Genomic DNA, 46,257 nt, shown 5'->3' on the forward strand with positions numbered 1-46,257 from the left:
ACATATAATCATCTCTTTCTATTTAAAATTTTCTTTAAATAGATAATACTCCTTCTGAGATCAAAATGCAAGAGTTATTTAAAAATATTTTTAAATAGATATTCTAATTTTAAGCAATAAAAAAACACCGGTGTTTTAAGTCCGGTGTTTTAGATAAGTTCCGAAAAACTTTATCGCAATTATTATTTAAATTTATCATTCATGAATTCTAAGATCACGATTGGATAACAGATGATTCTCATTCAACAATAAATTTTTAAGAAATAACTCTAGATACTCTGTCGTTTCGTGAATTCCTTTTGGTAAATTCGTATAATTCGCACGAACAAGTGCATTTCTAAAATACCATGAATGTTCTGCAAAACTCTCATTCGTCACAGTAAACCCAAGAGTTCTTAAATATTTAATAAAGAATACAGCAGTCGTTCTTGTATTTCCTTCTCCAAAAATATGGATTTGCCATAATCTAGAAATAAACACCGCTAAATGATGAATGATTTCCTCCATTGTCAACCCTTTATAACTAAACTCTCTTTCTCTAGAAAAATCATACTCAAGGGTTGCCTCTAATTCAGATGCACTTCCATACAAAATGGTATCTCCATCTAGTACCCATTCTTTTTTAGTAATATTATACTCTCTTATCTTACCTGCATGCAGATAAATTCCTTCAAATAATTTTCGATGAATAGAAATATACTCCTGTGGAGTGAAGGAAAATGCTGTTTCAGAAAGAAGTTGTGCAATTCGAGAAGCTACTTTATCTGCTTCTTCTGTACGTTCGCTTTCAGGAGAGTGTACTTCTTTTTCTTCATAATAAGAGTCAATTCGGTCTAATGCTTCTTCAATCGTAATGTACCCTTCAATATTCTGGGTAGCAGTTATGATTAAATACTGAGATGGTTTTAATCCATCAACATCTTGTAAACCAATAGCTGTACGCCATGCATAGACCTTTTTCTTTTTATCTGGCTCTGATTCTTTTAAGTATTCTTTAAATGGATCTATTTCCATCCCATCAAACTCCTTCCCTAGAACATTTACAGTATTAGTATAACATTTTTTTCAACGTTTATCATCTGTAGGAACGTTAATGAATGATGACACAACAAAAACGACTTTTTACCGTAGTATTAGTAATATAAGCCTTTCAGGCTTATATTACAGGAAAACTTGAGACCTTAGGCTCAAGTTTTAGCAATGAGATTCGCTTTAGCGAAGCTGCTTGCGTCCTTTACTACAGTAAAAAGTCATTTAAAAAATTATTTCTCTTCTTCGTTAAGGTTAAGCACTGACATGAACGCTTCTTGTGGTACTTCTACTGATCCCACTTGTTTCATACGTTTCTTACCTTCTTTTTGTTTCTCTAATAACTTACGTTTACGAGAAACGTCCCCACCATAACATTTTGCCAATACGTTTTTACGTAGTGCTTTAATGTTTGTACGAGATAAAATTTTATTTCCAATTGCTGCTTGAATTGGCACTTCGAATTGTTGACGAGGAATTAATGTTCTTAATTTTTCTGTAATGGCTTTACCACGATTATAAGCAAAGTCCTTATGAACGATAATACTTAAAGCATCGACTACTTCACCATTTAACATAATATCCATCTTCACTAGTTTACTTTCACGATAGCCGATTAAATCATAATCTAATGATGCATATCCTTTTGTACTTGATTTCAATGAATCGAAGAAATCAAAAATAATTTCAGATAGAGGCATTTCGTAAATTACATTAACACGATATTCATCTAAGTAATCCATTGTTACAAAAGTTCCACGTTTACGTTGGCAAATATCCATGACACTTCCCACATATTCATTCGGTACCATAATAGATGCTTTTACATAAGGTTCTTGAATCGATTGAACACTAGATTGGTCTGGCATTTCAGCAGGGTTAGACACCACTACTTCTGTACCATCTGTTTTTTGAACATGGTAAATTACTGATGGAGCTGTTGTAATTAAGTCTAAATCAAATTCACGTTCTAAACGTTCTTGAATAACATCCATATGTAGTAATCCTAAGAAACCACAACGGAAACCAAACCCTAATGCTTGAGAAGTTTCAGCTTCGAATTGTAACGCAGCATCATTTAATTGTAATTTTTCTAATGCATCACGTAAATCATTATATTTAGAAGAATCAATTGGATACAAACCACAGTATACCATTGGATTCATTTTACGATAACCGGATAACGGTTCGCTTGCTGGATTATTCGCTAATGTAACAGTATCCCCAACTCGAGTATCTTGGATTGTTTTAATTGAAGCTGTAATATATCCTACATCCCCAACCATTAAGTAATCACGACTAATTGGTTTTGGAGAGAAAATACCAACATCAACAACATCAAAAGTTTTTCCATTACTCATTAATTGAATCTTGTCACCAGGTCTTACAATTCCGTTTTGAATACGAACATTTAAGACTACTCCACGATACGCATCATAAACTGAGTCGAAAATCAACGCTTGTAATGGCGCTTCTAAGTCTCCAGTAGGTGCTGGAATTTTATGAACGATTTGTTCTAAAATTTCTGGAATCCCAATTCCCACTTTAGCACTTGCAAGAACGGCTTCACTTGCATCAATCCCAATTACATCTTCAATTTCAGTACGAACACGTTCAGGATCTGCAGCAGGTAAGTCAATTTTATTAATAACTGGTACAATTTCTAAGTCATTATCAATCGCTAAATACACATTCGCTAATGTTTGAGCTTCAATCCCTTGAGCAGCATCTACTACAAGAATTGCTCCTTCACAGGCTGCCAAGCTACGGCTCACTTCATACGTAAAGTCCACGTGCCCTGGAGTGTCAATTAAGTGGAAAATATACTCTGTTCCATCATTGGCATCATACGTTAATTCTACTGCATTTAATTTAATTGTAATTCCACGTTCACGTTCTAAGTCCATAGAGTCTAATAATTGATCTTGCATTTCACGGTCAGCTACAGTATCTGTTGCTTGTAAAATACGGTCTGCTAAAGTTGACTTTCCATGGTCAATATGCGCAATAATCGAGAAGTTTCTGATGCGCTCTTGTCGTTTTCTCATTTCTTCTAAATTCATTCATAATCTCCTTCATATCTAAATTAATAACGGTAAAAAGACTTGTGCAATTCCTAGGAAAAAGAAGAATCCTAGAACGTCTGTTGCCGTTGTTACAAAAATGGTTGATGAAATAGCTGGGTCTAATTTCATAGCTTTTAATACTAAAGGTACAAAGAACCCAAAAATCGCTCCCACCATTAAATTCATTGCCATTGCTAAAACTACAATAATCGATAAATAAAAGTTTTGATAAGGAATATATAGCGCAAGCGCCGCTACAACTCCAGTAATAAGTCCATTCATACAGCCTAGAACAATTTCATTCCAAACATACTTTTTATCTTTTTCTAATGATAATTGTCCTAATGCAATTTCTTGAATTGCTAGAGCTAGAGTTTGAGAAGCTGAGTTTCCTCCCATCCCCGTAATAATCGGCATGGCAACCGCAAGAACAACGACTTGTTCAATCGTTGATTGGAACATCCCAACAACCGCTGAAGCCATAAAGGCTGTAATTAAATTAATTAATAACCAAGGTGTCCGTTTCTTAATCGATTCAATAAATGGTCCACCAATTCTTTCTGATCCTTCAACCCCACTAATTAAAAGCATATCTTCATGATGCTCTTCTTGAAGAACGTGGACGATATCATCAATAGTAATAATCCCTATCAAAACGCCCTTCGTACTAACTACTGGTACAACTGATAAGTCATATTTTGAAGATAAACGAGCTACTTCCTCTTGGTCTTCTTCAGGAACTACAGAAATAATATTTGTATGCATTAAATCGTGTAAACTGACATCTAATTCATTTGTAAATAAGTCACGAATATCAATCCAACCAATTAATTGATTTTGGAATGTTGTGACAAAAATCGTATGAATGACTTCTGTATTTGGAGAAATTTCTCTTAACTTGGTCAATGTTTCTTCAACGGTTAAATGTTCCTTCACGGAAATAAATTCTGTCGTCATAATCCCTCCGGCAGAATCTTGAGGATATTTTAACATCGTTTGAATTTCGTCTTGAGAAGAACCCTTCATCATATTCAAATATTTTTTACGAATTCCAATTGGCAGATTTCCTAAAATATCCACGACATCGTCATTAGACATTTGTTGGAATAATAATCCTACACGGCGGAATGGTAGTTTTTCTAACATTCGAATTTGAAGTTCGGGGTCACTCACTTCCAAAATGGAAGCTAATCGTGTATTGGAAATGGTATACATGAAGTTTTTAAGGACTTCATCAGTAACTTCTTCCAATCCTAGAGCAATATCGATTGGATAATTCTGGTTGAATAATTCCCTAATTCTTTTGACATCTTTAGATTCCACCATTTGTTCAATAATTTTGGACATATCCATCGTTTATCACTCCATTCTGTAAACATACTATTAGTAGTATACCATATTTTAGCGATATAAAAAAAGAGATACCCTTAAGATATCTCTGTTGTTTGGAAGATTATTTTGCTTGAAAAAGGACATGATGAATAAAATTTTGTCACTATTTTTTATTTTTTCCTGTTTAAACACTAATTGTTACTTTCACTCCATCATTTTCATTTTTAATTTCTAATGTTCCATAATGTAATTCTGACACTCTTTTAACAAAAGCTAGTCCTATTCCAAAATGGGCATCATTCAAATTGCGATTTTTATCTTTTCGGTAAAATAATGAATCTGCATGTTGTAATGTTTCATCAGTTAAATGCGCACCATTATTCCAAATACTAATCACTAACTGCTGATGAACATATTGTAAATCAACTTTGATTGCTTTTTTATCTGATGTACTATATTCCAGTGCATTTTGCATCATATTCATTACTGCTCTTAATACATAATTCAAATGAAGATATACTGTGGCATTTTTATCTATCTGTTCATCATATTGGAATGTAACAATGCTTTTGTCTTTTAGCAAATAATGGATTTCTTGATCAATGGACTCAATCACATCTTGTAAGGAATACTCTTTCCATTCATTTTTATTCTCATAGAAAGTTTTCGAATAAAGGAGTAATCGATTAATATATTCAATCATATGATTGCTTGCTATTTTGATATCTTGAATATGGGGAAGATATCTCCCTTCAATAGCTGATTGAGATAACAGTTCAGAATTTCCTTGAATAACTGTTAATGGTGTTTTTAAATCGTGGGAAGCTGCTGACACTTTAAAAGCTAATGCTTCCTTTTGTTTGCGCTCCTTTTCAAGCATCCCTTCAATTTGTTGTTGCATATAATTGATTTTTTGATTTGTCTCAAGAAATTCTAAAATCGTTAACGCTTCTGTTAAATCAGTTGATTCTAACCACATGGATTGATGGTAAACGATATTCATCTCTTTATGAATTTTTAATAGTAATTGTCGTATATTTATACTAACAATTACTAATAAAGCAATACAGATATAAATCCAAGAAAAAATGTTCAACAATACAGGATGAGCTGTTTCTTCACCAGCTACCTTAATAGAAATCGACAATAATGGAAGTAGGTACAATACTAAAATAGCAATCACAAACTCTATTATAATGGTAAGACATGTCTTTTGAACAAGTTGTTTAAAGGTTATTTTATTTTCCATTTATAGCCGCCTCCCCTCATTGTTTCAATCGGATTTAAGTGGTAAGGTTTAAATTTTGAACGTATTTGATACATATATTCAGAGATGGATCTAAATTGAGTATTAGAACTGTTAGGATAGACAACAGTATAAATTTCTTCAATGGTAAATATTCTTGAGGTTTGACTAGCTAGTAACTGTATAATCATAAATTCTCGGTTCGTTAATTTGATTTCATTTTCCTCAACAAAAACTGTTTTTAAATTCATATCTATTAAAATCGAACCAAATTCTAATCGTTTACCATTTTGTCTATTTCGTTCTTCACGTCTAAGATGCATTTTAATTCTTGCTAAAAACTCTTTTACTGAGAATGGTTTAGTAATATAATCATCTGCTCCTGCTAACAATCCATTCACTAAATCTTCCTCCATATCTTTAGCTGTAATAAAAAGAATTGGCGCTTTAATCTGTTCTCTAATTTCATTACAAATCGCTATGCCATCTAGTGGCATCATAATATCTAATAATATTAAATCAAAGTCGACAAAGTCACAGATATTTACTTCCTCAATACCATTTCTAGTAGTAACCTCATAATCATTTAACTGTAATATATTTTTGATTAATCTTAAAATAGTTTCGTCATCATCAATGACTAGAATTTTATATGACATACCCCAACACTCCTATCTTGCTTTCATTTTACACTTTTTAGATGCAAATGGTAATAGGCTAATCCAATAAAAACTATTGTCCATAATGATTGAATCAAAAGTCCTTCTGTAACACTTGGATAAATAGAAATTTCTTTGATAGAAAAACTATTCATAGTCACTAATACCGGAAGTACATTCATCCTAGAAGAATATTGTAATAATAGCTGACCTAGTCCTAACAACATGGATAATACAATTGTCAAAGAAGATACCATCGATTCCATGAGTATTGTTAGGCATAATGTAATCATACTAATTTGAATCGTTGCTAACATAGGTGGAATAAGTTTCAACAATAGCTGACGAACAAATTCAAGATTCAATTGAAATTTAAAATAGAATGCTACTAAACCAATCCCTATTCCAATAGCTATACAAAAACAGCATAAAATAGAGAACAGAGTTACAGCTGACTTCATACAAAAGAATTTCAAACGACTAGGAGTCAATAATAAACTTGTCCTTAACGAACTTTTTACAAACTCTCTTCCCCAAAACACCGCAGAAAAAACTGCAAAAATCGTTTGAACTAAATAAATACTTTGTAAAAACTGTGTCACTATAAAATCTCGATTAATCATTGAAGCAGATGGATTTAATGCCAGTAACATTGCTAATACAAATAAAATAGAAAATACTAAAGTAAGCAATAATCCTTTATGATAGATCATTTTGAAAAATTCACTTTTTATCTGATTTCGTAGCATTAATATTTCCCTCCTACATCACTTTTTTCAAATTGAACATATGATATTACACCAAAAATAAACACCCAAATACATAATAATGCGAGAGTCCAAAATGGATGAGTTGAAAATCTAGTATCCGATGATGCAATTAAATGATTTCCAAGTGCAACCGGAAGAACCTTCCCCCATTCAAAATGACTAGATAAAAACTCCCCAACATTATAAATTTGAGGAATTAAAAATAATAAGCTAGCAATGGATGTTCGAAATAGAAAAGCTATAAAGTAAGATAAAATCGTGAGACTTACCCATGCTAGTGTCGCCAATAAAATAAAGTACCAAACTTTCGAACTTAATAAAACACCTAGTCCTAAATTTCCTAATGTAAAATGAGCCACTTCAATGGTAACTATAATCGATAGAAATGAAAGAATAGCTGATAAAAGTGTTAACGTCATTAATTTAAAAAAGTATAAACTCTTCTTATTACAATTAGTTAATAAGGTAGTACGTAATTGATGATTTTTGAATTCACTTCCGCCATAAACAGCACCCAAAATAATCATTGGCATCATTCCTAACATAACTGTATCAAATCCTAAATATTCAATCGAAGGAATCGCTTCTGCCAAAATAGCTGTATTCTCAGGAGTAGCCTGTAACCCTATTTCTAAAACTGCTTTTATACCAAGATAAGCGAAAAATGGTTGAACAATAAAGATTAATAACAAAACAATCTTGAAAAGTTTTGAATAGCTAATCTTTAATAATTCACTATAAAATAACTTCATCTTCTTTTCCCCCTTCTTGAATCAAGTTGAAAAAGACTTCTTCTAAAGTTGCAGAATTCTTCATGATATTCTTTAATTCACCATTTGCAATAATTTTCCCTTTATGAATGAATACCACATCATCTGTCACTGCTTCGACTTCAGACAAAATATGTGAGGATAATAAAATCGTCTTTCCTGCTTCAGATTGTTCCTTAATAAAAATTCTTAACCAACGAATGCCACTAGGATCTAACCCATTTGTCGGTTCATCCAATATTAGAAACTGTGGATTTCCAAGTAATGCTGTTGCAAGACTAACCCTTTGTGTCTCCCCAAGAGATAAATGTCCAATAGACTCATTCTTTTTGTGGACAATATCCGTTATTATTAGTACCTCGTTAATTCTACTTTTCTCAATTCCATTACTGGCTGCTACGATTCTTAAATGTTGATAAACCGTTCGATCACTCGGTGAACCTAATCCATCAAAAGTTGCTCCTACAACAAATAAAGGATTACGGATATCCTTATAGTTCTTTCCTGCAATGATTGCTCTACCAGAAGTAGCTTGATCTAATCCTAATAATATTCGTAAGGTAGAACTTTTACCTGCTCCATTTGGACCTAAAAATGCAGTAACTCTCCCTTCCTTTGCCACAAAATTGATATCGTCCAATATAGTCGTATTTCCATATACTTTACATAAATTCTTAATTTCAATACTATTTTCCATAAAATCACTCCTCATACGATTTATAAATGTATTGTAGAGTAACAACTTCAGAATAATTTCAGAAAAAGAATGGAAAAGAAAATTTATGCAAAAAAAGAAGACTTCCTATAGTAGTAAGCGTAACAGTAGCCAATTGGCTACTGTTACTAGGAAAACTTGAGACCTAGGCTCAAGTTTTAGGCAAGAGACTCGCATTTGCGAGGCTACTGCCGTCCTTTACTACTATGACAGGAAGTCATTCACATCATATACGGACTCTCATTAGGTCACGTAAAACAAGAAGACTTCCTATAGTAGTATGAGTAAGATAAGCCTATTTGGCTTATCTTACAGGAAACTTTGAGACCTTAGGCTCAAAGTTTAGGCATGAGACTCGTTCCACGAGGCTGCTGCCGCCCAAATACTACTATGTTAGGAAGTCATTCGAAAAATTGTATTATTTAAAACTGTCCTTAAACGCATCCTTCATTTTATCGAAGAAATTACCTTCGCCCTCAACATGAGTACCCGCTTCTTTTCCGAAAATCTGCATCGCCTCACGTTGTTTGTCCGTTAAATGCTTAGGCGTTACAACACGTACTGTAACATGCTGATCACCCATTCCACTACCACGAAGTCTAGGAGCACCTTTTCCTCTTAAACGAAGAACCGTACCAGATTGAGTTCCCGCAGGAACTTTTAATTTCACTTTGCCGTGAACAGTCGGAACATCCACTTCATCTCCTAATGCAGCTTGAGCAAAGTTGATTGGAAGTTCATAGAAAATATCCGCCCCTTCCCGTTCAAACGTATCGCTCTTACCAACACGGAAAATCACATATAAGTCACCATAAGGGCCGCCATTTTCTCCAGCTTCCCCTTGTCCACGTAATGGCATTTGGTTTCCATTTTCTACACCGGCTGGGACTTTTACTTTCACTTTATGCGTTTCTTCTACATGTTTGTGACCATGACAAGTCTCACATTTTTCTTTGATTTCTTGTCCAGTACCACCACAGACATCACACGTTGTTTGAGACATCATTCTACCAAATGGTGTTGCTCTTTCAACATTGATTACACCTGAACCATGACATTTAGAACATGTCACAGGATCTGTACCAGGTTTTGCACCAGTACCATGACAAGTTTCACATTCTGCATTACGATGGTAATGAATCACTTCTTCTTTACCAAAAATCGCTTCTTCAAATGTTAAGTCCATGACATATTGTAAATCTGCCCCTTGACGTGGCATATTGGCACGATTTCCACGACGACCACCGCGGCCTCCAAAGAATGTATCGAAAATGTCTTCGAATCCACCTGTATAACTTCCAGAGAATCCTTGACCTCCGAAACCACCAAAGCCTTCAAAACCGCCTCCAAAACCGCCTCCAGAGAATCCTGAGTTTGGATCGTATGAAGCATGCCCATATTGATCATACGCAGCACGTTTTTGACTATCACTTAAAACTTCATAAGCTTCTGCTATTTCTTTAAATTTCTCTTCCGCTCCAGCTTCTTTATTAATATCTGGATGGTATTGTTTGGATAATTTACGATAAGCTCGTTTAATATCTGCATCGGAGGCATCTTTGGAGACTCCGAGTACTTCATATAAATCACGTTTTGCCACCATTATCCCTCCTTATCATATCATTCTACAAAAGAGCGAGTGGAAGAAGTTCTCCCACTCTTACTTGCTCTATATTAGTCTTGTACTTCTTCGAAGTCAGCATCTACTACGCCATCTTGTGGTTGAGAGCTTGCTTGTTCAGCTCCTGCTGCTCCTTGAGCTGCTTGGCTAGCTGCTGCTGCTTGTTCATATAATTTTACTGATAAGTTTTGAACAACTTCATTTAAAGCGTCACGTTTAGCTTTCATTGCTTCTAAGTCATTTGCTTCTACAGCTGCTTTTAATTCATCACGAGCTGTTTCAGCTTTCTTAACATCTTCAGCATCTACTTTGCCTTCTAAGTCTTTCAATGTTTTATCTACAGTGAAGATTAATTGATCCACTTCATTACGTAAATCTACTTCTTCTTTACGTTTTTTATCTGCTTCAGCATTCGCTTCAGCATCTTTTACCATACGTTCAATTTCTTCGTCTGATAAACCTGATGAAGATTTAATTGTGATTGTTTGTTCTTTACCAGTACCTAAGTCTTTTGCACGAACATTTACAATACCGTTTTTATCGATATCAAATGTTACTTCGATTTGAGGCACACCACGAGGTGCAGCTGGGATATCTGTTAATTGGAAGCGACCTAAAGTTTTGTTGTCTGCTGCCATTGGACGTTCCCCTTGTAATACGTGAACATCTACTGCTGGTTGGTTATCTGCAGCTGTTGAGAATACTTGTGATTTACTTGTTGGAATTGTTGTATTACGATCGATTAATTTCGTAAATACACCACCCATTGTTTCAATCCCTAATGATAATGGAGTAACGTCTAATAATACGATATCTTTCACATCACCTGAGATAACTCCACCTTGGATTGCAGCACCCATTGCTACTACTTCGTCAGGGTTTACTGATTTATTTGGTTCTTTACCAGTTTCTTTACGAACAGCTTCTACAACTGCTGGAATACGAGTTGATCCACCAACTAAGATAACTTGGTCAATTTCACTTGCTGATAATCCTGCATCGCTTAATGCACGACGAACTGGTTCTTTTGTACGTTCTACTAAATCTAATGTTAATTGGTCAAATTTAGCACGAGTTAATGTTACTTCTAAGTGTAATGGTCCAGCTTCACCAGCAGTAATGAATGGTAAGCTAATTTGTGTTGAAGTTACACCTGATAAATCTTTTTTAGCTTTTTCAGCAGCATCTTTCAAACGTTGCATTGCCATTTTATCTTGTGATAAATCAATTCCGTTATCACGTTTAAATTCAGCAACTAAGAATTCAATAATTTTGTTATCAAAGTCATCTCCACCTAAGTGGTTGTCTCCTGATGTTGATAATACGTCGAATACGCCATCTCCTAATTCTAAGATAGATACGTCGAATGTACCACCACCTAAGTCGAATACTAAGATTTTTTCTTCATGGTCTACTTTATCTAAACCGTATGCTAAAGCTGCTGCAGTTGGTTCGTTCACGATACGTTCTACTTCTAAACCTGCGATACGTCCTGCATCTTTAGTTGCTTGACGTTGAGCATCGTTGAAGTAAGCTGGTACAGTAATAACTGCTTTTTCAACTTTTTCTCCTAAATATTCTTCAGCATAGCCTTTTAAGTATTGTAAGATCATTGCTGAAATTTCTTGTGGTGTATATTGTTTACCTTCGATTTCAACTTTATATGATGCATCACCCATATGACGTTTAATAGATGAAATAGTGTTTAAGTTTGTTACAGCTTGACGTTTTGCAACTTCTCCTACTTGAATTTCACCATTTTTGAACGCTACAACTGAAGGTGTTGTACGGTTTCCTTCTGGGTTTGGAATAATTTTAGATTCATTTCCTTCTAATACAGCAACTGCTGAGTTTGTAGTTCCTAAGTCAATACCAATAATTTTACTCATAATTCATACACTCCTATAATTTTAAATTTTAAATTTTAAATTTTTTAGTTGGCTTATTGAGAGACAATAACCATTGCTGGTCTTAATACACGGTCTTTCAACATGTAGCCTTTTTGAAATACTTGAACAACAACATCACTTTCTTGTCCTTCTTCAGCTGGAATTGCTTGAACAGCGTGATGTTTATTTGGATCGAATGGTTGATTTAATGCTTCAATTTCTTCAATACCTTCTTCTTTTAAGGCATATAAGAAACCTTCATATACCATTTCAATCCCTTTTTTAAGATTTTTCGCTTCTTCTGATTCACTAGGTGAGGCAATCGCTCTTTCTAGATTATCAATGACATTCAATAAGTTTTGTGCTAGAGATTGACTACGATACTTCGCTGCATCTTGTCTTTCTTTTGCATTTCTTTTTTGAATATTCGCAATTTCTGCAGATAAGCGATATACTTGGTCATTTAATTGAGAAACTTCTTGTTGTAATTTTTCTTCAACAGAAGGTTCAACTTCTTCGGTTTCTTCGACAGTTTCTTCAAACTCTTCAGTTTCAGGAGATTTCTCTTCTTCTACTTCTTGAGTTTGTTGAACGTCTTTTTCTTCATTTGTTTCCAAGCTTCCATCTCCTTTTATAAATTTCTATAATATTGCTCCATTGTTGTTGTGAGCTCTTCTTGTAATCCTTTGACAATCGATAGGACATTCGAATACGGCATATTTTTAGGTCCTAATAAAGCAATGATTCCTTTATCGTGTTTTGGAGTTTCATAGCTTGCTGTAATAATACTAAATTCTCCTAATAATGGATCATCCATCTCAGACCCTAAACGAATTTGGATATCTCGGTTAGAAGGCATCACTAATTCGTGCATCTTCGATTGGTCATCCATTAATCGATAAATTTCTTTTAAATGATGGACATTGGCATGTGAGTCGAAGTAGTTTAATAAATATCTTCTTCCTGCAACATGGAGTCTATCTTGTTCAAATTGGTTCATCATATCTTGAATCACTTTAACAATTTGAATTTGAGAATTCATATATCGATTCATTAAAGCTGGTAAATCAGACTTCAAACGTTGGAGAACTGTTTCTAGTGGCAAGCCAATCAATTCCTCATTAATGATTCGAACGACTTTATCTAAGTCAGAATCATCAATCGCACTTGGAATCGAGTAAACTTTATTTTCAACTAAACCATTGCTCATGACTAAAATCGCCATCACTTGGTTTAGCCCTAGTCGAACAAGTCGAAATCCGGATAATGTAGCACTCCTTACTTCGGGTCCAATGGAAATTGTTGTGTAATTCGTCAGTGTCGACAAAATATCTGCCGAAACTTTAAAGACATCTTGAATTTCCATGGTCGATTGTTGGAAAGTTTCACGGATTTGATTTCGAATACTTAATGAAACTGGACTGTTCTGAACGGGTAAAATATTATCTAAATAATAGCGATACCCTTGATTCGATGGAACTCGTCCTGAAGAGGAATGGTTCTTTTCAAGATATCCCATCTCTTCTAGTTTCATCATTTCATTTCGAATGGTTGCAGAGCTAACTGCTAAACCCGTTTGCTGCATCAGCTTTTTTGATCCAACTGGTTCTAATGTTTCCGTATATAGTTGAATAATCGATTGTAAGATTAGCAATTGTCTATCGGTTAACATTTTGGTCACCTCTCTTTAGCACTTGACTAAGACGAGTGCTAACCACATGTATAATTTATCATATTGGTCAAAGTAAGTCAATAATAAAACACTCGGACTTTAGTCTGATTTTAAAAATATTTTTATTATAGCAAAAAAGGCTACGTATCGGGATTTTTCCTTTACATAACCTTAAATTATCTAATAATATATAGACTGTACTATGTAGTAGCAAGGTCGCAAGCAGCCAGCTAACGCTGTCTCATTGTTAAAAATTAAGACTGTAGTCTTAATTTTTCCCTGTAGTTTACTACTACATATCAGTCTAATATTTTTTGACCTTTATTATAGTTTCTCTTTTAAGGTGCGAACCATGTATTCTCCAACGTCAATAATTGGGAGTTTGGTCAAACTTTCTAATTCTTCTTTGATATATGGAAAATGAGTACATCCTAAAATAACTGCTTCTACATTGCTTCCATTGAAAAATGAAAATAAACTACTAAAGTCAAACTTTGTCGCAATTTCTTTTGGTGAGAGATTAGCTTCAATCGATTTGACTAATTCAAGCAACGTAATTCCGATGACTTGTAAACTTGGATTAGCTTTATATAAATTATTCTCCACTCCCATTAAACCATGAGAGTTTGCTGCCATTACAGCCACTTGTTGATAATCCATTGCTAATTGACGATACATTTGCATTGGCGTAATCATAGGCAAATCATACTCCTGAGATAATTGATCAAAATCTACTACCGAGCTAAGAGAATTACAATAAACAAAAATGGCATCATATTCCGCTCGAAGTTCTTCAATCTTTTCTCTCATAAAACTCATTCGATATTCACTAGATGAAGATTGAAAAGTTGTTTGTTCAATCGGATTATTCGAAATAGGAACTGGCAAAATATCGACAAAGCTATGCTTTTCTAATAATTCCTTTCCTAATCTTGAATCAACAGGAGTTCCTCCCATTACTGCAATTTTCATCTCTATCACCTCTTGTTCACTTTTTGCTAGTGTAACATAGGATAGTAGAAATGGAAACAGAAGCGAATTTCTTTTATTTTAAGAAACTATATTTTATTATTTTGTTTCCTTTTCTCCTTGTTTAATCTATACAGCTCAAAACCTGTATAAAAAATTTGAAAATAAATTTGACTAGGAATTCGATTTTTAAAGTATTCAGTAAAATACGCCAAGAAAATGATAATAATATTTGTAGCTGTTACAAGTAAGAACCTTTTAGAATGTAACAATAATGATGCATATTCTTTAATATTTTTCATAAAATAACTCTTCTTTCTCATAAGGATTATATTTACAATTAGATATTACCAGTAATTTTAAAAAAATATTATAATACAATCAAATTTATGGATAAAGAACTTAAGCATTCTCTTCCGTAAACTTCTTCAACACTTTCTGATGTTCAATAGCTTTTGAAATATCATTCATGAAATAGAAATATTCGATACACTTCTTGCATAATTTTTCACCTTCGTATTTATTTTGTGTACCAATTAAATAGAGTCCTTTAAAAAATTTACATTGATTTTTTTCATAATATAATTCTGTATGATCTAAATGCTTTTCAATAATGTCTATTACTTCTATTGCAGAATTAAAATTTTTATCCTTCAAATCTGCATAACAAACATTCAATAAAATTCGAGAAAAAATCTCTGTATAATTTTTATCTGAATAAAATAATTGACTCTTTCGATAAATCATTTTCACTAATTTGTGTCTCATATCTGATGACATAAATCCTACAAAATTACCAAACAAACTAATTTCATATCGTCCACATTCATCAACAGTTAGGATATACTGAATAATTTCCTGAATTTCATGATGATTTAATGGAGTGTTAGAAAATTTATCAATATAAGCCTTCAATAAAATGACATTATGTTTATGTCGAATATTATCTGATTTACTCTTTAATTCAATTTCTCGAGTTAATAATTCATTTAGTAAGTACAAATCATTGTTTGCTACTGCAATAGATAAGTCTTTTAAAAAAGTAGATTGGTTATTCTGAGTCTTATCTAAGAGTAATTCAAATTCAAAAAGTGAAATATTCAATCTATCTAATAGTTTCAATAAAGTTTGAAAAGAGATATCATTTTCACCACGTTCAATTTTTGACAAATGATTTTTGGATAAAATTCCATCTGATAAATCAAATTGAGAAATTCCTTTCTGTTCTCTAAGAAGTTTTAATAAATGACCATATCTATTCACCCTAATTACCTCCACTATTCAAATTTGATTACTTTTTTATTTAAAATGATTGTATCACATATATTATTCAAAAAGGAGTAAAGCAATGATAAATTTATGCTACTTAATTTACATTATAATATCAATAATAGATAAATTGAATATTATGGTTATTATTGAAATAAATAATATAATATCCATAAAATGAAAAGTTAATTTATTATAAAAAAAAAGAAACAGTTTGCTTTCGCAAACTGTTTCTTCTCTTCATTTCATTATTTAGTTGCACGACGTACGTATGTACCTTCTGAAGTGTTTACTTCTAAGTACTCGCCAGCTTCAATGAAGTCTGGAACGTTTACGACTAATCCTGTTTCCATTGTTGCTGGTTTACCAGAACCTGTAACTGTAGCACCTTTAATAGATGGTTGAGTTTCAGTTACTTGTAATACAACTGTTGAAGGTAATGAAACCCCAATTACTTCTGTTCCGTAGAATTGGATTTTAACTTCCATGTTTTCCAAAATGTATTTCAATTCGTTTTCGATTGTTTCTTCTGGAATTTCATATTGTTCATAGCTTTCTAAGTCCATGAATACACCAACGTTATCTTGGCTGTATAAGTATTGAACGTCTTTTGTATCGATGTGAGCACGTTCTACTTTTTCATCAGGTCTCATTGTAGTATCAACTGTTGATCCGTTACGAACGTCACGGATTTTCATACGCATTACAGTATTTCCTTTACCTGGTTTGTGGTGGCTGATTTCCAACACTTTAATTAATTTTCCATCAAGAATGAAAGTCATTCCTGCTTTTAAATCACTTACGTTAATCATGTTAACTCTCCTTCATATTTTGTTTACTATACGTTTATACCATATTTTTTAGAAAAATGCACTAGTCAAGTCCAACTCTGTGGAAAATTTCATCAACTTGTCGAATATGATAGTGATAATCAAAGGCATCATTCAATTCTTCAGCTGTTAAATGGGACATAATTTCTTCATGGTTTTCAATAATTTCTCTAAATGAACGTTGTTCATCCCACGCTAGTGCAGTACATGGTTGTACTAAGTCATAAGCTTTTTCACGACTTAATCCTTTATCAATTAATTTTAATAGAACACGTTGGCTATAAATTAATCCAAATGTTGCATCCATGTTTTTAAGCATACGGTCAGGAAATACCGTTAAGTTCTTAACAATATTACCAAAACGATTTAACATATAATTTAGTAAAATCGTGCTATCTGGAATAATAATGCGTTCTGCTGAAGAATGCGAAATATCTCTTTCATGCCATAAATTAACATTTTCATACGCTGTAACCATATGTCCACGAATCACTCTTGATAAGCCAGCCATATTTTCAGAACCAATCGGGTTTCTCTTATGCGGCATTGCAGAAGAACCTTTCTGACCTTTTGCAAAATATTCTTCCACTTCACGTGTTTCTGATTTTTGCAAGCCACGAATTTCAGTGGCAAATTTTTCAATACTAGTTGCAATTAAAGCAATCGTTGAAATATAATCAGCATGTAAATCTCTTGATAAAATTTGTGTTGAAATTTCTTGTGGACGAATATGTAACTGCCCACATACATAGGCTTCTACTGAAGTTGGAATATTGGCAAAAGTTCCAACGGCCCCACTAATTTTACCAGCTTCTACACCTTGGGCAGCACGTTCAAATCGTTCGATATTGCGTTTCATTTCGGAATACCATAATGCTAATTTTAAGCCAAAAGTTGTTGGCTCTGCATGTACACCATGCGTTCTTCCCATACATACCGTATATTTATGTTCCAGCGCTTTTTGTTGAATAATTTCTAGAAAACGTCTTAAATCTTTTCGTAAAATATCATTCGCTTGTTTTAATTGATAACCATAGGCAGTATCCACTACGTCTGTACTTGTTAGACCATAGTGAACCCATTTACGTTCTTCCCCTAATGTTTCGCTCACTGCACGAGTAAAAGCTACAACGTCGTGTCTTGTTTCTTCTTCAATTTCTAAAATTCTTTCCACTGAAAAACTAGCATTGTCACGAATTTTTTGGACATCAACTTTAGGAATTTCTCCCAACTCTGCCCAAGCTTCGCAAGCTAAAATCTCAACTTCTAACCAACAACGATAACGATTTTCATCTGACCAAATATTTGCCATTTCCGGTCTTGTGTAACGAGTAATCATACAAATGCCTCCTATTTTAAAATCATATCTATATGTTCAATTCCAACTAACTGATAAGGTTGTGACCAAACTTCGAAGTCTAATGATTCATAGAACTGCTGTAAATACGTTTGGGCATGAATCATAATAGGCTGATCAACATACCATTCTTGACAAATTTCTATCGCTCTTTCCATCAGTGCAGTTCCTTTTCCTTGTCTACGATAATCTTCATCAACAATGACACGTCCAATATGAGCTCCATCCACTTCTTGGAAAATTCGTAAATATGCAATCACTTTACCATTTTCATCTGTTTCAAATAAATGCCACGCTCTTTTATCAATCTCATCAATTTCTTGATAATTCAATTGTTGTTCCACAATAAAGGTCTGAATTCTTGCTTTATAAATTTCAATGACTTCTGTTTTCGATAACTCGTCAAAATTTTTCAAGTACCACATATTTTTCCCCTATTATTTTTCAAAATATTTTTTAGTATTTAATTCATCCTCTTTTAATTGAGCAATCAGTGCCTCTACTCCATCGAATTTTAATTCGTCTCTTAAATAATGCACCCATTTTACTCTTACTGGGAATTCATAAATATCTCTTTGGAAATCTAAAATATAGACTTCAATCGTAATTTTCGTTACATCATTAAACGTTGGATTCACTCCAATCGAAGCCATCGCAGGATACCACTGATCTTCTACTTGAATTTCTACAATGTAAACTCCTTTTTTCAATAAATAAGTATCCGTTGAAACATCAATATTCGCTGTTGGAAATCCTAATAAGGCACTTCCACGTCCAAAACCATGAACAACTTTTCCAATCATTGTATATTCATAGCCTAATAGTGCATTTGCTTCTTCGATTTGTCCTGTTTCTAAATAGTGTCGAATAGCAGTTGAACCAATCTTTTGCTCTTCAGTTTGTTGTTCTGAGATTGTTACAATCGAGAATCTTTCTTTTGCATATGTTGGTAATAATTCCATATTGGCAATATCTTTTTTCCCATAAGTGTAATCAAATCCCGCTACAACAGTTACAGCATTTAGCCCAACCATGTATTGATCAACAAATTCTTGCGGACTTAATGAAGCAAATTCTTTTGTAAAATCAATAACGTAAAAAATATCTATGCCAAATTCTTCTAATAACTCTACCTTTCTTTCAAAAGGAGAAAGATATTGTAATTCGTCTGGATCTGCTCCTTGGAAAATAATGGAAGGATGATGATCAAATGACATTAACGCTAATTTCACGCCTAATTCTTCAGCTTTTTCCTTTGCTTGTTGAATCACTTCCTGATGCCCTAAATGAATCCCATCAAAAAATCCAAGTGCTAACACAATCGGCTCTTGAACAATTTGAGAAGGATCATAAGGATGGGTGATTTTTATAATTTGCATGTTATCTCTCTTTCCTTAAAACATTTTAATCGGTTTTAATAGTCCTTTTTTCTCAGGATGAGGTCCGTATAAGGCTATTAATTCACCTTCAATATAAAAAGTTGAAGATTCTATCACTTGAGGTAATTCTTTAGTAGTTAAAATGGCACCATTTTTTACTTTTGTCATGAATTCCTCACTAATATCCACTCTAGGGTATGAACGAAATACTTCTTCTAAAGGTCGAAGGATCGATTCTGCTTGCTGTTGTTCCACTATAGCTTCTAATTGTGATAAGGTCACACATTGTTCTGACATAAATGGTCCACTTTTAATACGAGTTAACTGCGACATATGAGAAGGTACTCCTAGTTTTTCTCCTAAATCAACAGCTAATGTACGAACATAAGTCCCTTTACTGCAACTAACTTCAAAAGTCCATTTTTGTGTTTTCGTCACTTCATCATATTTAGGAGTCGAAGTTCGTTTAAACTCGTAGATATTTACTTTTCTTTCTGGACGTTCTACAACTTCTCCTTTTCGAGCATATTCGTACAGTCTTTTACCGTTAACTTTCACAGCAGAATACATTGGAGGAATTTGAGTAATTTCTCCAATGAAAGTTTCCATCATGGCATCAATTTCTTCTGTTGTAAATGGAGTCATAATCACTTCTTGTTTCACGATTTCTCCATGAGCATCTTCTGTTTCAGTCGCAATGCCTAAACAAATCTCTCCTTGATAGACTTTATTGGATTCTAATAAATACTCTACCACTTTTGTTGCTTTTCCAACACAAATTGGTAAAACGCCATCTACTTCTGGATCTAATGTACCTGAATGCCCTACTTTTTTCGTTTGTAATAAGCGTCTAACTTTAAAGACACAGTCGAATGAAGTCATTCCTTTTTCTTTCCATAGTGGTAAAATTCCGTCCATTGATTTCTTCCTTTTTTAATAAATTTAACTTAATAACTTATCATATTTTATCACAGATTTTCTTAAAAAAAAACAAATCCTATGCTAGAACCATACACTATACTTAGGAAAAAATATTAATGCTAGGTGTTTTGTAAATAAATGTGATATGATAGAAATACATTAAGTTAAAAGGAGTGACAACATGTCTCGTATAATCATAGTGACAGATTCAACTGCTGATTTAACCGAACAAGAAATCCAAGATTTCAATATTCATGTAGTTCCATTAAATATTACCATTCAAGACGAACATTATTTAGACGGTGAAACTATTACAAAAGAAGAATTCAAAAATAAAATGATTGCAAGTTCTGAATTACCAATGACTGCTCAACCTTCTATTGGTCGTTTTGTAGAATTGTATGATGAATTAGGAAAAGACGGTTCTGAAATTATTTCAATCCACTTAATGAATTCAATTAGTGGAACTGTGAATGCTGCAAGACAAGCAGCAGATATTACGGAGTCAACTGTAACGGTTGTTGATTCAGACTTCACTTCTCGTTCAATGGGGATTATTGTTCGTGAAGCTGCTCAAGCTGCAAAAGAAGGGAAAAGTGCTGAAGAAGTTTTAGAAGTTATTGAAAGTACTCGTCAACGTACGAAATTATATTTAACCGTTTTAAATTTAGATAATTTAATTAAGGGTGGCCGTATTAGTCGTGTCATGGGAGCTTTCTCGAATTTATTAAACATTAAACTATTCTTAGAAGTCATCAATGGTAAAATTGAGATTGTTCAAAAAGGGAGAGGTTTAAAATCTCTTCAGAAGAAATATGATGAAGTTTTTGAGGAAATGAAAGCTTGCCCTAATGGGATTCAAGAAATTGGGATTATGCATGCTGGATTAAATGAGTTTAATCAAGCTCAAATCGATACTTTACGTGAGTTATTCCCAGAGGCTAAACTTACAATTGTGATGACTTCACCCATTATTATGAGCCATACAGGCGTAGATGCAATGGCGGTTACTTACCTAACAAAATAGGACATCTTTTAATAGACTTCCTGTGATAGTAGTATTAGGACGGCAGCTGCTTCGCGTAGCGAATCTCATGCCTAAATTTTGAGCCTAAGGTCTCAAAATTTCCTGAACGATAAGCCAAAGGCTTATCGTTCCCATACTACTATAGGAAGTCTTTTTTTCAAATAAATAAGACAAACATCTTCTTAGTTTTTTCTAAGTTGATGTTTGTCTTTTGTTTTATATGAGTAAGTTTCCTACTAATATTCCGATATAGGTTCCTAATATATATCCTAATGTTCCTACTAACATGGTTGGTGCTACGAAGCGGTACCAGCCTTTTGAGACTGCCATGGCTGCTGCTGTTGTTGGACCTCCAATGTTTGCATTTGATGCTAAAATAGCTTCTTCAATGGTAAATCCAAACACTTTTGCCCCTAAGAATGTTATGAACATATTTACAAAGACCATAATGGCACAGAACACTAAAAGTAATGGAGATTTCGCAATTATCGCCTCAATTGAAGCTGGAATTCCAATTACAACAAAGAATAAGTAAATTAAGAAAGTTCCAATTTCATTTGCTCCATGAATTTTCTTGAAAAATGAAGAAAAAATTGTTGAAGCTGCAACTGTTAAAGTAGTTAGAATCAAATATTTATTAGAAATAAATTGAATCACACTGTTTTGTCCAAGAGTGGCAATTCCTTTTGATAAGCTAAAACTTTCCGTTACAATTACTACTGCAATCGCAAATACAAAGGCAATATCTTGTAAAGTCACTACTGTTTTAGAATGATACTCTTTAGAATCTTCTAATTCTTTATTTGAATAAGCTGATTTAAAATGTTTTTTGAAAAATGCCATAGATGGAATCATTAATAAAATTAAGAAATAAAATACCATTAATAAATTATCCGCTACAGTAGCTGCAGAAATTAATTCTTTTGGAATATCAAATGCAGAAGCAACTGCCACAAAATTAACTCCACCACCGATATAACTTCCAACCATCATTCCGGCAATATGATTCAATACGGGAATCAATTTTCCTAAGAACGCATATCCTACTAAAGCTCCTAATATAGTTCCTACAGAACTAATTAAGAAAATCATTAATAGACGTCCACTTTCTTTCCAAATTTGTTTTAAATCACATGTAAATAACAACATTGGAATCGCTAATGGAACTACAATATCCCATACTTGATCATAAACAGGTGATTCAACAGGAATGATGCCAACATTACTTAATGTAGCTGCTGCTAATAAACCAATAATCGGACCACTAATTTTCGATGCCCACTCATAATGATTTTCTAAATAAATACTTGCTGTTGCAATGACGATAATAATGGACCAAAGAATCCAAGTCTCATTTGCAGAAATCATAACACACCTCTTTTATTCATAGTGTGTTTATTATACCACAGTTAGAAAATTTTTCACGAAGTTATTTAAATAAATCAAAGCAAGAAAAATATTTTTCTATAGTAATATAGGACGCCAGTAGCCCCCTATGGGGTCTCTTGGCTAAAATTTGAGCCAAGGTCTCAAATTTCCCTAGTAAAAGTAGCCAGATGGCTACTTTTACGCATATTACTATAGAATTTTTTGTTTCTTTTTATCTTAAGAACTAATACTTCTTAGTACAAAACGTAAAATAATTATAATAAAAAATTACTCTCCGTAGTAGCTCAAGTAATGGAATCCTTTATCAGGATTCCATTACGGGAAAAATTGAGACCTTAGGCTCAATTTTTAGCAATGAGACTCGCAAAGGCGAGGCTGCTTGCGTCCCTAGCTACTACAGAGAGTTTCTTTTTTTATTATTTAACGTTGTTCGTCTTCTTGTTGGATACTCTTCAACAATTCTTCGATATGGTTTCCATAATCAACAGACTCATCACGTTTAAAAATTAATTCAGGCGTTTTATAGAGAGATAAACGTTTCCCTAATTCACGACGAATTAAACCTTTAGATTTTTCTAATCCACGTTCAGTTGCTTGACGTTCACTCGCTAAAGTTTGCAAAGTAGTATAATAAACCGTCGCAATTTGTAAATCGCCCGTTACATCTACCTCAGTAATCGTAATTTCTTGCACACGAGGATCACGAACTTTTTTTGACAAAATATCATTCACTTCTCTTAAAATCTCTTGAGAAACACGACCAACACGGAAATTTGCCATTTGATACTCTCCTCTCTTCATTCCATCATTTAACGACTATTTTCTTTTAATTTCAACCATTTCAAATGCTTCGATAATATCATCTACTTTAATATCATTGTAGCCTTCAATCATAATTCCACATTCAAATCCTAATTTCACTTCTTTAGCATCATCTTTGAAACGTTTCAAGCTTGCTAATTCACCTTCATAAATAACAATGTTATCACGGATTAAACGAACTTGGCTAGAACGTTTAACAACCCCTTCAGTAATATATGAACCAGCAATTGTACCTAATTTAGATACTGTATAAGTTTCACGAACGATAGCAGAACCAGTAATTTTCTCTTCAAATTCAGGATCTAACATACCTTTCATCGCTGTTTCAATTTCATCAATAACATTATAAATAATACGGTGTAAACGAATATCTACTTGATCAGATTCAGCTTGAATCTTCGCTTGAGGTGTAGGTCTTACGTTGAAACCAATAATAATCGCATTACTTGCTGTTGCCAAAGTAATATCACTTTCATTAATTGCCCCAACAGCTGTATGGATAATTTTCACACGTACACCTTCAACTTCAATTTTTTGTAAACTTGAAGCTAATGCTTCTACAGAACCTTGTACATCTGCTTTAATAATGACGTTAACTTCTTTCATTTCTCCATCTTTTAATGTTGAGAATAAGTTATCTAAAGTAATACGGCTTGAAGCATTACGTTGTTCAATTAAAGCACGTTTTGCACGTTCTTCACCGGCTGCACGAGCTGATTTTTCATCTTCAAATACTACGAAGCGGTCTCCTGCTTGTGGAGATGCATTTAACCCTGTAATTTCAACTGGAGTTGCTGGGACAGCTGTTTTCACACGACGTCCTTGGTCATTCACCATTACACGAACACGACCAAATGTATTTCCGACAACGATTGGATCTCCAACTTTAAGCGTTCCTTCTTGAACTAATAATGTTGCGATAGGTCCTTTTGTTTTATCTAAACGAGCTTCAATAACGGTACCTAAGGCTAAGCGATTCGCATTTGCACTTAATTCTTGCATTTCAGCTACTAATAAAATCATTTCTAATAATTCTTCAATATTTTGATTAAATTTAGCAGAAATTTCAACGAAGATTGTATCTCCACCCCATGCTTCAGGAACTAAACCTAAATCAGATAATTCTTGCATTACACGACCTGGATTAGCAGCTGGTTTATCAATTTTGTTTACAGCAACAATAATTGGAACATCTGCCGCTTTAGCATGGTTAATTGCTTCGATTGTTTGTGGCATTACACCGTCATCAGCAGCAACTACAATAATTGTAATATCTGTGATATCCGCACCACGAGCACGCATTGTTGTAAATGCCGCGTGACCTGGTGTATCTAAGAATGTAATTGGTTTGCCATCAATTTTAATTTGGTAAGCACCAATGTGTTGTGTAATTCCTCCAGCTTCTCCAGCTACTACAGAAGAATTTCTTAATTGGTCAAGTAAAGTTGTTTTACCATGGTCAACGTGTCCCATGATTGTAACAACTGGAGGACGAACTGCGTGTGAGTCGCTCTCTACAGCTGCTTCTTCAAAGTATACATCTAAATCAGAAATATCTTTTTCGATTTTTTCTTCAGCATCCATACCATAGTCTGCTGCTAATAATTCAATCGCATCTTTCGATAAACCTTGATTTAATGTTGCCATTACTCCTAATAAGAATAATTTTTTAATAATTTCTGCTGGTTCACGTTTAATCTTTTTAGCTAATTCAGCAACTGTCATTCCATCTGTATACACTAATACATCTGGTAATTCATGGAATTTACGTGCTGGGACTGCTGGTTTTTGTTCAGCATTCTTTTGTTGTTTACGATTATTTTTTTGATGACGGTTTTTCTTATTAAAGTTTTCTTGTTGATTACGTTCGCCACCACGTTTTTGATTTCCACGTTTGAAATCATTATTCTTTTTAGATTCACGATGATTTGAATATGATTCTTCATCATGATTCTGATGTTTTGGTCCTTTATTTGCCACTTTTTCTTGTTTTTGCATAGATTCCTTCTTATGTCCATGTTTATTTTGATTTTGGTTTGCTTGATGATTTTTATCCTGTTGTTTTGGTGAATGTGCTGGTTTATGTTCAGCTTTTTTCACTTCTTCTTTTTTAGCAGTTTCCTTTTTAGGTTGTTCTGTTTCTTTTTTTGCCTCTACTTTTTTATACACAGGAGTTTCTTTCTTTTCAACAACTTTCTTTGGCTCTTCTTTCTTTTTAGAAATTGAAGCTTTAATTGTTGCGATTTCTCCATCTTCCATTGTTGACATATGGCTGTTATAACTAATGCCTAATTGTTTTGCTTTTTCGATAATGTCCTTACTAGGTAGTTTTAACTCTTTTGCAAGTTCATATACACGTGTTTTTGACATACGTTCACCTTCCTATTCGTTCATATCGTTAAATCCTTTCATCTTCATCAGACTTTTTGTAAAACCTTGATCAGCAATGGCGATAATCGAACGTTGTTTTCCAATCGCCTGCGAAACTTCTTCCGTTGTAAATTGCTGAATAAAAGGGATTTCATAATATTCACATTTGTTTTTGATTTTCTTTACGGTATTCTCACTACTATTTGTTGTACAAATAACGAGATTCACTTTTTCTTTTTGAATACTTTGCAGTACTTGCTCTTCTCCAGATATTAGTTTACGAGCACGTGTCGCCATACCTAATAAATTAAGAGCTTTCTTTTTATCAATGCTTTCCATCACTAAATAACTCTTTTCTAGCTTTTTGGTGATCCACATATTGTAATAGTTCTTCATAGAAACTATCTGGGATTTCAATTTCTAATTGACGTTCAAATAAATGATTCTTCCAAGCTTTTTCAACAAGAGTCGGTTCTAATGTAATATAAGCTCCTCTTCCATTGACTTTTCCAGTAGGATCAATTTGAGCGACACCTTCACTGTTACGAACGATCCGTACCAATTCTTTCTTAGGCATCATTTCTCCAGAAGCTATACAACGACGCATTGGAACTTTTCTTTTTTTCATAAGATGCCTCCTTCTTGATTATTCTTCAACTGTAGGTAATTCTGAATCTAATTGGTCTAAATATTCTTGATAAGCTGATTCTGATTTAATATCAATACGGAAACCAGTTAATTTAGCTGCTAAACGAGCATTTTGTCCACGTTTCCCAATCGCTAATGATAATTGATGATCTGGAACTACAACGATGCAGCTATTACGATCAGAATCAAAATCTACTTTCACAACTTGTGCAGGATTTAATGCATTCGCAATGTATACAGATGGATCTTCGTTCCATTCAACGATATCCATATTTTCGCCATTTAATTCATTTACGATATTTTGAACACGTTGTCCACGAGGTCCTACGCAAGTACCAACTGGATCTAAGTTCGTATCTCTAGAACGTACTGCAACTTTCGCACGATCTCCTGCTTCACGAGCAATAGAAACGATTTCTACAACTCCTTCGTAAATTTCAGGAACTTCTTGTTCAAATAAACGTTTTAATAAATCTGGATGAGTACGACTTACGAAAATTAATGGACCTTTAGTTGTGTTATCAACTTTAGATACTAATACTTTAATCCGTTGATCTGGTAAATATTCTTCAGTAGGAATTTGATCTTGTTTTGTCATTCCTGCAACAATTTTACCTAAATTTACATATACATAACGGAAATCTTGACGATCAACTACACCTGTCATAATTTCATTTTCGTATTCGATAAATTCATTATAAATATTTGTACGTTCAGCATCTCTTAAACGTTGCATAATGACTTGTTTCGCTGTTTGTGCAGCAATACGTCCAAAATCTTTTGGAGTTACTTCAAAACGAATTTTATCTCCAACTTCATAAGCTTTATGTAATTCATGAGCTTCGTCAATACTCACTTCAAGTGTTGAATCAAATACATATTCCACAACTTCTTTCACAGCGTATACATGCATTTTTCCTTTTTTAGCATCAAATTCAACTTCAACATTTTGTGCTTGTCCATAGTTTTTCTTATAAGCAGAAACAAGAGCCGCTTCTAATGCTGTAATCACAACTTCTTTAGAAATCCCTTTTTCTTCTTCAAGAATATTTAATGCTTTAATCATTTCTTTACTCATAATGTGACTCCTTTGTCAAAAATGTTTCTAATTGATTCCTAGAATTGAATCGCTAATCGAGCTTTTGCAATATTTTCACGCACAATCGTAACTGATTTTTTACGCGTTTTAATTTTCACTTCTAAAGTCACTGACTCATCAGTTACTTCCGTTAAAAATCCTTCTAAAAACTTTTCACCTTCAACTTGTTGATAGAAAGATAAATGAACATATTGTCCAATCGCTTCTTTCAAATCTTTCTCAGTTTTCAGAGGACGTTCAGCACCAGGAGAAGATACTTCAAGGAAATACGCTTGAGGAATCGGATCTGGATCTTGTGAATCTAATAATTCACTAAATTTTTCACTCATAAATGCACAATCATCTAAATCAATTCCACCTGGTTTGTCAAGGTAAAAACGTAAAAACCAATTTTTCCCTTCTTTTACAAACTCTAAATCGACTAATTCAAACCCTTCTGCTTCAATAACTGGCAAAGCGAGTGTTGAAACTAATTCTGCTACTTTACTCATAGATAACCTCCTTTACATAACTGCGTAAAAAGAGTGAGCATTCCTGCTCACTCTCCTTTCCACGTCATCTTAATTCATAAATAGTATAGCACAGATAAAAATATCAATCAAACAAAACGCTCATAACTAATAAGAGCCATTACACTAGGGCTAACAACTAACCCAAAATAGCACACCATCAAGCAAACAGCGAAGCGCATTTGCTAAACGAAAGAACGTTAATGAGATTTCCGTACCCCGCATCCTAAACGTACTCTAATGATATGACCGAAACACATGAGATTGGGCGCCGTTGTGAAAATGAAAGTACTCTGTTTCCAGAGTACTTTCATAGGCAATTTTTGAGACCAAGGCTCAAAAATTAGCCATGAGACTCGCACAGCGAGGCTGCTGGCGGCCTCACACCCCAAGCCCAATCCCTATAAAACTATATTCTCGTTTGGTACATAAGTATCCCCGTCGCAATAGCAACATTCAACGATTCTGCTTGACCAAACATTGGAATCTGAATAATGAAATCCGCAGATTCAATCAATTCTTCACGAACGCCATTTCCTTCATTTCCAACCACAATTGCAACAGAGTCTCTGCCAGTTAACCATTTGAAATCTTTAGCATCACGATGAAGTGCTGTTACAGCAATCGGAATATCATTTTCTTTTAACTTCCCATATACATCTGTTAAATTCTCATGATAAATCGCTACGTGAAATTGGCTTCCTTGCATGGATCGAACAACTTTATCATTGTATAAATCCACACAGCCTTCTCCTAAAACAACTGCATCAAATCCTGCAGCATCTGCAGTACGAATAATCGTTCCTAAATTACCTGGGTCTTGAACCGCATCCACTAAAAGATAACGTCCCTGAGGAACTTCGACCAATGGTTTCTTTTCTAATGGTACAATCGCTAAAATACCTTGATTCGTTTGAGTCATCGATAACTTTTCAAACACCTCTTTTGAAACAAACATTGTTGGATAGCTCTTTGTCCATTTTTCATAAAGATGAATCATGTCCTCACTGACTACTAAGCGATGAATGGAAATATTTGATTGAATGGCTTCTTCAACTAAATGTTCCCCTTCAATCATATACGCTTCTGATTTTTTTCTACCTTTGGAAGTTTGTAACTTTTGATAATTTTTTACCATTGCATTTTGGTGCGAACGAATAATTTCCATGTCCGTCTCCTTTATTGTTCCATCATTACTCGGAACAGTTTTAATTGTTCTTTTTGATTTGAAAAATATTTAGAACGATGAGGAATTTCAAATTGAAACTTTTCTCCTTCAACTTCAAAACTGAATTCATCATTTGATAAAAATTTCTTTTGATACTGAACTTTCTCTACTCGTTCAACTGGAAATAGTAACGGTCTTGTATCAGTAAAAGTCGCATCATCTTTTAATCCAAAAAATACACATCCCATTGAAGACCAATAACAAATCGCATCTTCTTCATGTAGGAGTCTTTTGACTTGAATGAACACAGCTTTGTCTTCATAGGGTAAATGATATTCTTCTAAATGATTTTTTAAAAACTCCAATGTAAGCATTTAAGAGACTCCTTTTTACTTTTTCTTTCCTGATGATTTTTTAGTTTTTAAGGATTTTTTATTTTTTGATGAATAAGCTTTTTTAGCAGTTCCTTTTTTCTCTTTCGGTTTATAAGGTTTCTTTTCCACCACTTTTTTCTTCTGTGCAACTTGTAGTTGACTTGAATGAACTTGGAACGCTTCTAGTGTTGCATCAGCTGGGATCAATTTTTTCAAGTCTCTTACTTCTTTTTCTGTAACAAAACTAATAACTAATCCATCTTTTCCCATTCTTCCAGTTCTTCCTGAACGGTGAGTATATACCTCTTTATTTTCAGGTAAATCATAATGAATGACGACTGGTAAATCTTCAATATCTAATCCACGTGCTGCCACATCCGTTGTTAATAAAATAGGAACTTCTCCTTTTTTAAAAGCTTGAATCGCAGCTTTACGATTAATTTGATTTTCTTGACTCGTTAATAAGGCACAGGGAATATTGTGATATTGTAATTTTTCTGCTAAAATCCCTGCATTTGCAAGAGAATTGACAAATACCAACGCTTGATATTCCTTCATATTGGCAAACTTTCTTAACAATTCATCTTTTTTACGTACAGGAGATTCAATATACACATGTTTTACATTCCCATTCCCGGCCATTTTCTGTTCCTGTTCAACCCATTTTGGTGTCATATTAATCCATTGATGAATAGATTCTAATATTTCATTTTTAGTGGCTGAAAAGCAAATCATTTGTCGTTGTGATGGACATTTTTTAATAAAAGAACGAGTTTGTTCTAAATGTTCTTGCGCTAATAAATAATCTGCTTCGTCTAAAACAAGTGTTTGAACTTGATGAAGTTTTAATTTTCTTTGATTCGCTAATTCTGTTAATCGTCCTGGTGTTCCAACGACTAATTCTGGTTTTTTCTTTAAGTTTTCAATTTGACGCTTTACATTAGCTCCTCCCGCTAAAACTAACATAGTTAGTTTTGGCAATTTCCATTCACGAATGACTTCACCAATTTGTTGTGCTAATTCTTGACTAGGTACTAAAATGATTGCTTGTAGTTCATGATTGATTTCAATTTTTTCTAATAAGGGTAACAAGTAAGCTAATGTTTTTCCTGTTCCAGTTGGAGAGACTGCTACTACATCTTCCCCATTTTGAATCAATTCCTTTGTTGCTTCTTGAATCGGCGTTAAGTCTTTAAAACCTTTTTCATTCCATTTGTTTTGAATATATTCTTTCATGATTTCTCCTTAATTAAATGTAATTCCTGCTGAATTTCTTAATGCTTCAATCACTTCTAAAACATTGCGACTTATTTTTTTACTTTGTTCATATTGTTTTAGGGATTCTGGTGTACGTTCTAATATTTTTGCAAATCCAATGGCTTCCCATTCTAATGGATTTTTACGGAGTTCATATTCCTTTGTTTCCACAACTTCACTCATATATAGTGTTTTGACTTCTTTAATTTCTTGGCAGTCATTGATTTGCAATGTTTCTTTGCCAAAGTAAATTTCTTGAGGAAGACATACATTTAATACTTTTCCAACAAAAATTGTTACATCAAATGTTGGATACTCCAATGATACAATTCCTTGTCCATCCGCTTGATTTTGTAATTTACGTGCTCGATAATGAACTTTTTCTGGCATTCCAAACCAACTAATCACATTGTAAATAGGATAAACTCCTAAATCCATTAAGGCTCCACCACCAGAGGATAATGAAAATGAATTCGCAATTTCACCTCTTAAAAATGCATCATATTTTGAAGAATATTTTGCATACGATAAAACTGCTCCTTTTACTTCATCAATTCTAGAATCAATCATTTTACCAATTTCTTGAAAGGCTGGTTCATAATAATGGCGAATAGCCTCAATCACGAATAAGCTTTTTTCCGTCGCTAATTGATGAACTTCATCCCATTCTTCAACCGATAAAAAAGATGGCTTTTCAACAATAATATTTTTTTGATGCTCTAATAATTGTTTTGAATAGTCACCATGTGTATGGTTTGGTGATCCGATATAGACAACATCCCAATTATTATCTAATAAAAATTCACTCCATTGATTTGTCCAAGAAGGAATCTGGTGTTTTTTAGCAAATTCTTCTGCTTTTTCTAGTGTTCTACTATATACAGATACTACTTCGAAACTATTTGTTTGTTGCACCGCTTCTACAAAAGAAGAAGATATCCACCCTGTGCCTATAATTGCTAATTTTTTCATGATCACCACTCCTTTTCTTCCTGGATAGTCTATCATATTTTCCTTAAAATCTCTAGCAATCCTCGTTGCATACAAAAAGAGGCTGGAATTCCAACCTCTTCTTTCTTAATATAATGATAATCGTTTTTCTAAAATTTTCTGACCTTGTTCAAATACTAAACAGATACTCCAGTAAATTAACGCTACTAAAATATACATTGTCATATAATCGAATTCTCGACCTCCAACAATTTTAGCATTTTGAAAAATATCAGGTACCGTAATCATTGCTGCCAACGAAGTTCCTTTAATCATATCTAACAATACATTACTTAAAGGTGGCACTGAAATTCTAAATGCTTGAGGAACAATGACTCTTCTTAATGTTTGAAAATAATTCAATCCTAAGGAAGTAGAAGCTTCCCATTGTCCATAATCCACTGCATCAATCGAAGATCGTAGCACTTCACAAATATAGGCACTACTCACAATGCTGAAACAGATAATGGAACAAATAATAGCTGGAAGTTGAATTTTAAAATAAGGCAATCCAAAATATAATAAGAATAAAAATACTAATGTAGGAGTTCCTCTCATAAAAGAAACGTGAAAATTAGCTATTAATCTTAATACTAGAAATGGTGAGCGTTTCATTAATACAAATAAGAAACCAAGAATTGTTCCTAATATGAAACTAACTGCAGCAATTCCTAATGTATATTGTAATCCACTTAATACAAAAGATAGACTATGAATCGCTAACTTAAGATTAAACAATCGTCATCGCCTCTTATTCTACATCAGAAAAATCAATTTTTTCTAATTTTAAGTCTTTTGGTTGAGTTACATCTTCACCAGCAAAGAATGTTTTAGAAATTTCTGTTAAAGTTCCATCTTCTTTCATTGATTTTAAAGCTTCATTGAATTTTTGTTGAATAACTTCATTTCCTAATTTAATAGAGAAGCTTGCGCTATATGGGTTTGCGTATACACCTTCGTTGATTTTAATTGGGAAAGTATCTTTTACAAATGCAACAGCAATTTTTTGTAAATAGTAGTCATTAATAATTACGTCAGTACGTCCATTTACTAAGTCAGATACGTAAACATCATTTGTAACATTGTCATAAACAACTAATTCAGCGCCTAATTTTTTAGCAATTTTCATGTAGTTTGTACTTGCAGCACCTGCGGCTTTTTTACCTTTTACATCAGCCCAAGAATAAATTCCTGAATTGTCACTTTCACGAACAACCATTGATGTAAATGAATATTTATGAGGTTCAGTACGTAAATATTTATCAATATATTTTGATCCTTCTTCGATTGAGTAGTTCGCAATATCCACTTGACCACTATCTAAAGCCGTTAACATACCGTCAACACCCATTTCAGTGAAGTCAACTTCTAATTTTAAGCGTTTAGCTACTTCTTTCATAATTTCAACATCATAACCTGTTAATGAATTATCTTTATCATTATGGAATGATTGTGGATATAGAGTACCCGCTGTTGCAACTTTAATCTTTCCTGCTTTCTCAATGGCATCCCAATTCTTTTGTGCTTGTGATACAGTCTCCTTATTTGTTGTAGTACTTGTTGAAGTAGAACAAGCTCCTAAAAATAATGTTGCAGCAACTGCACCAAGTTTAAACCATTTATTCATGATTTTACCTTCCTTTTTTCAAATTTTTTTGACTCCCTTAAAATAGCATAAGAAAAGAAAGAAATCAATCTTTTTTTATTATTTTAGTAGAAAAATATAACAGATAAAAACATCTGTTATACAAACACTTAAATGATTTTAAAACTTTTTATAACAATTAAAGGTACAGAAGTGATCCTGAATTTACACAATTCTCCCAAAACACAGCCTCACACCCCAAGAGGAATCACCACCCAAGTACATCCAATAGGCAAACAGCGCAAAGCGCGCCTTTGCCACACGCCAGTATATCATTGAGTTTCACGTAAAGAACATCCTAAACGTATCCAAAGTTAATGAATGAAACACATGGGATTTATCGCAGTTGTGAAATAAAAGCTTCCTGACATCAGGAAGCTTTTAAGGCAACATTTGAGACCCTAGGCTAAAATGTTAGCCATGAGACTCGCTTTGCGAGGCTGCTGGCGGCCTCACAACTTTCAGAAAAATCCCAATAACACTATCTAACTGATTCTTTGATTCGCTTCGCCACTTTCTCAGAAATTCCCAATTTTTGAATCTCCTCGACTGTCGCCTCCTGGATTCCCTTCATCGTTTTAAAATGCTGTAATAGTTTCGTACGTGTCTTTGGTCCAACCCCTTCAATCTCATCAAGAATCGAAGAAAAAGCATTTTTACTTCGTACCTGACGATGAAACGTAATCGCATATCGATGGACTTCCTCTTGAATTCGTTGTAATAGATGGAAAGCTTGACTCGTTGGATCTAGTTCGATTTGTTCATAATCTTCTCCATATAACAAATGAGCGGTCTTATGCTTCTCATCCTTAACCATTCCTGCAATTGGAATAGATAAGCCAAGTTCATCTTCTAACACTTCCATAGCAGCTCTCATCTGAACTTTTCCACCATCCATCAAAATTAAATCCGGTAAAGGTTTCTGTTCTTTTAATAATCTTGAATATCGTCTTCTAACAACTTCTTGAGTCGTTAAAAATTCATGACTCCCTTGAACTGTTTTAATATTGAATTTTCGATAACTTTTCTTCTCCGGTTTTCCATCTCGATAAACAACCATGGCTGATACAGGATTTGTCCCTTGAATATTCGAGTGGTCAAATGACTCAATCACGCTTAAACGGCTTAAATCAAGTGCTTGTCGCAATTGTTCTACCGCCCCTAAAGTTTTTTGCTGACTATTCTCATCAATCTTGAATTTTTCAAGTAAAGCTACTTCACTATTTTGTGTCGCTAAATCAAGCATCCGCTTCTTCGGTCCTCTTTGAGGAGTTAAGACTTTGACTTCTAATACTTCAGCTAATAATTCCTTATCAATTTCTGCTGGAACTAATATTTCTTTTGGCAAAATGTGATTTTGTTCTTGATAAAATTGTACAATAAATGATATCAATTCCTCTTCAGCTGAATTATAAATCGGGAATAATGCTGCTTCTCTCTTGATAATTGTAGACTGTCTAAGTAAAAAGACTTGAATAGAAATCCAACCTCTATCCATATGGAATGAGAATACATCCCGATTTGTAAAGTCTTGAGACATAATATGCTGTTTTTCTACGGTTGTTTCGATATATTGAATTTGATTTCGATAATCAATGGCTCGTTCAAATTCTAATTGTTCTGAAGCTTCATCCATTTTCTTTTGTAAATCTTGCTTAATTTCTTTTACATCACCTTCAAGAAACCGCTGAATTTTTTTCTTTTGTTGTTGATAAATTTCTGGTGAAACTTCATGATCACAACAGCCAATACATTGCCCTAAATGATAATAGAAGCAAGCACGTGTTTCATTTTTCCCACATTTTCTTAATGGATAAATTTTTTGAATCAATTGTTGCGTTTCTGTTGCAGCATAAACATTCGGATAAGGTCCAAAATACATGCCCCCATCTTTTTCAACATTACTTGTAATAATCAGTTGAGGATCTCGTTCATTTGTAATTTTTAAATAAGGATACATGGTTCCTTGTTTTAATTTAATATTGTAATAAGGTTGGTATTTCTTAATTAAATTAATCTCTAATAATAACGATTCTTTATTCGTTTTTGTAACAATAAATTCAAAATGATGAATTTCACTCACTAATTTTTCAGTTTTAGTATTATGTGCTCCACGGAAATAGGAGCGAACTCGATTTTTTAAGTTTTTTGCTTTACCAATATAAATAATTTCATCTTCTTGATTTTTCATCAAGTAACATCCTGGTAAATCAGGCAATTGTTTTAACTTTTCTTCAATTAATTCACTTGCCATTTTTTCGCTCCTTTCCCCTACTATAATGCTGTTTGATAAATGATTCTTGCATCTTCTAATTCTAAATTATGATGCTCAGATAAATGAATTTTCTCGTGACGTCCTAATCCTTCCACTAATGCTTCAATGACTGATTCATCTAATGAAATATCTTTAAATCGAATTGGTGCACCTAATGATACAAAAAATTCTTCTGTTTTTTCTATTGCTCCATTGACGATTTCTTCTGGTGTTCCAGATAAATCCCACACTCGTTTTCCATATTGAATGAGTTTATCCCATTTTTGTTCTTTCCGTACTTTCATCATCGCTGGCAACACGATCGATAATGTGCGTCCATGATCGATTCCATGATTTAATGTAATTTCATGTCCTAATGCATGAGTTGCCCAGTCTGTCGGCACACCTGCAGAAATTGTTCCATTTAATGCATTTGTTGCACACCACATAAAGTTCGCTCTTGCAGCAAAGTCGTGATTATTCTCGTCAATGACAGTTGGTGCAATTTCAATTAATGTTTGTAAAATCCCTTCTGCATAACGATCTTGTAATTTTGCATCTACAGGGTAGGTTAAATAATTTTCCATTGTATGAATAAAGGTATCTAATACACCATTGACTAATTGGCGTTTTGGTAATGTATACGTTAATTCAGGTTCTAGTACTGAAAACTGAGGGAATGTAACATCTGGTCGAAAACTTACTTTTGCTTTTAATGCTACAAAAGTAATCACCGCACCACTATTCATTTCAGATGCAGTTGCAGGTAATGTTAAAATCGTTCCAAATGGAACAGCTTTCGTAACAGGAAGGCCTTTTCCAAATCCTCCTCTAAACATATCTAATGGATTGCCATCAAAAACACTTGCTGCAGCTACAAATTTTGTCCCATCAATGACAGAACCACCACCAATTGCTAGTAAATAAGTAAAACCATCTTCTTTTACACGTGCAACAGCTTTGATTAATGTTTCGTATGTTGGATTTGCTTCGATTCCTCCAAACTCATCCCATTCACGATTTCCTAATGCTTGTACAGCACGGTCGAAAGCTCCATTCCGTTTAACAGAACCACCGCCATATAAAATTAATACTTTTGCATCTTTTGGAATTTCTCCATCAATATCCTTAATACGATCTTTTCCAAATAAAATTTTTGTTGGGTTTCTAAATGTAAAATTACGAATTCCTAATTCCATAGTATCTCCTACCTTTCTATTTGATGATATCAAGCTCAAAGTATTGAGGCAAATCACACGACTTAAAAAACTCCTGAAGGAATTTCCAACAGGAGTTGTTACAGATTATACTTCATCCATTATTTAAAATATCTTATTTAAAATAAATTTCTAAATATTTATCCAATCTCTCGGCTGAAATTTCTTTTTCTAATTTTGATATTTCAGTTGGACTTAAACTAATCTCGCCATGATATACACCAGCTTCATCATATGCAACAATTACTTCGCCAATGTCATCCCGATGTTCTCTTTGAACTTTTGCATAGTCCTGTAACAATGTTTGTTCTACTTCTGTCGCACAATGCTCACGTAATAGGCAAAAATGTTCTGCAATTGCTGTTGGAATATAATAACAATCCACTAATGTCATTGCTTCTTTAGAATTTTTAGATGCTTTACCTTTAGGTTTATTTTTTTGACGCTTCATGAATAACCTCTCTTGATTTCTCTGTATCTAGTATACAAAAAAATTACCCATAAGGCAAAAAGTTATCTTTTATTTTCAAATCTTTTCTTAAGATTTTACTAGCTATTTTTCAAATGCTTCATTTCATGGTAGAATAGTAAACGAAATTGTTTCTTAAAGGAGTCAATATGTTAACGATCAATATGCTTACACGAGCAGATAGTGTAAAAGGACAAGGGGTTCTATCTGCTACAGAAGAACAAATTAATCTCGTAACAGAAGGTTTAAAAGACTATCAAGTCGTTGTGAATCAATTAAAAACATACAATATTACTCATATTCATACGATTAATCCAGATTTTTTAATAAAATCTGTTATCACAAGACAAAACCGTCCAATGATTGCTTCTGTTCACTTTTTACCGGAAACTTTAGAAAAAAGTATTTCCCTACCTCGTCCGATTAAAGAATTATTTTATAAATATGTTCTTCAATTTTATAAACAAGCAGATTATCTAGTAACCGTTAATCCACGTTTTATTGAAGATCTAGAACATTATGGAATTCCAAAAGAAAGAATCACTTACATTCCAAACTTTGTATCACGTGATACTTTTTATAAAATTACGGATCGTTCAAAAGCAACTCTTCGGGAATCTTTCGGATTAGATCCAGATAAATTTACCGTTGTATCTGCAGGACAATTACAAATGAGAAAAGGTGTTTTAGAATTTATTGATTTAGCGAAAAAAATGCCTGATATCCAATTTGTATGGGCGGGTGACTTTGCGTTTAAAGGGATTTCTGAAGGTCGAAAAGAAATTATGGAACACATGGATGAATTACCAACTAATGTTCATTTCTTAGGTCTTGTAGAAAGAAATCGTATGAATGAGTTCTTTAATATGGGAGATGTAATGTTACAACTTTCGTTTGAAGAGTTATTCCCAATGACGATTTTAGAATCCATGAATGCGAATATTCCATTATTATTAAGAGATTTAAGAGAGTATCGCCCTATTTTATTTGATTATTATTTAAAAGGAAATTCCCAAGTACAATTCCAAGAAATTTTACGTCAATTACAACAAGATGAGGCCTTCTATCAAGAAGCTTGCGAAAAATCTAAAAAAGGAGAGCAATTTTACTCTAAAGAAAATGTACTCCAACAATGGCAAGTCTTTTATGATAAAGTAGCTGTTGAGAATCATTTAAAATAAAGGAGAATTTATGACTGAAACACATATTAAACAAGGTAAGCCTCTGTCTCCATTTGCACAAAGAATGATGCATGCTGCTTCTATCGCAGGAGCAATTGCCACAGTTATCTTTTGTATTTGGGCTTATCAAAAAGGATTATTTACTTCCCAAGAAGCACTTAGTGAATATATGCAACGTGCAGGCATTTGGGGACCACCTATTTTTATCTTATTACAAATTTTACAAACAGTTATTCCAATTATTCCGGGTGCTTTAACAAGTATTGCTGGAGTCTATATTTACGGAATGTTTATTGGAAATGTCTACAACTATATCGGTATTATCATCGGTTCTATTATCGCTTTCCATTTAGCTCGAATTTATGGACAATTATTTGTAAAATCAATGGTCAATGATAGTACGTATCATCGTTATATCGGATGGTTAAATCGTGGAAATAAATTTGATTACTTCTTTACTTTCATGATGGCATTTCCTGTTTCACCTGATGATTTCCTATGTATGCTAGCTGGTTTAACAAAAATGAGTTATAAAAAATTCATACTCATTATTTTAATTTGTAAGCCAATCACTTTAGCGGCATATACTTATGGATTAACAGCCATTATTGATTATATTTGGGCTTTTTTCAAATAATGGAAGAAATATTGATATTTATCAAACTATTTTTAGTTTTTTTGCTAAAAATGGTTTGTTTTTTTATACTTTCCTTTTATAATAAACATATATTAAAGCAGTTACATTCCAATGGGAAAAAGAATGTTATCGATTGCATTTTATAAAAAAAGAAGCATTCATCTTTGTAGATGATTTAGGAGGAAACGGAATATGTATCATAGTATTACAAACTTTATTGAAAAAGCAAAACTCGAAAAATTATTAAATCCACTAGACGAAATTTATACAACCAATCAATTACTTCATCTATTACAATTAGATGATTATAAGCCATCTGAAATTTCTAATGATAATATCCCATCATTAGAGGATTCCGTGGACGAAATCATTCAATTAGCGATAGAATTAGGAGTAATTGAAGATATTTTACCAGAAAAAGAAGCATTTGAAGCAGCTGTTATGAATTTATTAACGCCTCTTCCATCTGTTGTAAATGCAAACTTCTGGAATAATTACAAAGAAAATCCTGAAAAAGCAACTGACTATTTTTATGCATTAAGTCAAAAAAATCATTACATTCAAACAAGAGCCATTGCTAAAAATATACAATTTCCATACTCTGGAAAATACGGTGCTTTAGAAATTACAATTAACTTATCAAAACCTGAAAAGGATCCAAAAGCGATTGCTCAAGCAAAATTAGTCAAACAATCTAGTTACCCTGCTTCTCAATTAACAATGACAAATGAAGGGTATTATGGACGTTTCAATCATCCAGCTAGAAGCAATCATAGAATTATTCGTTTAGAAATTAATCATGAAGATTGGGGATTCCAATATTCTCCTTACTCTTATTTCAATGAACATTCAATTTTCTTAACTCAAGTACCACGTCCAATGCAAATTACAGAACGTTCATTTGAGAATTTAATGGATATTTTACGTCAATTCCCTCACTATTTTGTTGGATCTAATGCTGATTTACCAATTGTAGGTGGCTCTATTTTAGTTCATGATCACTATCAATCTGGTCGACATGTCTTTCCGATGGATGTTGCACCAATTTTAGAAAACTACTCTTTTGAAGGTTTTGACGGAATGGTCTCTCGTTTACATTGGCCTTTATCCGTAATTCGACTAGCAAGTAAAGATACAAAACAAATTGTTCAATTAGCGACTCATATTTTAGATAAATGGAGAAATTATTCAGATGAAAGTGCGGATATTTTCGCATTTACAGAAGACACTCCTCATAATACGATTACACCAATTGCTCGTGTACGTGATGGTGTCTATGAATTAGATTTAGTGCTTAGAAATAATCGTACGACTGAAGAATATCCAGATGGTATTTTCCATCCTCATCTGGATGTACATCCAATTAAGAAAGAAAATATTGGATTAATTGAAGTGATGGGGTTAGCAATTCTTCCTCCTCGTTTAAAAACAGAACTAAAAGAAGTTGAGAACTACTTACTAGGTCAAGCTCATCAAATGCCTGAAATGCATAAAGCTTGGGCTAATGAAATTAAAGACAATGAAAATATTACTCCAGACAATATTGAAGCTTTGATTCGTCAAAAAGTTGGTGAAATTTTTGAACGTGGTTTAGAAGATGCCGGTGTCTTTAAACAAACAACTGAAGGGCAAGAAGCGTTTGGACGGTTTATCCATTCATTACAATAAAAATATCTTTTAATGCCTTTTCTGGTATAGTAGCAAAAGGACGGTAGCAGCCAGCTTCGCTGTCTCATACCTAAAAGTCGAGCCTGTAGTCTCGACTTTTCCTGTACTATGAAAAGGCTTATTTTGGTTGCATAACTAAAATACGTCTTTCATGGCTAAAAATTATTTTACATACAAAAAACGATTTCCAAACGGAAATCGTTAATCATTACTTTCTAATAATAAATACTATTGAAACTATAATAATACTAATAATACTGGCAATTCCAATAATAATTACTCCTAATAAAATTGGTTTATACGTTAAACTTAATAAAAATTCTTCCAGTTGAAAACTCATTTCAGTTTTAACATCAGTAGTTGTAGTTTCTTCTGGTTCTTCAACTTCTTGTGGAATAATTGTTACAGGATAAGTTAATGGTTGTATTTTTGAAGTAATACGAGGAAGATCTGTTTCAATAACAATTTTATCCTCCTTCAAATGATATTTAGGAGTTTCTCCAATTCGAACTAATGTCTTAATATCTTTTTCTAGTTGAACTTTCACTCCATCAATTATATGTTCTCCAGCTTTTAATACTGTTTGAGTTTCATATTCAGAAAAAGCTTTTCTTAGTAATCCATTCCCAATTTGGTTCTTGAAGAAAGAACTATTATCCTTATCTTCCCAAGCTCCAACTCCTAAAATAACTTGAATAAAACGAGTATCTTCTTGTTTAGCCGTTAATAAATGGTTAAATGCCGCACTAGGACTTGAACCTGTTTTAAATCCATCTACTCCTGGAAATCCTTGAATCATTCCTGGGATAGAACTGTTGTAAGTGTAAAATGATTCTTCATAAGGTGTTCCCACCATAACTGTAATTAAAGGATTTTTCGTAAAATTTGTTATTTCTGGAAAATCTTTTAAGAAATGATAGGCTAAAATGGCTAAATCTCTTGCAGTTGTTTGATTATAACGATTGTTATTGTATCCTTCAGGTGTATAATATCCTCTAAATGCAGAGGCTACTGCCCCACTAGCATTATTGAATTTAGTATTTTCCATACCCCATTCTTTGAATTTAGCATTCATTTTATCTAAAAACTCAGTATCTGATAACCCAGTCGCTCTTGCAACCATTAATGTAGCAACATTTGAAGATGGATAAAACATCATATATAATAATTCTTCAATTGGATAATCTACTCCAGCAACAATAATATTATTACTAATTTCCCCAATCGTTGAAATCGCACGATCTTCTTCTGTTGCAGTGACAATGGTATTTAACGATAATTTTCCTTCTTTCATCGCTTCAAACGCCATGTAAGCTGTCATCATTTTTGAAATACTTGCTGGATCCCATGGTTGGTCAATATTACTACCAAAAACAATCTCCCCTGTATCAGCATCCACCATTATGGTACTTTCTGGTCTATAATATTCATCTACACCATAACCTTGTTCTGCTATAGCATCCATTACATCTTCTCTATATGGAATTGCTACAGTGGTTTGTTCAATTTTTTCAGGTTCTTGAGTTGTTTCTGATTCTACGGTAGTTTCTTGCGTAGCTTCTTTTGTAGTAGAATCATTTTCTTCCGCTAAAATAGCACTTGTACAAAATAATGAAGCCATAAGGAAACTTAATCCCAAAATATGTTTAATTTTCACGAATGACCCTCCTCTATCAACTCTGTTATTTTACTCTTTTTTGCGGAATTTAGCAAAAATTCTTACTAAAAATAAAAATTACCGATTCAATTTTACTCGAACCGGCATTGAATCTTTTTAAAATTAAATAGAATCACCATTAAAAATTGAATTTTTAACAATAACATAATCTACTTTACGAATCGATTCTAAGTCTGAACCACCCGCATACGAAATAGATGATTGTAAATCTTGTTGCATTTCTACTAAAGTATCCTTTAATGAACCTTTATAAGGAACAATGATTTTTTTACCTTCAACATTTTTACGTTCACCTTTTTGGAATTCTGATGCACTACCGAAATATTCTTTGAAACGTTCTCCATTAATTTCAACTGTTTTACCTGGTGATTCTTCATGACCAGCAAATAATGAACCAATCATGACCATTGTAGCACCAAAACGAATTGATTTTGCAATATCTCCGTGAGTACGAATTCCGCCATCCGCAATAATTGGTTTACGGGCAGCTTTTGAACACCAACGAAGGGCTGCTAGTTGCCAACCACCTGTACCAAATCCTGTTTTAATTTTTGTAATACATACTTTACCAGGTCCAATACCAACTTTTGTAGCATCAGCTCCCGCATTTTCTAATTCACGAACGGCTTCTGGCGTACCAACATTTCCAGCAATTACGAATGTTTCTGGTAAATGCTTTTTAATATGTCCAATCATATCAATAACTGAATTCGCATGTCCATGCGCAATATCAATGGTAATATAATCCGGAATTAAATTTTTCTCTTTTAATTCTTCAATAAATTCATATTCATGAGGTTTTACACCCACACTGATTGAAGCAATAAGATTTTTTTCATGCATTTTTTTAATAAATGGAATTCTTCCTTTTTCATCAAAACGGTGCATAATATAAAAATATCCATTTTCTGCTAAAAATTCTGCTACTGATTCATCAATAATTGTTTGCATATTAGCAGGTACTACAGGGATTTTAAAAGTGTGTTTCCCTAATTGAACAGTTGTATTGCATTCTGAACGACTATTTACAATACATTTATTCGGTACTAATTGAATATCTTCATAATCAAAAACTTTCATTTCAAACATGAGGTAACCTCCTTAAATAAGCATTTGTTTCATATCTGTTACCACGAAATATTTTAACTTATTTTGACTAAAATGTAAACAAAAAACTGTGTTTTATGAACATTAAAACCTACAACATTTGCATTATGTACTAAAACACGAACAAAAAAGGTTGAAAAAGTAAAAAAATGACTTTCTAAAGTAAAAATTTTAGCCATAAGATTCAATTAAGAACCTACTACCGTCCTTACTACTTTAAAAAAGCCATTTAAAAAATTATTATACTATTTCAACGAATCTTTCACTAATCCGAAAATAAACTGAGTTGAGTCAAATGGTTGTAAATCGTCCATTTTTTCTCCTAATCCAATAAATTTAACTGGAATATTCATTTCATGACGAATCGATAAAATTACGCCACCTTTTGCAGTACCATCTAATTTTGTTAAAATTAAACCTGTTACATCAATCGTTTCTTTAAATTGTTTTGCTTGAACTAAAGCATTTTGTCCTGTAGTTGCATCTAACACTAATAGAGTTTCATCTGCTCCGGTTTCAATTTCTCTAGAAATAATACGGTTCATTTTTTCTAATTCTTTCATTAGATTCACTTTATTTTGCAAGCGACCGGCTGTATCAATTAATAAATAATCAATATTTTCTGCTTTTGCTTTTTTAATGGCATCATACACAACAGAAGAAGGATCTCCACCTTCTTTACCACTAACAACTGGAACCCCTACACGTTCGCCCCAAATTTCTAATTGTTGGATAGCTCCAGCACGGAATGTATCTCCTGCAGCTAATAATACAGAATGCCCTTCTTGTTTTAATCTCCAAGCAATTTTACCAATCGTAGTTGTTTTACCAACACCATTTACTCCGACAAATAGTAATACAGTTGGTCTACCTTCAGCTTTTGCTAAAGTTGCTAAATTGTCTTCACCTTTTTCATAAATATCTACCATTTTTTCAATAATCACTTGTTTGACATCATGAGCATTTTTAGCATTTTTCAAACGAACTTCATCTCTTAAAGCATCCGTAATCGCTAAAGTCATTTCAAAGCCTACATCTGAAGAAATAAATGTTTCTTCTAAATCATCGAAGAAATCTTCATCAATCGTTCTAAAATCTGCTAAAAATTCGTTTAAATGATCCGAAAAACTTTTACGAGTTTTTTGCATTCCTTGGTCATATTTATCAATAATAATCGAAGTTTCTTGTTCTTGCTGTTTAATGACAGCATCTTCACCCGTAAAGGCACGTTTAATACGATCAAATAATCCCATTATTTCACTCCTTCTCTTTCACGTTTATTTTGTTCTAAAATATGATAAATAGCATGAGCTACCCCAGACTCTTCATTTGTCTTCGTAATAAATTTCGCTACTTCTTTTACTTCTGGAGAACCATTACCCATTGCTACTGGGAAACCAACAGTTGTTAACATCGATAAGTCATTCTCTTCGTCTCCACAAGCTGCCATTTCCTCTACTGTAATTCCTAAAATTTCAGCTAAATGAGTTAAGCCTGTTCCTTTAGAAACTTCTTTTGGAACTACTTCTAATAAGAAAGTACGAGACTTCATACAATTGAATTTTTCAAAGAAAGCTTCTGGTAATTGACGAATTCCTTCATCTAATAGCGCTTCTTCAATACATAGCACTGCCTTATAAAACACGTGGCTTTCTTCAAATTCCGATGGATTTTTTGTAATGAACTCAATTGGATGTGGTAATCCTGGATAAATAGAAGGTCTTCCTTCCGGATAAGTTGTTTCATAAGCTCTTTCTAAATCAATCATAACAAGAGGTAATCCTACTTTATACGCTTCTTCATAGCAGTATTGCATATCATCTCTTGAATGACCTTGTTTAAATAAAATTTCTTGTGATTTTGTTTTTTGGATAATTCCACCATTGTAATTGATAGAAAAATCATCATCACCTAATAATTCTAATTCTTCTAATAAATGATAAATACTCATTAAAGGACGACCTGTACAAAGAACAATTTTTACACCTTGTTCTTTCGCAAGTTGAATAGCTTTTTTATTTTCAGGTGTTACTTTTTTATCATCTGTTAGTAATGTTCCATCTAAGTCTAGTGCAATGACTTTTATCATACAATCTCTCCTTTTTTTACTCTAGGGGGGTGCAAACGGTGTTTAGGGGGTGCATTTTGCATCAGGGGGGTGCATTTCCTAGAGCTCGTCATTCCTTTGATTTCATTCTTGTATTATACCAAATTTTTAGGTTTGTGACTATTCCTAAAGAAAAAGCCATATCAC

General features: G+C 33.3%; 43 protein-coding genes. 4 read left to right on the forward strand and 39 right to left on the reverse strand.

Going from position 1 to position 46,257, the window contains the following annotated elements:
- Window positions 1-195: 195 nt before the first annotated feature.
- The 19 genes from RYL55_RS02500 to truB form a co-directional block, all read right to left on the reverse strand.
- A complete protein-coding gene (locus RYL55_RS02500) occupies window positions 196-1,014 on the reverse strand; it encodes a Fic family protein (protein ID WP_315006985.1) in 819 nt (272 codons plus the stop codon).
- 248 nt (window positions 1,015-1,262) lie between these two features.
- Complete coding sequence (lepA, locus tag RYL55_RS02505; RefSeq protein WP_006702614.1) at window positions 1,263-3,092, reverse strand: translation elongation factor 4; 1,830 nt, start codon at window positions 3,090-3,092, stop codon at window positions 1,263-1,265.
- An 18-nt stretch (window positions 3,093-3,110) separates the two neighbouring features.
- A complete protein-coding gene (mgtE, locus tag RYL55_RS02510; RefSeq protein WP_315007046.1) occupies window positions 3,111-4,442 on the reverse strand; it encodes a magnesium transporter in 1,332 nt (443 codons plus the stop codon).
- Window positions 4,443-4,611: 169 nt separating this feature from the next.
- Window positions 4,612-5,676: a HAMP domain-containing sensor histidine kinase gene (locus RYL55_RS02515; protein ID WP_315006987.1), complete on the reverse strand. Its 1,065-nt coding sequence runs from the start codon at window positions 5,674-5,676 to the stop codon at window positions 4,612-4,614.
- On the reverse strand, window positions 5,661-6,332 hold the full coding sequence (locus RYL55_RS02520; RefSeq protein ID WP_315006988.1) for a response regulator transcription factor: 672 nt from the start codon (window positions 6,330-6,332) through the stop codon (window positions 5,661-5,663). The genes RYL55_RS02515 and RYL55_RS02520 overlap by 16 nt, the downstream gene beginning before the upstream one ends.
- Window positions 6,333-6,355: 23 nt before the next feature.
- Window positions 6,356-7,081: a hypothetical protein gene (locus RYL55_RS02525; RefSeq protein WP_315006990.1), complete on the reverse strand. Its 726-nt coding sequence runs from the start codon at window positions 7,079-7,081 to the stop codon at window positions 6,356-6,358.
- On the reverse strand, window positions 7,081-7,854 hold the full coding sequence (locus RYL55_RS02530; RefSeq protein ID WP_315006992.1) for an ABC transporter permease: 774 nt from the start codon (window positions 7,852-7,854) through the stop codon (window positions 7,081-7,083). The genes RYL55_RS02525 and RYL55_RS02530 overlap by 1 nt, the downstream gene beginning before the upstream one ends.
- Complete coding sequence (locus RYL55_RS02535) at window positions 7,838-8,569, reverse strand: ATP-binding cassette domain-containing protein (RefSeq protein ID WP_315006993.1); 732 nt, start codon at window positions 8,567-8,569, stop codon at window positions 7,838-7,840. Before RYL55_RS02535 ends, RYL55_RS02530 begins: the two co-directional genes overlap by 17 nt.
- Before the next feature lie 436 nt (window positions 8,570-9,005).
- A complete protein-coding gene (dnaJ, locus tag RYL55_RS02540) occupies window positions 9,006-10,190 on the reverse strand; it encodes a molecular chaperone DnaJ (RefSeq protein WP_315006994.1) in 1,185 nt (394 codons plus the stop codon).
- Window positions 10,191-10,261: 71 nt separating this feature from the next.
- Entirely contained in the window at window positions 10,262-12,097 is a 1,836-nt protein-coding gene (gene dnaK, locus RYL55_RS02545) for a molecular chaperone DnaK (RefSeq protein WP_315006996.1), read from the reverse strand.
- A 53-nt stretch (window positions 12,098-12,150) separates the two neighbouring features.
- Window positions 12,151-12,714, reverse strand: coding sequence for a nucleotide exchange factor GrpE (gene grpE, locus RYL55_RS02550; protein WP_006702604.1), 564 nt, complete (start codon window positions 12,712-12,714; stop codon window positions 12,151-12,153).
- Window positions 12,715-12,728: 14 nt separating this feature from the next.
- Complete coding sequence (hrcA, locus tag RYL55_RS02555) at window positions 12,729-13,769, reverse strand: heat-inducible transcriptional repressor HrcA (protein ID WP_315006997.1); 1,041 nt, start codon at window positions 13,767-13,769, stop codon at window positions 12,729-12,731.
- A gap of 324 nt (window positions 13,770-14,093) precedes the next feature.
- Window positions 14,094-14,741, reverse strand: coding sequence for an aspartate/glutamate racemase family protein (locus RYL55_RS02560; RefSeq protein WP_315006999.1), 648 nt, complete (start codon window positions 14,739-14,741; stop codon window positions 14,094-14,096).
- A gap of 399 nt (window positions 14,742-15,140) precedes the next feature.
- Window positions 15,141-16,001, reverse strand: coding sequence for a helix-turn-helix domain-containing protein (locus tag RYL55_RS02565; protein ID WP_315007001.1), 861 nt, complete (start codon window positions 15,999-16,001; stop codon window positions 15,141-15,143).
- A gap of 254 nt (window positions 16,002-16,255) precedes the next feature.
- Window positions 16,256-16,819, reverse strand: a complete 564-nt coding sequence (gene efp / locus RYL55_RS02570; RefSeq protein ID WP_006702601.1) for an elongation factor P — start codon at window positions 16,817-16,819, stop codon at window positions 16,256-16,258.
- Between the two features lie 61 nt (window positions 16,820-16,880).
- Window positions 16,881-18,176, reverse strand: a complete 1,296-nt coding sequence (gene purB, locus RYL55_RS02575) for an adenylosuccinate lyase (RefSeq protein WP_315007003.1) — start codon at window positions 18,174-18,176, stop codon at window positions 16,881-16,883.
- 11 nt (window positions 18,177-18,187) lie between these two features.
- A complete protein-coding gene (locus RYL55_RS02580) occupies window positions 18,188-18,619 on the reverse strand; it encodes a GNAT family N-acetyltransferase (RefSeq protein WP_315007005.1) in 432 nt (143 codons plus the stop codon).
- A gap of 12 nt (window positions 18,620-18,631) precedes the next feature.
- Complete coding sequence (gene ribF / locus RYL55_RS02585) at window positions 18,632-19,573, reverse strand: riboflavin biosynthesis protein RibF (RefSeq protein ID WP_315007006.1); 942 nt, start codon at window positions 19,571-19,573, stop codon at window positions 18,632-18,634.
- 15 nt (window positions 19,574-19,588) lie between these two features.
- Complete coding sequence (gene truB / locus RYL55_RS02590; protein ID WP_315007008.1) at window positions 19,589-20,491, reverse strand: tRNA pseudouridine(55) synthase TruB; 903 nt, start codon at window positions 20,489-20,491, stop codon at window positions 19,589-19,591.
- A gap of 184 nt (window positions 20,492-20,675) precedes the next feature.
- On the opposite strand from truB, the gene RYL55_RS02595 reads away from it, so the two are divergent.
- On the forward strand, window positions 20,676-21,521 hold the full coding sequence (locus RYL55_RS02595; RefSeq protein ID WP_315007010.1) for a DegV family protein: 846 nt from the start codon (window positions 20,676-20,678) through the stop codon (window positions 21,519-21,521).
- 216 nt (window positions 21,522-21,737) lie between these two features.
- Here the strand turns inward: RYL55_RS02595 and RYL55_RS02600 are convergent, their stop codons facing one another.
- The 16 genes from RYL55_RS02600 to RYL55_RS02675 form a co-directional block, all read right to left on the reverse strand.
- A complete protein-coding gene (locus tag RYL55_RS02600; protein WP_315007012.1) occupies window positions 21,738-22,889 on the reverse strand; it encodes a DUF819 family protein in 1,152 nt (383 codons plus the stop codon).
- A gap of 441 nt (window positions 22,890-23,330) precedes the next feature.
- Window positions 23,331-23,690 (reverse strand): 30S ribosome-binding factor RbfA, encoded by a 360-nt coding sequence (gene rbfA / locus RYL55_RS02605; RefSeq protein ID WP_006702592.1) that lies wholly within the window; start codon window positions 23,688-23,690, stop codon window positions 23,331-23,333.
- Between the two features lie 36 nt (window positions 23,691-23,726).
- Entirely contained in the window at window positions 23,727-26,102 is a 2,376-nt protein-coding gene (infB, locus tag RYL55_RS02610) for a translation initiation factor IF-2 (protein ID WP_315007014.1), read from the reverse strand.
- Between the two features lie 12 nt (window positions 26,103-26,114).
- On the reverse strand, window positions 26,115-26,441 hold the full coding sequence (locus RYL55_RS02615) for a ribosomal L7Ae/L30e/S12e/Gadd45 family protein (RefSeq protein WP_006702590.1): 327 nt from the start codon (window positions 26,439-26,441) through the stop codon (window positions 26,115-26,117).
- On the reverse strand, window positions 26,428-26,730 hold the full coding sequence (gene rnpM, locus RYL55_RS02620) for an RNase P modulator RnpM (RefSeq protein ID WP_006702589.1): 303 nt from the start codon (window positions 26,728-26,730) through the stop codon (window positions 26,428-26,430). Before rnpM ends, RYL55_RS02615 begins: the two co-directional genes overlap by 14 nt.
- Window positions 26,731-26,748: 18 nt before the next feature.
- Window positions 26,749-27,828 carry a transcription termination factor NusA gene (gene nusA, locus RYL55_RS02625; RefSeq protein ID WP_315007016.1) on the reverse strand — a complete coding sequence of 360 codons (1,080 nt, stop codon included), beginning with the start codon at window positions 27,826-27,828 and terminating at the stop codon, window positions 26,749-26,751.
- Window positions 27,829-27,866: 38 nt separating this feature from the next.
- Window positions 27,867-28,340, reverse strand: a complete 474-nt coding sequence (gene rimP, locus RYL55_RS02630) for a ribosome maturation factor RimP (protein WP_315007018.1) — start codon at window positions 28,338-28,340, stop codon at window positions 27,867-27,869.
- A 427-nt stretch (window positions 28,341-28,767) separates the two neighbouring features.
- A complete protein-coding gene (locus RYL55_RS02635; protein WP_315007020.1) occupies window positions 28,768-29,526 on the reverse strand; it encodes an RNA methyltransferase in 759 nt (252 codons plus the stop codon).
- Window positions 29,527-29,537: 11 nt separating this feature from the next.
- Window positions 29,538-29,900 carry a hypothetical protein gene (locus RYL55_RS02640; protein WP_315007022.1) on the reverse strand — a complete coding sequence of 121 codons (363 nt, stop codon included), beginning with the start codon at window positions 29,898-29,900 and terminating at the stop codon, window positions 29,538-29,540.
- A gap of 15 nt (window positions 29,901-29,915) precedes the next feature.
- Window positions 29,916-31,136: a DEAD/DEAH box helicase gene (locus RYL55_RS02645; protein ID WP_315007024.1), complete on the reverse strand. Its 1,221-nt coding sequence runs from the start codon at window positions 31,134-31,136 to the stop codon at window positions 29,916-29,918.
- Between the two features lie 9 nt (window positions 31,137-31,145).
- Window positions 31,146-32,129 carry a Gfo/Idh/MocA family oxidoreductase gene (locus tag RYL55_RS02650; RefSeq protein WP_315007026.1) on the reverse strand — a complete coding sequence of 328 codons (984 nt, stop codon included), beginning with the start codon at window positions 32,127-32,129 and terminating at the stop codon, window positions 31,146-31,148.
- Window positions 32,130-32,234: 105 nt separating this feature from the next.
- On the reverse strand, window positions 32,235-32,885 hold the full coding sequence (locus tag RYL55_RS02655) for an amino acid ABC transporter permease (RefSeq protein WP_315007028.1): 651 nt from the start codon (window positions 32,883-32,885) through the stop codon (window positions 32,235-32,237).
- A gap of 13 nt (window positions 32,886-32,898) precedes the next feature.
- Window positions 32,899-33,774 carry a transporter substrate-binding domain-containing protein gene (locus RYL55_RS02660; protein WP_315007030.1) on the reverse strand — a complete coding sequence of 292 codons (876 nt, stop codon included), beginning with the start codon at window positions 33,772-33,774 and terminating at the stop codon, window positions 32,899-32,901.
- A gap of 499 nt (window positions 33,775-34,273) precedes the next feature.
- Window positions 34,274-36,046: an excinuclease ABC subunit UvrC gene (gene uvrC / locus RYL55_RS02665; protein WP_315007032.1), complete on the reverse strand. Its 1,773-nt coding sequence runs from the start codon at window positions 36,044-36,046 to the stop codon at window positions 34,274-34,276.
- Between the two features lie 20 nt (window positions 36,047-36,066).
- Window positions 36,067-37,245, reverse strand: a complete 1,179-nt coding sequence (locus tag RYL55_RS02670; RefSeq protein ID WP_315007034.1) for an iron-containing alcohol dehydrogenase — start codon at window positions 37,243-37,245, stop codon at window positions 36,067-36,069.
- A 133-nt stretch (window positions 37,246-37,378) separates the two neighbouring features.
- Complete coding sequence (locus RYL55_RS02675) at window positions 37,379-37,714, reverse strand: hypothetical protein (RefSeq protein ID WP_315007035.1); 336 nt, start codon at window positions 37,712-37,714, stop codon at window positions 37,379-37,381.
- A 167-nt stretch (window positions 37,715-37,881) separates the two neighbouring features.
- Here RYL55_RS02675 and RYL55_RS02680 point away from each other — a divergent pair, with 167 nt between their 5' ends.
- The 3 genes from RYL55_RS02680 (at window position 37,882) to galT (ending at window position 41,218) form a co-directional block, all read left to right on the forward strand.
- A complete protein-coding gene (locus RYL55_RS02680; protein ID WP_315007036.1) occupies window positions 37,882-38,913 on the forward strand; it encodes a glycosyltransferase family 4 protein in 1,032 nt (343 codons plus the stop codon).
- Window positions 38,914-38,923: 10 nt separating this feature from the next.
- Window positions 38,924-39,550, forward strand: a complete 627-nt coding sequence (locus RYL55_RS02685; protein ID WP_314403303.1) for a TVP38/TMEM64 family protein — start codon at window positions 38,924-38,926, stop codon at window positions 39,548-39,550.
- A 192-nt stretch (window positions 39,551-39,742) separates the two neighbouring features.
- A complete protein-coding gene (gene galT / locus RYL55_RS02690; RefSeq protein WP_315007039.1) occupies window positions 39,743-41,218 on the forward strand; it encodes a UDP-glucose--hexose-1-phosphate uridylyltransferase in 1,476 nt (491 codons plus the stop codon).
- A 208-nt stretch (window positions 41,219-41,426) separates the two neighbouring features.
- On the opposite strand, the gene RYL55_RS02695 is transcribed toward galT, so the two are convergent.
- The 4 genes from RYL55_RS02695 to RYL55_RS02710 all read right to left on the reverse strand — a co-directional run bounded on the left by RYL55_RS02695 (window position 41,427) and on the right by RYL55_RS02710 (window position 46,092).
- The gene (locus RYL55_RS02695; protein ID WP_315007041.1) at window positions 41,427-42,875 is read right to left on the reverse strand and encodes a serine hydrolase; all 1,449 of its coding nucleotides are present in this window, start codon (window positions 42,873-42,875) and stop codon (window positions 41,427-41,429) included.
- Between the two features lie 123 nt (window positions 42,876-42,998).
- On the reverse strand, window positions 42,999-43,976 hold the full coding sequence (gene guaC / locus RYL55_RS02700) for a GMP reductase (protein ID WP_399545516.1): 978 nt from the start codon (window positions 43,974-43,976) through the stop codon (window positions 42,999-43,001).
- Between the two features lie 272 nt (window positions 43,977-44,248).
- Window positions 44,249-45,256 (reverse strand): signal recognition particle-docking protein FtsY, encoded by a 1,008-nt coding sequence (ftsY, locus tag RYL55_RS02705; protein WP_006702571.1) that lies wholly within the window; start codon window positions 45,254-45,256, stop codon window positions 44,249-44,251.
- Entirely contained in the window at window positions 45,256-46,092 is an 837-nt protein-coding gene (locus RYL55_RS02710) for a Cof-type HAD-IIB family hydrolase (protein WP_315007044.1), read from the reverse strand. Before RYL55_RS02710 ends, ftsY begins: the two co-directional genes overlap by 1 nt.
- Window positions 46,093-46,257 lie beyond the last annotated feature (165 nt).

Origin of the sequence: uncultured Granulicatella sp. (assembly GCF_963515615.1) — a bacterium.
GTDB lineage: Bacteria > Bacillota > Bacilli > Lactobacillales > Aerococcaceae > Granulicatella.

Bases quoted from the DNA above. Each gene is read 5' to 3' on its own strand.
- RYL55_RS02500 (WP_315006985.1), bottom strand. From the start codon at position 1,014: ATGGAAATAGATCCATTTAAAGAATACTTAAAAGAATCAGAGCCAGAT.
- lepA (WP_006702614.1), bottom strand. From the start codon at position 3,092: ATGAATTTAGAAGAAATGAGAAAACGACAAGAGCGCATCAGAAACTTC.
- mgtE (WP_315007046.1), bottom strand. From the start codon at position 4,442: ATGTCCAAAATTATTGAACAAATGGTGGAATCTAAAGATGTCAAAAGA.
- RYL55_RS02515 (WP_315006987.1), bottom strand. From the start codon at position 5,676: ATGGAAAATAAAATAACCTTTAAACAACTTGTTCAAAAGACATGTCTT.
- RYL55_RS02520 (WP_315006988.1), bottom strand. From the start codon at position 6,332: ATGTCATATAAAATTCTAGTCATTGATGATGACGAAACTATTTTAAGA.
- RYL55_RS02525 (WP_315006990.1), bottom strand. From the start codon at position 7,081: ATGCTACGAAATCAGATAAAAAGTGAATTTTTCAAAATGATCTATCAT.
- RYL55_RS02530 (WP_315006992.1), bottom strand. From the start codon at position 7,854: ATGAAGTTATTTTATAGTGAATTATTAAAGATTAGCTATTCAAAACTT.
- RYL55_RS02535 (WP_315006993.1), bottom strand. From the start codon at position 8,569: ATGGAAAATAGTATTGAAATTAAGAATTTATGTAAAGTATATGGAAAT.
- dnaJ (WP_315006994.1), bottom strand. From the start codon at position 10,190: ATGGTGGCAAAACGTGATTTATATGAAGTACTCGGAGTCTCCAAAGAT.
- dnaK (WP_315006996.1), bottom strand. From the start codon at position 12,097: ATGAGTAAAATTATTGGTATTGACTTAGGAACTACAAACTCAGCAGTT.
- hrcA (WP_315006997.1), bottom strand. From the start codon at position 13,769: ATGTTAACCGATAGACAATTGCTAATCTTACAATCGATTATTCAACTA.
- RYL55_RS02560 (WP_315006999.1), bottom strand. From the start codon at position 14,741: ATGAAAATTGCAGTAATGGGAGGAACTCCTGTTGATTCAAGATTAGGA.
- efp (WP_006702601.1), bottom strand. From the start codon at position 16,819: ATGATTAACGTAAGTGATTTAAAAGCAGGAATGACTTTCATTCTTGAT.
- purB (WP_315007003.1), bottom strand. From the start codon at position 18,176: ATGATTACTCGTTACACAAGACCGGAAATGGCAAATATTTGGTCAGAT.
- RYL55_RS02580 (WP_315007005.1), bottom strand. From the start codon at position 18,619: ATGTGGTACTTGAAAAATTTTGACGAGTTATCGAAAACAGAAGTCATT.
- ribF (WP_315007006.1), bottom strand. From the start codon at position 19,573: ATGCAAATTATAAAAATCACCCATCCTTATGATCCTTCTCAAATTGTT.
- truB (WP_315007008.1), bottom strand. From the start codon at position 20,491: ATGGACGGAATTTTACCACTATGGAAAGAAAAAGGAATGACTTCATTC.
- RYL55_RS02595 (WP_315007010.1), top strand. From the start codon at position 20,676: ATGTCTCGTATAATCATAGTGACAGATTCAACTGCTGATTTAACCGAA.
- RYL55_RS02600 (WP_315007012.1), bottom strand. From the start codon at position 22,889: ATGATTTCTGCAAATGAGACTTGGATTCTTTGGTCCATTATTATCGTC.
- rbfA (WP_006702592.1), bottom strand. From the start codon at position 23,690: ATGGCAAATTTCCGTGTTGGTCGTGTTTCTCAAGAGATTTTAAGAGAA.
- infB (WP_315007014.1), bottom strand. From the start codon at position 26,102: ATGTCAAAAACACGTGTATATGAACTTGCAAAAGAGTTAAAACTACCT.
- RYL55_RS02615 (WP_006702590.1), bottom strand. From the start codon at position 26,441: ATGGAAAGCATTGATAAAAAGAAAGCTCTTAATTTATTAGGTATGGCG.
- rnpM (WP_006702589.1), bottom strand. From the start codon at position 26,730: ATGAAAAAAAGAAAAGTTCCAATGCGTCGTTGTATAGCTTCTGGAGAA.
- nusA (WP_315007016.1), bottom strand. From the start codon at position 27,828: ATGAGTAAAGAAATGATTAAAGCATTAAATATTCTTGAAGAAGAAAAA.
- rimP (WP_315007018.1), bottom strand. From the start codon at position 28,340: ATGAGTAAAGTAGCAGAATTAGTTTCAACACTCGCTTTGCCAGTTATT.
- RYL55_RS02635 (WP_315007020.1), bottom strand. From the start codon at position 29,526: ATGGAAATTATTCGTTCGCACCAAAATGCAATGGTAAAAAATTATCAA.
- RYL55_RS02640 (WP_315007022.1), bottom strand. From the start codon at position 29,900: ATGCTTACATTGGAGTTTTTAAAAAATCATTTAGAAGAATATCATTTA.
- RYL55_RS02645 (WP_315007024.1), bottom strand. From the start codon at position 31,136: ATGAAAGAATATATTCAAAACAAATGGAATGAAAAAGGTTTTAAAGAC.
- RYL55_RS02650 (WP_315007026.1), bottom strand. From the start codon at position 32,129: ATGAAAAAATTAGCAATTATAGGCACAGGGTGGATATCTTCTTCTTTT.
- RYL55_RS02660 (WP_315007030.1), bottom strand. From the start codon at position 33,774: ATGAATAAATGGTTTAAACTTGGTGCAGTTGCTGCAACATTATTTTTA.
- uvrC (WP_315007032.1), bottom strand. From the start codon at position 36,046: ATGGCAAGTGAATTAATTGAAGAAAAGTTAAAACAATTGCCTGATTTA.
- RYL55_RS02670 (WP_315007034.1), bottom strand. From the start codon at position 37,245: ATGGAATTAGGAATTCGTAATTTTACATTTAGAAACCCAACAAAAATT.
- RYL55_RS02675 (WP_315007035.1), bottom strand. From the start codon at position 37,714: ATGAAGCGTCAAAAAAATAAACCTAAAGGTAAAGCATCTAAAAATTCT.
- RYL55_RS02680 (WP_315007036.1), top strand. From the start codon at position 37,882: ATGTTAACGATCAATATGCTTACACGAGCAGATAGTGTAAAAGGACAA.
- RYL55_RS02685 (WP_314403303.1), top strand. From the start codon at position 38,924: ATGACTGAAACACATATTAAACAAGGTAAGCCTCTGTCTCCATTTGCA.
- galT (WP_315007039.1), top strand. From the start codon at position 39,743: ATGTATCATAGTATTACAAACTTTATTGAAAAAGCAAAACTCGAAAAA.
- guaC (WP_399545516.1), bottom strand. From the start codon at position 43,976: ATGAAAGTTTTTGATTATGAAGATATTCAATTAGTACCGAATAAATGT.
- ftsY (WP_006702571.1), bottom strand. From the start codon at position 45,256: ATGGGATTATTTGATCGTATTAAACGTGCCTTTACGGGTGAAGATGCT.
- RYL55_RS02710 (WP_315007044.1), bottom strand. From the start codon at position 46,092: ATGATAAAAGTCATTGCACTAGACTTAGATGGAACATTACTAACAGAT.